Source organism: Pseudomonas sp. GW821-FHT03C07 (assembly GCF_059420925.1).
The window spans coordinates 320,404-378,074 of sequence record NZ_JBWKUQ010000006.1; the positions used below are offsets into that span (position 1 = coordinate 320,404).

At 61.6% G+C, this 57,671-nt stretch carries 49 protein-coding genes and 2 tRNA genes (2 of these 51 only partly in view); 29 read left to right on the forward strand and 22 right to left on the reverse strand.

Translation table 11 applies throughout. The annotated features are described in order from the left end of the window. The 8 genes from grpE to AC07VG_RS15040 all read left to right on the forward strand — a co-directional run. Nucleotides 1-472 carry the 3' portion of a nucleotide exchange factor GrpE gene (grpE, locus tag AC07VG_RS15005; protein ID WP_495001384.1) on the forward strand. Its footprint begins 95 nt before the window's first position, so 472 of the gene's 567 nt are visible here — the last part of the coding sequence; the start codon falls outside the window, past its left edge; it ends in the stop codon at nucleotides 470-472. A 100-nt stretch (nucleotides 473-572) separates the two neighbouring features. Continuing rightward, nucleotides 573-2,489, forward strand: a complete 1,917-nt coding sequence (gene dnaK / locus AC07VG_RS15010; RefSeq protein ID WP_495001385.1) for a molecular chaperone DnaK — start codon at nucleotides 573-575, stop codon at nucleotides 2,487-2,489. Between the two features lie 194 nt (nucleotides 2,490-2,683). Continuing rightward, the gene (dnaJ, locus tag AC07VG_RS15015; protein ID WP_495021426.1) at nucleotides 2,684-3,808 is read left to right on the forward strand and encodes a molecular chaperone DnaJ; all 1,125 of its coding nucleotides are present in this window, start codon (nucleotides 2,684-2,686) and stop codon (nucleotides 3,806-3,808) included. 10 nt (nucleotides 3,809-3,818) lie between these two features. Beyond that, nucleotides 3,819-4,625 (forward strand): 4-hydroxy-tetrahydrodipicolinate reductase, encoded by an 807-nt coding sequence (gene dapB, locus AC07VG_RS15020; protein WP_495021427.1) that lies wholly within the window; start codon nucleotides 3,819-3,821, stop codon nucleotides 4,623-4,625. 346 nt (nucleotides 4,626-4,971) lie between these two features. Beyond that, nucleotides 4,972-6,108, forward strand: a complete 1,137-nt coding sequence (carA, locus tag AC07VG_RS15025) for a glutamine-hydrolyzing carbamoyl-phosphate synthase small subunit (protein WP_495001388.1) — start codon at nucleotides 4,972-4,974, stop codon at nucleotides 6,106-6,108. Between the two features lie 105 nt (nucleotides 6,109-6,213). After that, nucleotides 6,214-9,435, forward strand: a complete 3,222-nt coding sequence (gene carB, locus AC07VG_RS15030; RefSeq protein WP_495001389.1) for a carbamoyl-phosphate synthase large subunit — start codon at nucleotides 6,214-6,216, stop codon at nucleotides 9,433-9,435. After that, nucleotides 9,432-9,908, forward strand: a complete 477-nt coding sequence (gene greA / locus AC07VG_RS15035) for a transcription elongation factor GreA (RefSeq protein WP_248796130.1) — start codon at nucleotides 9,432-9,434, stop codon at nucleotides 9,906-9,908. Before carB ends, greA begins: the two co-directional genes overlap by 4 nt. A 28-nt stretch (nucleotides 9,909-9,936) precedes the next feature. After that, nucleotides 9,937-10,341, forward strand: a complete 405-nt coding sequence (locus AC07VG_RS15040; protein ID WP_495001390.1) for an MFS transporter — start codon at nucleotides 9,937-9,939, stop codon at nucleotides 10,339-10,341. Between the two features lie 12 nt (nucleotides 10,342-10,353). Here the strand turns inward: AC07VG_RS15040 and yhbY are convergent, their stop codons facing one another. Beyond that, nucleotides 10,354-10,662, reverse strand: coding sequence for a ribosome assembly RNA-binding protein YhbY (yhbY, locus tag AC07VG_RS15045; protein ID WP_100939603.1), 309 nt, complete (start codon nucleotides 10,660-10,662; stop codon nucleotides 10,354-10,356). Between the two features lie 106 nt (nucleotides 10,663-10,768). Between yhbY and rlmE the strand changes: the two genes are divergently transcribed. The 16 genes from rlmE (at nucleotide 10,769) to AC07VG_RS15125 (ending at nucleotide 26,764) form a co-directional block, all read left to right on the forward strand. Continuing rightward, a complete protein-coding gene (gene rlmE / locus AC07VG_RS15050; protein WP_495001391.1) occupies nucleotides 10,769-11,398 on the forward strand; it encodes a 23S rRNA (uridine(2552)-2'-O)-methyltransferase RlmE in 630 nt (209 codons plus the stop codon). 203 nt (nucleotides 11,399-11,601) lie between these two features. Then, nucleotides 11,602-13,512: an ATP-dependent zinc metalloprotease FtsH gene (ftsH, locus tag AC07VG_RS15055; RefSeq protein WP_248796133.1), complete on the forward strand. Its 1,911-nt coding sequence runs from the start codon at nucleotides 11,602-11,604 to the stop codon at nucleotides 13,510-13,512. A gap of 8 nt (nucleotides 13,513-13,520) precedes the next feature. Then, nucleotides 13,521-14,372, forward strand: coding sequence for a dihydropteroate synthase (gene folP, locus AC07VG_RS15060; RefSeq protein WP_495001392.1), 852 nt, complete (start codon nucleotides 13,521-13,523; stop codon nucleotides 14,370-14,372). A gap of 16 nt (nucleotides 14,373-14,388) precedes the next feature. Further along, nucleotides 14,389-15,726, forward strand: coding sequence for a phosphoglucosamine mutase (gene glmM, locus AC07VG_RS15065; protein WP_495001393.1), 1,338 nt, complete (start codon nucleotides 14,389-14,391; stop codon nucleotides 15,724-15,726). Nucleotides 15,727-15,792: 66 nt separating this feature from the next. Next, complete coding sequence (gene tpiA, locus AC07VG_RS15070) at nucleotides 15,793-16,548, forward strand: triose-phosphate isomerase (RefSeq protein ID WP_495001394.1); 756 nt, start codon at nucleotides 15,793-15,795, stop codon at nucleotides 16,546-16,548. Between the two features lie 4 nt (nucleotides 16,549-16,552). Continuing rightward, nucleotides 16,553-16,933 carry a preprotein translocase subunit SecG gene (gene secG, locus AC07VG_RS15075; RefSeq protein ID WP_495001395.1) on the forward strand — a complete coding sequence of 127 codons (381 nt, stop codon included), beginning with the start codon at nucleotides 16,553-16,555 and terminating at the stop codon, nucleotides 16,931-16,933. 29 nt (nucleotides 16,934-16,962) lie between these two features. Then, nucleotides 16,963-17,048: transfer RNA gene (locus AC07VG_RS15080), tRNA-Leu, on the forward strand. Between the two features lie 96 nt (nucleotides 17,049-17,144). Beyond that, nucleotides 17,145-17,221: transfer RNA gene (locus AC07VG_RS15085), tRNA-Met, on the forward strand. A gap of 143 nt (nucleotides 17,222-17,364) precedes the next feature. Then, nucleotides 17,365-17,823 carry a ribosome maturation factor RimP gene (rimP, locus tag AC07VG_RS15090; RefSeq protein WP_495001441.1) on the forward strand — a complete coding sequence of 153 codons (459 nt, stop codon included), beginning with the start codon at nucleotides 17,365-17,367 and terminating at the stop codon, nucleotides 17,821-17,823. A gap of 47 nt (nucleotides 17,824-17,870) precedes the next feature. Continuing rightward, nucleotides 17,871-19,352 carry a transcription termination factor NusA gene (gene nusA / locus AC07VG_RS15095; RefSeq protein WP_100939596.1) on the forward strand — a complete coding sequence of 494 codons (1,482 nt, stop codon included), beginning with the start codon at nucleotides 17,871-17,873 and terminating at the stop codon, nucleotides 19,350-19,352. Nucleotides 19,353-19,379: 27 nt separating this feature from the next. Then, nucleotides 19,380-21,905 (forward strand): translation initiation factor IF-2, encoded by a 2,526-nt coding sequence (gene infB, locus AC07VG_RS15100; RefSeq protein WP_495001396.1) that lies wholly within the window; start codon nucleotides 19,380-19,382, stop codon nucleotides 21,903-21,905. A 159-nt stretch (nucleotides 21,906-22,064) separates the two neighbouring features. Further along, the gene (gene rbfA / locus AC07VG_RS15105; RefSeq protein WP_495001397.1) at nucleotides 22,065-22,481 is read left to right on the forward strand and encodes a 30S ribosome-binding factor RbfA; all 417 of its coding nucleotides are present in this window, start codon (nucleotides 22,065-22,067) and stop codon (nucleotides 22,479-22,481) included. Between the two features lie 3 nt (nucleotides 22,482-22,484). Beyond that, entirely contained in the window at nucleotides 22,485-23,402 is a 918-nt protein-coding gene (truB, locus tag AC07VG_RS15110; protein ID WP_495001398.1) for a tRNA pseudouridine(55) synthase TruB, read from the forward strand. Between the two features lie 143 nt (nucleotides 23,403-23,545). After that, nucleotides 23,546-23,815 carry a 30S ribosomal protein S15 gene (gene rpsO / locus AC07VG_RS15115; protein WP_002555121.1) on the forward strand — a complete coding sequence of 90 codons (270 nt, stop codon included), beginning with the start codon at nucleotides 23,546-23,548 and terminating at the stop codon, nucleotides 23,813-23,815. 198 nt (nucleotides 23,816-24,013) lie between these two features. Further along, entirely contained in the window at nucleotides 24,014-26,119 is a 2,106-nt protein-coding gene (gene pnp / locus AC07VG_RS15120) for a polyribonucleotide nucleotidyltransferase (protein ID WP_495001399.1), read from the forward strand. Nucleotides 26,120-26,410: 291 nt separating this feature from the next. Beyond that, the gene (locus AC07VG_RS15125) at nucleotides 26,411-26,764 is read left to right on the forward strand and encodes a BON domain-containing protein (protein WP_495001400.1); all 354 of its coding nucleotides are present in this window, start codon (nucleotides 26,411-26,413) and stop codon (nucleotides 26,762-26,764) included. 268 nt (nucleotides 26,765-27,032) lie between these two features. Here AC07VG_RS15125 and AC07VG_RS15130 read toward each other — a convergent pair whose 3' ends face one another. The 16 genes from AC07VG_RS15130 to dksA form a co-directional block, all read right to left on the reverse strand. Then, entirely contained in the window at nucleotides 27,033-27,326 is a 294-nt protein-coding gene (locus tag AC07VG_RS15130) for a DUF2845 domain-containing protein (RefSeq protein ID WP_495001401.1), read from the reverse strand. A gap of 2 nt (nucleotides 27,327-27,328) precedes the next feature. Further along, nucleotides 27,329-30,256, reverse strand: a complete 2,928-nt coding sequence (locus AC07VG_RS15135) for a DUF748 domain-containing protein (protein WP_495021428.1) — start codon at nucleotides 30,254-30,256, stop codon at nucleotides 27,329-27,331. Nucleotides 30,257-30,365: 109 nt separating this feature from the next. Continuing rightward, on the reverse strand, nucleotides 30,366-31,382 hold the full coding sequence (locus tag AC07VG_RS15140) for a class I SAM-dependent rRNA methyltransferase (protein WP_495021429.1): 1,017 nt from the start codon (nucleotides 31,380-31,382) through the stop codon (nucleotides 30,366-30,368). A gap of 44 nt (nucleotides 31,383-31,426) precedes the next feature. Then, on the reverse strand, nucleotides 31,427-32,299 hold the full coding sequence (locus AC07VG_RS15145) for an oxygenase MpaB family protein (RefSeq protein ID WP_495001404.1): 873 nt from the start codon (nucleotides 32,297-32,299) through the stop codon (nucleotides 31,427-31,429). Nucleotides 32,300-32,344: 45 nt separating this feature from the next. Next, nucleotides 32,345-34,282, reverse strand: coding sequence for an acetate--CoA ligase (acs, locus tag AC07VG_RS15150; protein ID WP_495021430.1), 1,938 nt, complete (start codon nucleotides 34,280-34,282; stop codon nucleotides 32,345-32,347). Nucleotides 34,283-34,523: 241 nt separating this feature from the next. Continuing rightward, nucleotides 34,524-36,188 (reverse strand): glucose-6-phosphate isomerase, encoded by a 1,665-nt coding sequence (gene pgi, locus AC07VG_RS15155; protein WP_495001406.1) that lies wholly within the window; start codon nucleotides 36,186-36,188, stop codon nucleotides 34,524-34,526. Nucleotides 36,189-36,436: 248 nt separating this feature from the next. Beyond that, nucleotides 36,437-36,817, reverse strand: coding sequence for an aspartate 1-decarboxylase (panD, locus tag AC07VG_RS15160; protein ID WP_495001407.1), 381 nt, complete (start codon nucleotides 36,815-36,817; stop codon nucleotides 36,437-36,439). A 105-nt stretch (nucleotides 36,818-36,922) separates the two neighbouring features. Beyond that, complete coding sequence (gene panC / locus AC07VG_RS15165) at nucleotides 36,923-37,783, reverse strand: pantoate--beta-alanine ligase (protein ID WP_495021431.1); 861 nt, start codon at nucleotides 37,781-37,783, stop codon at nucleotides 36,923-36,925. Beyond that, the gene (gene panB / locus AC07VG_RS15170) at nucleotides 37,780-38,580 is read right to left on the reverse strand and encodes a 3-methyl-2-oxobutanoate hydroxymethyltransferase (protein WP_495001409.1); all 801 of its coding nucleotides are present in this window, start codon (nucleotides 38,578-38,580) and stop codon (nucleotides 37,780-37,782) included. Before panB ends, panC begins: the two co-directional genes overlap by 4 nt. Nucleotides 38,581-39,053: 473 nt before the next feature. Then, complete coding sequence (gene folK / locus AC07VG_RS15175) at nucleotides 39,054-39,536, reverse strand: 2-amino-4-hydroxy-6-hydroxymethyldihydropteridine diphosphokinase (RefSeq protein ID WP_495001410.1); 483 nt, start codon at nucleotides 39,534-39,536, stop codon at nucleotides 39,054-39,056. Between the two features lie 4 nt (nucleotides 39,537-39,540). After that, nucleotides 39,541-40,929, reverse strand: a complete 1,389-nt coding sequence (locus AC07VG_RS15180; protein ID WP_495001411.1) for a polynucleotide adenylyltransferase PcnB — start codon at nucleotides 40,927-40,929, stop codon at nucleotides 39,541-39,543. A gap of 784 nt (nucleotides 40,930-41,713) precedes the next feature. Then, the gene (locus tag AC07VG_RS15185; protein WP_495001412.1) at nucleotides 41,714-43,147 is read right to left on the reverse strand and encodes a sigma-54-dependent transcriptional regulator; all 1,434 of its coding nucleotides are present in this window, start codon (nucleotides 43,145-43,147) and stop codon (nucleotides 41,714-41,716) included. Nucleotides 43,148-43,169: 22 nt separating this feature from the next. Beyond that, a complete protein-coding gene (locus AC07VG_RS15190) occupies nucleotides 43,170-46,124 on the reverse strand; it encodes a sensor histidine kinase (protein WP_495001413.1) in 2,955 nt (984 codons plus the stop codon). After that, the gene (locus AC07VG_RS15195) at nucleotides 46,108-46,284 is read right to left on the reverse strand and encodes a hypothetical protein (RefSeq protein ID WP_003176118.1); all 177 of its coding nucleotides are present in this window, start codon (nucleotides 46,282-46,284) and stop codon (nucleotides 46,108-46,110) included. Before AC07VG_RS15195 ends, AC07VG_RS15190 begins: the two co-directional genes overlap by 17 nt. A 77-nt stretch (nucleotides 46,285-46,361) precedes the next feature. Next, nucleotides 46,362-47,252 carry a tRNA glutamyl-Q(34) synthetase GluQRS gene (gene gluQRS / locus AC07VG_RS15200; RefSeq protein ID WP_495021432.1) on the reverse strand — a complete coding sequence of 297 codons (891 nt, stop codon included), beginning with the start codon at nucleotides 47,250-47,252 and terminating at the stop codon, nucleotides 46,362-46,364. 102 nt (nucleotides 47,253-47,354) lie between these two features. Continuing rightward, a complete protein-coding gene (gene dksA, locus AC07VG_RS15205; protein ID WP_100939578.1) occupies nucleotides 47,355-47,801 on the reverse strand; it encodes an RNA polymerase-binding protein DksA in 447 nt (148 codons plus the stop codon). Nucleotides 47,802-48,237: 436 nt separating this feature from the next. Here dksA and AC07VG_RS15210 point away from each other — a divergent pair, with 436 nt between their 5' ends. After that, nucleotides 48,238-49,410: a pyridoxal phosphate-dependent aminotransferase gene (locus AC07VG_RS15210; protein WP_495001415.1), complete on the forward strand. Its 1,173-nt coding sequence runs from the start codon at nucleotides 48,238-48,240 to the stop codon at nucleotides 49,408-49,410. Further along, complete coding sequence (gene sfsA / locus AC07VG_RS15215) at nucleotides 49,410-50,117, forward strand: DNA/RNA nuclease SfsA (RefSeq protein ID WP_495001416.1); 708 nt, start codon at nucleotides 49,410-49,412, stop codon at nucleotides 50,115-50,117. The genes AC07VG_RS15210 and sfsA overlap by 1 nt, the downstream gene beginning before the upstream one ends. Before the next feature lie 4 nt (nucleotides 50,118-50,121). On the opposite strand, the gene AC07VG_RS15220 is transcribed toward sfsA, so the two are convergent. After that, a complete protein-coding gene (locus AC07VG_RS15220; protein ID WP_495001417.1) occupies nucleotides 50,122-50,439 on the reverse strand; it encodes a Rieske (2Fe-2S) protein in 318 nt (105 codons plus the stop codon). A gap of 197 nt (nucleotides 50,440-50,636) precedes the next feature. Between AC07VG_RS15220 and deoC the strand changes: the two genes are divergently transcribed. Then, on the forward strand, nucleotides 50,637-51,419 hold the full coding sequence (gene deoC, locus AC07VG_RS15225; protein ID WP_495001418.1) for a deoxyribose-phosphate aldolase: 783 nt from the start codon (nucleotides 50,637-50,639) through the stop codon (nucleotides 51,417-51,419). Nucleotides 51,420-51,654: 235 nt separating this feature from the next. Here the strand turns inward: deoC and AC07VG_RS15230 are convergent, their stop codons facing one another. The 4 genes from AC07VG_RS15230 to AC07VG_RS15245 all read right to left on the reverse strand — a co-directional run bounded on the left by AC07VG_RS15230 (nucleotide 51,655) and on the right by AC07VG_RS15245 (nucleotide 54,987). Continuing rightward, nucleotides 51,655-52,455, reverse strand: coding sequence for a Crp/Fnr family transcriptional regulator (locus tag AC07VG_RS15230; protein ID WP_495021433.1), 801 nt, complete (start codon nucleotides 52,453-52,455; stop codon nucleotides 51,655-51,657). A gap of 15 nt (nucleotides 52,456-52,470) precedes the next feature. After that, a complete protein-coding gene (locus tag AC07VG_RS15235; protein ID WP_177090230.1) occupies nucleotides 52,471-52,743 on the reverse strand; it encodes a TfoX/Sxy family protein in 273 nt (90 codons plus the stop codon). Between the two features lie 259 nt (nucleotides 52,744-53,002). Continuing rightward, nucleotides 53,003-53,344, reverse strand: coding sequence for a pentapeptide repeat-containing protein (locus AC07VG_RS15240; protein ID WP_495001420.1), 342 nt, complete (start codon nucleotides 53,342-53,344; stop codon nucleotides 53,003-53,005). A gap of 89 nt (nucleotides 53,345-53,433) precedes the next feature. Further along, on the reverse strand, nucleotides 53,434-54,987 hold the full coding sequence (locus AC07VG_RS15245; protein ID WP_495021434.1) for a bifunctional aminoglycoside phosphotransferase/ATP-binding protein: 1,554 nt from the start codon (nucleotides 54,985-54,987) through the stop codon (nucleotides 53,434-53,436). Nucleotides 54,988-55,103: 116 nt separating this feature from the next. Between AC07VG_RS15245 and mrcB the strand changes: the two genes are divergently transcribed. Both mrcB and AC07VG_RS15255 read left to right on the forward strand, forming a co-directional pair. Further along, nucleotides 55,104-57,434: a penicillin-binding protein 1B gene (mrcB, locus tag AC07VG_RS15250; RefSeq protein ID WP_495001422.1), complete on the forward strand. Its 2,331-nt coding sequence runs from the start codon at nucleotides 55,104-55,106 to the stop codon at nucleotides 57,432-57,434. 16 nt (nucleotides 57,435-57,450) lie between these two features. Beyond that, nucleotides 57,451-57,671, forward strand: the start of a protein-coding gene (locus AC07VG_RS15255) for a tetratricopeptide repeat protein (RefSeq protein WP_495001423.1). The gene runs 562 nt beyond the window's last position; only the first 221 of its 783 coding nucleotides appear in the window; the start codon lies at nucleotides 57,451-57,453; its stop codon lies off the right edge, out of view.

The following is a 57,671-nucleotide window of genomic DNA, read 5'->3' on the forward strand; positions in this document are numbered from 1 at the left end:
CGAAGAGCAGTTGGCGACGGCACAGGATCAAGGGCTGCGTGTCGCGGCTGACCTGCAGAACATTCGCCGGCGTGCCGAGCAGGATGTTGAAAAAGCGCACAAGTTCGCCCTGGAGAAATTTGCCAGCGACCTGCTGCCGATCATCGACAGCCTGGAGCGTGGCCTGGACCTGTCCAATCCGGACGATGAGAACATCCGGCCGATGCGCGAAGGTATCGAGCTGACCCTGAAGATGTTCCAGGACACCCTCAAACGTTACCAGTTGGAAGCTATCGATCCGCATGGCGAGCCCTTCAATGCTTCCCTGCACCAGGCCATGGCCATGCAGGAAAGCGCCGATGTCGAGCCCAACAGTGTGCTGAAAGTATTCCAGAAGGGCTATCAGCTCCACGGTCGCCTGCTGCGCCCGGCGATGGTGGTGGTCAGCAAAGCGGTTGCTCCGGTTTCGCCGACGATCGACGAGCAGGCTTGAAATCGGCCGCAAGGCCCCCATCTACAAGTCAAGCGTTTAAATGCTACCGCAGTTGGCCATAACCGCTGCGGCAAAAAAATCAAAGTTTCGGGAGAGTGAAATGGGCAAAATTATCGGTATCGACCTGGGGACCACCAACTCCTGCGTCTCCATTCTTGAAAACGGCAAGGCCAAGGTCATCGAAAACGCCGAGGGTGCGCGCACCACGCCGTCGATTATTGCCTACGCCAATGATGGCGAAATCCTGGTTGGCCAGTCGGCCAAGCGCCAGGCCGTGACCAATCCGCATAACACCCTGTACGCGGTGAAGCGTCTGATCGGTCGCAAGTTCGACGAAGAAGTCGTGCAGAAAGACATCAAGATGGTCCCTTACAAAATCGCCAAGGCTGACAACGGCGACGCTTGGGTTGAAGTGAACGGCCAGAAAATGGCACCGCCACAGATCTCGGCTGAAATCCTCAAGAAAATGAAGAAAACCGCCGAAGACTACCTCGGCGAGGCAGTGACTGAAGCGGTCATCACCGTTCCGGCCTACTTCAACGACAGCCAGCGTCAGGCCACCAAGGACGCCGGCCGTATCGCCGGTCTGGACGTCAAGCGGATCATCAACGAACCGACCGCGGCCGCTCTGGCCTACGGTATGGACAAGGCCAAGGGCGACCACACCGTCATCGTTTATGACCTGGGTGGCGGTACCTTCGACGTGTCCGTGATCGAGATCGCCGAAGTCGATGGCGAGCACCAGTTCGAAGTGTTGGCCACCAACGGTGACACCTTCCTCGGCGGTGAAGACTTCGACATTCGTCTGATCGACTACCTCGTCGACGAATTCAAGAAAGAAAGCGGCATGAACCTCAAGGGTGACCCGCTGGCCATGCAGCGCCTGAAAGAAGCCGCTGAAAAAGCCAAGATCGAGCTGTCTTCGGCTCAGTCGACCGACGTCAACCTGCCGTACATCACTGCAGATGCCACTGGTCCGAAGCACCTGAACGTGAAAATTTCCCGCGCCAAGCTGGAAGCGCTGGTGGAAGACCTGGTTCAACGCACTATCGAACCTTGCCGCATTGCGCTGAAAGACGCCGGTATCGACGTCGGTTCGATCAACGACGTGATCCTGGTCGGCGGTCAGACCCGCATGCCGCTGGTGCAGAAGCTGGTGACCGACTTCTTCGGTAAAGAAGCGCGTAAAGACGTCAACCCGGACGAAGCCGTTGCCATGGGTGCTGCTATCCAGGGCGCCGTTCTGGCCGGTGACGTCAAGGACGTCCTGCTGCTCGACGTCAGCCCGCTGACCCTGGGTATCGAAACCATGGGTGGCGTGATGACCGCGCTGATCGAGAAAAACACCACGATTCCTACCAAGAAATCGCAAGTGTTCTCGACTGCCGATGACAACCAGGGTGCCGTGACTATTCACGTCCTGCAGGGTGAGCGCAAGCAAGCCGCACAGAACAAGTCCCTGGGCAAGTTCGACCTGGCCGAGATTCCACCCGCGCCACGTGGCGTGCCACAGATCGAAGTGACCTTCGACATCGACGCCAACGGCATCCTGCACGTCGGCGCGAAAGACAAGGCCACCGGCAAAGAGCAGAAGATCACCATCAAGGCCAACTCTGGTCTGTCGGATGAAGAAATCCAGCAGATGGTTCGCGATGCCGAACTCAATGCTGAAGAAGACCGCAAGTTCGAAGAGCTGGCCAGCGCCCGCAACCAGGGTGATGCCCTGGTGCACTCGACGCGCAAGATGATCGCTGACGCCGGTGACAAGGTCACCGCTGAAGAGAAAACCGCGATCGAAGCGGCCGTGGTTGCCCTGGAAGCCGCTGTCAAAGGCGACGACAAGGCCGCTATCGAAGCCAAGGTCGAGGAGCTGTCCAAGGTCTCCGCGCCTGTGGCCCAGAAGATGTACGCCGAGCAGGGCGCCAAGCCTGAAGCGGGTGCACAGCCGGCCAAGGAAGAAGCCCACAAGGATGACGTGGTCGACGCTGAGTTCGAAGAAGTCAAAGACCACAAGTAATCCACTTGTAGGTTGGCCGGTTGACTGCGCTTGAGCGGTGACTGGTAGGATGTCGCCGCGCGGGAGCTTGCTCCCGCGTTGGCGTGTCTGGAATAGACGAATTTTTACAGCATGCGACAGCGTTCGGGTGCTGGTGGTAGGGGCGGGATTGTTCCAGTCGGTTGTCCCGAACATCCTCAAGAGTGCAAAGAATCATGGCAAAGCGTGACTATTACGAGATATTGGGGGTCGAGCGCGGCTCCAGCGAGGCGGACCTGAAAAAGGCTTACCGTCGTCTCGCGATGAAACATCACCCGGACCGCAATCCGGATGACAAGGCGTCGGAAGAGTTGTTCAAGGAGGCCAACGAGGCCTACGAAGTGCTGTCCGATTCCGGCAAGCGTGCGGCCTACGACCAGTACGGCCATGCGGGCGTCGACCCGAGCATGGGGGGTGGCGGTGCGGGCTTCGGCGGGCAGAACTTCTCCGATATCTTCGGTGATGTGTTCAGCGATTTCTTCGGTGGCGGTCGCGGTGGTTCCCGTGGCGGCGCGCAGCGTGGCAGCGACCTGCGTTACACCCTGGAACTGAACCTGGAAGAGGCGGTGCGTGGCACGACCGTCAATATCCGCGTGCCGACGCTGGTCAATTGCAAGCCGTGCGACGGCTCGGGGGCCAAGAAAGGTTCTGCGCCGATCAACTGCCCGACCTGTGGTGGTATTGGTCAGGTGCGCATGCAGCAAGGCTTCTTCTCGGTGCAGCAGACCTGCCCGCGTTGCCATGGCCAGGGCAAGATCATTTCCGATCCGTGCGACGCCTGCCATGGTCAGGGCCGCGTGGAAGAGTACAAGACCCTGTCGGTGAAAGTGCCGTCGGGCGTCGATACCGGCGATCGTATTCGTCTGTCCGGCGAAGGCGAAGCGGGCACGCAGGGCGGTCCGACGGGCGACCTGTATGTGGTGATCAATGTCCGCGAGCACGATATTTTCCAGCGCGACGGCAAGCACCTGTTCTGCGAAGTGCCGATCAGCTTTGTCGACGCAGCCCTGGGCGGCGAGCTGGAAGTGCCGACTCTGGACGGTCGCGTCAAATTGAAGATTCCGGAAGGCACCCAGACCGGCAAGCAGTTCCGTCTGCGCGGCAAGGGCGTTGCGCCGGTGCGCGGTGGCGGTGCGGGTGACCTGATGTGTCGTGTGGCCGTCGAGACCCCAGTGAATCTGAGTCGTCGCCAGCGTGAGCTGCTGGAAGAGTTCCGCTCCTCTCTGGCTGGCGACAGCTCTCATTCGCCCAAGGCCAGCGGTTGGTTCGAGGGGATGAGGCGTTTCTTCGGCGACCTGTAAGGAGCGAGGTATGCGACGTATAGCTGTGATGGGCGCCGCCGGGCGCATGGGCAAGATCCTGATCGAGGCGGTGCAGCAGCGCGCGCCGCTCACCGGCCTGACGGCGGCGATCGTCCGCCCCGGCAGCTCGCTGGTTGGTGCGGATGCTGGCGAGCTGGCCTCGTTGGGGCGCATCGGCGTGCCGTTGTCCGAGGGGTTGGACGCGGTGGCGGATGAGTTCGACGTGCTGATCGACTTCACGCTGCCGGAGGTGATGCTGAAGAACCTGGCGTTCTGCCGTAAGACGGGTAAGGCCATGGTGATCGGCACCACCGGTTTGGACGTGGCGCAGAAGGCTTTGCTGGCTGAGGCGGGCAAGGATATTGCGATTGTCTTCGCGGCCAATTTCAGCGTTGGCGTCAACCTGTCGTTGAAGCTGCTGGATATGGCGGCGCGGGTGCTGGGCGAGGATGCGGATATCGAGATCATCGAAGCGCACCACCGGCACAAGATCGACGCACCTTCGGGTACCGCATTGCGTATGGGCGAGGTGATCGCCAAGGCGCTGGATCGCGATTTGCAGAAGGTCGCGGTGTACGGTCGTGAAGGGCATACCGGTGCGCGCGAGCGCGAAACCATTGGTTTTGCCACGGTGCGTGGCGGCGATGTGGTCGGTGATCACACCGTGCTGTTCGCCGCCGAAGGCGAGCGCCTGGAGATCACCCACAAGGCTTCGAGCCGCATGACCTTCGCCAAAGGTGCGGTGCGTGCGGCGTTGTGGCTGGATGGCAGGGCGCCAGGCCTGTACGATATGCAGGACGTGCTCGAACTGCACTGACCGGTACGACACGGTACTTAGCTGTGGGGCCGGCTTGCTGGCGATGGCGTCCATCAAGGCGCTGCAAGGCTCCAGGGCCTCATCGCCGGCAAGCCAGCTCCCACAGGGTTGTGGCTCCTTCAGTCTCTGTTTCACACCGTTTGGCGACGCCCTGTCGCATTCCCTGGCCTTTTCGGCTCATTAGCGGTGGATTAAAAAAGCCTTTTTCTGTAAGCTACAGCTTTAGTGTGTCCACTAAAAGCGCGCAGAATAATTCAGTGAACGAGCGGGGTGACGTGTCCATACGTCATTCCGCTTTTTTACAACCTGCGATCGCCCTTTCAGGCTTTATTTACGGGAGGTCTTCTTGACTAAGCCAGCCATACTCGCCCTTGCTGATGGCAGCATTTTTCGTGGCGAAGCCATTGGAGCCGACGGTCAGACCGTTGGTGAGGTGGTGTTTAACACTGCCATGACCGGCTATCAGGAAATCCTTACCGATCCTTCCTACGCCCAGCAAATCGTTACCCTGACCTACCCGCACATCGGCAACACCGGCACCACGCCGGAAGACGCCGAGTCCGATCGTGTCTGGTCCGCCGGCCTGGTCATTCGCGACCTGCCACTGGTAGCGAGCAACTGGCGCAACACGATGTCCCTGTCCGATTACCTGAAGGCCAACAACGTGGTGGCCATCGCCGGTATCGACACGCGGCGCCTGACCCGCATCCTGCGGGAAAAAGGTTCGCAGAACGGCTGCATCATGGCCGGCGACAACATTTCCGAAGCCGCGGCAATTGCCGCAGCACAGGGCTTCCCGGGCCTGAAGGGCATGGACCTGGCGAAAGTCGTCAGCACCACCAAGCAGTACGAGTGGCGCTCGACGGTCTGGGACTTGAAGACCGACAGTCACGCGACCATCGAAGCGTCCGAGCTGCCTTACCACGTCGTGGCCTACGACTACGGGATCAAGCACAACATCCTGCGCATGCTGGTCGAGCGCGGCTGCCGTGTGACGGTGGTGCCGGCGCAGACGCCAGCCAGCGACGTCCTGGCCCTGCAACCGGACGGCGTGTTCCTGTCCAACGGCCCGGGCGATCCTGAGCCATGCGACTACGCTATCCAGGCGATCAAGGACGTGCTGGAAACCGAGATCCCGGTCTTCGGTATCTGCCTGGGTCACCAACTGCTGGCCCTGGCCTCCGGCGCCAAGACCCTGAAAATGGGTCACGGCCATCACGGTGCCAACCACCCGGTCCAGGACCTGGACAGCGGCGTTGTCATGATCACCAGCCAGAACCACGGTTTTGCGGTGGATGAGGCGACCCTGCCGGGCAACGTCCGGGCGATCCACAAGTCGCTGTTCGACGGTTCTCTGCAAGGCATCGAGCGCACCGACAAGAGCGCGTTCAGCTTCCAGGGTCACCCTGAAGCCAGCCCTGGCCCGAACGACGTTGCGCCGCTGTTCGATCGCTTCATCAATGAGATGGCCAAGCGCCGTTGATCGCCTGAATGCCCAGGGCGGCCCCGCAGCGCGGCGGCCCCCTCGGTCTCTTCGAGGATTGTTCAACGGCTTGCCGACTGACCTGCGGATTTGAGTGACAAACCCATGCCAAAACGTACAGACATAAAAAGCATCCTGATTCTCGGTGCCGGCCCGATCGTGATCGGCCAGGCCTGCGAATTCGACTACTCCGGCGCTCAGGCCTGCAAGGCCCTGCGCGAAGAGGGTTACCGCGTCATCCTGGTGAACTCCAACCCGGCCACCATCATGACCGACCCGGCCATGGCCGACGCCACCTACATCGAACCGATCAAATGGCAGACCGTGGCCAAGATCATCGAGAAAGAGCGTCCGGACGCCCTGCTGCCGACCATGGGTGGCCAGACCGCCCTGAACTGCGCCCTGGACCTGGAGCGCGAAGGCATCCTCGAGAAGTTCGGCGTGGAAATGATCGGCGCCAACGCCGACACCATCGACAAGGCTGAAGACCGCTCGCGCTTTGACAAGGCGATGAAATCCATCGGCCTGGACTGCCCGCGTTCCGGTATCGCCCACAGCATGGACGAGGCCAACGCGGTCCTCGAGAAGCTTGGCTTCCCGTGCATCATCCGTCCGTCCTTCACCATGGGTGGCACCGGTGGCGGTATTGCCTACAACCGTGAAGAATTCGAAGAGATCTGCGCCCGTGGCCTGGACCTGTCGCCGACCAAGGAACTGCTGATCGACGAATCGCTGATCGGCTGGAAAGAATATGAAATGGAAGTTGTCCGCGACAAAAAGGACAACTGCATCATCGTCTGCTCCATCGAGAACTTCGACCCGATGGGCGTGCACACCGGTGACTCGATCACCGTGGCGCCAGCACAGACCCTGACCGACAAGGAATACCAGATCCTGCGTAACGCCTCCCTGGCGGTATTGCGCGAGATCGGCGTGGAAACCGGTGGTTCCAACGTTCAGTTCGGCATCTGCCCGAACACCGGCCGGATGGTCGTGATCGAGATGAACCCACGGGTATCGCGCTCCTCGGCCCTGGCCTCGAAAGCCACCGGCTTCCCGATCGCCAAGGTCGCCGCCAAGCTGGCTGTGGGTTACACCCTGGACGAGCTGTCGAACGACATCACCGGCGGCAAGACCCCGGCGTCCTTCGAACCGTCCATCGACTACGTCGTGACCAAGCTGCCGCGCTTCGCTTTCGAGAAATTCCCGAAAGCCGACGCCCGCCTGACCACCCAGATGAAGTCGGTCGGTGAAGTCATGGCCATCGGCCGGACCTTCCAGGAATCCCTGCAGAAAGCCCTGCGCGGCCTGGAAGTGGGCGTTTGCGGCCTGGACGAGAAGCTCGACCTGAGCAACCCGGAAAGCATGAACGTGCTCAAGCGCGAACTGACCGTGCCGGGCGCCGAGCGCATCTGGTACGTGGCGGACGCCTTCCGCGCCGGCATGACGGTCGAAGAAATCTTCGGCATGAACATGATCGATCCATGGTTCCTGGTGCAGATCGAAGATCTGATCAAGGAAGAAGAGAAGGTCAAGACCCTGGGTCTGTCGGCTATTGATCGCGACCTGATGTTCCGCCTCAAGCGCAAGGGCTTCTCCGACATGCGTCTGGCCAAGCTGCTGGGCGTGACCGAGAAAAACCTGCGGACTCACCGGCACAAGCTGGAAGTGTTCCCGGTCTACAAGCGCGTCGACACCTGCGCGGCCGAGTTCGCCACCGACACCGCCTACCTGTACTCGACGTATGAAGAAGAGTGCGAGGCCGCGCCATCGGGTCGCGACAAGATCATGATCCTCGGCGGCGGTCCGAACCGTATCGGCCAGGGCATCGAGTTCGACTACTGCTGTGTGCACGCGGCCCTGGCGCTGCGCGAAGACGGGTACGAGACCATCATGGTCAACTGCAACCCGGAAACCGTGTCCACCGACTACGACACCTCCGATCGCCTGTACTTCGAACCGGTGACCCTGGAAGACGTGCTGGAAATCGTCCGCGTCGAGAAGCCCAAGGGCGTGATCGTCCAGTACGGCGGCCAGACCCCGTTGAAACTCGCCCGTGCCCTGGAAGCGGCCGGTGTGCCGATCATCGGTACCAGCCCTGACGCCATCGACCGCGCCGAAGACCGTGAGCGCTTCCAGCAGATGGTCGAGCGCCTGAACCTGCGTCAGCCGCCAAACGCTACCGTGCGCAGCGAAGACGAAGCGATTCGTGCCGCCAGCAAGATCGGTTACCCGCTGGTGGTGCGTCCGTCCTACGTACTGGGCGGCCGGGCGATGGAAATCGTCTACGAAGAAGAAGAACTCAAGCGTTACCTGCGCGACGCGGTGAAAGTCTCCAACGACAGCCCGGTGCTGCTGGACCACTTCCTCAACTGCGCCATCGAAATGGACGTGGATGCGGTCTGCGACGGCACCGACGTGGTGATCGGCGCGATCATGCAGCACATCGAGCAGGCCGGCGTTCACTCCGGTGACTCCGCGTGCTCGCTGCCGCCATACTCGTTGCCGGCGCACATCCAGGACGAGATGCGCGAACAGGTCAAGAAAATGGCCCTGGAACTGGGCGTTGTCGGCCTGATGAACGTGCAGTTGGCCTTGCAGGGCGAAGATATCTACGTCATCGAAGTCAATCCGCGCGCTTCGCGTACCGTGCCGTTTGTCTCCAAGTGCATCGGTGTCTCCCTGGCGATGATCGCAGCCCGGGTGATGGCTGGTAAGACCCTGAAAGAGCTGAACTTCACCAAGGAAATCATTCCGAACTTCTACAGCGTGAAAGAGGCGGTGTTCCCCTTCGCCAAATTCCCTGGCGTGGACCCGATCCTGGGCCCGGAGATGAAGTCCACCGGTGAGGTGATGGGCGTCGGCGACACCTTCGGCGAAGCCTTCGCCAAGGCTCAGATGGGGGCCAGCGAAGTGCTGCCGACCGGCGGTACTGCCTTCATCAGCGTCCGTGATGATGACAAGCCACTGGTTGCGGGCGTGGCCCGTGATCTGATCAACTTGGGCTTCGAAGTGGTGGCAACTGCCGGCACGGCCAAGCTGATCGAAGCGGCCGGGCTGAAGGTGCGCCGGGTCAACAAAGTGACGGAGGGTCGTCCGCACGTCGTCGACATGATCAAGAATGACGAAGTCACCCTGATCATCAATACGACCGAAGGCCGCCAGTCGATCGCCGACTCGTACTCCATTCGTCGTAACGCGCTGCAGCACAAGATCTACTGCACGACTACCATTGCTGCTGGCGAAGCCATCTGCGAAGCGCTCAAGTTCGGTCCAGAGAAGACCGTGCGTCGCTTGCAGGATCTACACGCAGGATTGAAGGCATGATCAAATACCCCATGACCGTCCAGGGCGCCAAGGCCCTGGAAGAGGAGCACGCTCACCTGACCAAGGTCGTCCGTCCGAAGCTGAGCCAGGACATCGGTACGGCCCGTGAGTTGGGCGACTTGAAGGAAAACGCCGAATACCATGCTGCCCGCGAGCAGCAGGGTATGGTCGAGGCGCGGATCCGTGATATCGAAGGCCGTATGCAGAACGCGGTGATCATCGACGTCACGACCATCCCGCACACCGGCAAGGTGATTTTTGGCACCACCGTGGAAATCGCCAACGTCGAGACCGACGAAAGCGTGGTTTACCACATCGTGGGTGAGGACGAGGCCGACTTCAAACTCGGTAAGATCTCCGTCGGCTCGCCGCTGGCCCGCGCCTTGATCGCCAAGGAAGAGGGGGATGTGGTGGCAGTCAAAACGCCAGGTGGCGTTATCGAGTACGAGATTGTTGAAGTCCGTCACCTCTGAACGAAGGCGCCCGCTGCGTGCGGGCGCCATGCTCTGGCAGCTGACCCAGATGCTCTGGGTCGGTGGCCTGTGGCTGCTGCACATCGGCTTGTTGCCGGTGTTGACGCAAATAGGCCTGGCACCGCTGTTGGTCGACGAGATCGATAGCCTGCTGGGCTCTTTATTGATAGGGTTTGCAACGGTGTGTGTGATCGTGCAGACCCTGGTGTTGCTCCAGGCCGAAGGCCGGGCAAGCCTGTGGCGCGATACGCGGGGGCAATTGCTGCTGACGTCGCTGTATGCGTGCGGGATGTATTTCGCGGTGCGGACCTGGCTGCCGGATGCGTTGCGTTGGCAGTTGTTCAGTTACCTGGTGCTTGGCCTTTGCGGCCTGGTGCTGGTGCTGCAGCCGGTGCCCGGCGAGAGTGGCAGGGTACGCACCGCGTACCCTTGACCCGTTCCTACGTCACTTGAAGCGATGGACGTTGGACAACTGCTTGTTGACGCTGAAGTTCTTGCGATAAAGCAGCGCCATCTTGCCGATGACTTGCACCAGATCCGCCTTGCCGGCCTTGCACAGCTGCGCAATGGCCTCCAGGCGCGATTCGCGGTCGAGGATATTGAGCTTGATCTTGATCAGCTCATGATCGCCCAATGCGCGTTCAAGCTCGGCTAACACACCTTCGGTCAAACCGTTGTCAGCCACAGTCAATACTGGTTTCAGATGGTGGCCAATGGATTTGTACTGTTTCTTCTGCTCTTGAGTGAGCGGCATAATCTGACCCCTGCGTCTGATCTTGTAAAAAGCGGCGGCCAGTTTACCCGAGCGCGTCCGGGACCGCCCAGTTAATCGCGATTCGACTATTTTTTTGAGGTGGCCCGTGGCCCGTTCCAAGACTAGCCTTAACTGGCTGAAAGAACATTTCAACGATCCGTTCGTCAAAATGGCGCAAAAAGACGGATACCGCTCCCGGGCCAGCTACAAATTGCTGGAGATCCAGGAGAAGGACCGGATTATCCGTCCAGGCATGACCGTGATCGACCTCGGCGCGGCGCCGGGTGGCTGGTCCCAGGTGACCAGTCGTCTGATTGGTGGCAAGGGGCGCCTGATCGCTTCCGACATTCTGGACATGGACAGCATCCCCGATGTGACCTTCATCAAGGGCGACTTTACCGAGGACGCGGTCCTGGCTGAGATCCTCGCGGCGGTGGGAAATTCCGAGGTTGACCTTGTGATTTCCGATATGGCCCCCAATATGAGTGGTACACCCGAAGTGGATATGCCGCGTTCGATGTTCCTTTGTGAACTGGCACTCGATCTCGCCGGACGCGTCCTACGCCCCGGTGGTGATTTTTTGATCAAGGTTTTCCAGGGCGAAGGTTTCGACGAGTACCACAAGAACTTCCGCAAGCTGTTCGACAAGGTGCAGACGCGCAAGCCGACGTCTTCCCGTGATCGGTCCCGCGAGCAGTATCTGCTGGGTCGTGGCTTTCGTGGACGGACTGAGTAACTCGAGGTTCTTGGCCGGGGCGATAGGTTTTTCGTATTTCGCCCCGTGAGAATAAGCGCATATTGTGTAGTGATTGTTTCACAAAGGGTTACAGACGGCGCCTGCAGGATCTGTAGGTAATGTAGTAAGTTATGCCGGTGAATATCATGCGAAGCGCGCGCCAGTAGCGGATCCCGCTTCATGAGGGTAGTTAATTGAACGATATGGCAAAGAATCTGATCCTGTGGTTGATCATCGCGGCTGTCCTGGTGACGGTGATGAACAACTTCTCCAGCCCTAACGAGCCACAGACCCTCAACTATTCCGACTTCATCCAGCAGGTCAAGGATGGCAAGGTCGAGCGCGTGGCCGTGGACGGCTACGTGATTACCGGCAAGCGCAACGATGGTGACAGCTTCAAGACCATCCGTCCGGCGATCCAGGACAACGGCCTGATCGGCGACCTGGTGGACAACCACGTCGTGGTCGAAGGCAAACAGCCTGAGCAGCAGAGCATCTGGACCCAGTTGCTGGTGGCCAGCTTCCCGATCCTGGTGATCATCGCGGTGTTCATGTTCTTCATGCGCCAGATGCAGGGCGGCGCGGGCGGCAAGGGCGGACCGATGAGCTTCGGCAAGAGCAAGGCGCGCCTGCTTTCGGAAGACCAGGTGAAAACCACCCTGGCTGACGTGGCCGGTTGCGACGAGGCCAAGGAAGAAGTCGGCGAACTGGTCGAGTTCCTCCGCGATCCGGGCAAGTTCCAGCGCCTGGGCGGTCGGATTCCCCGTGGCGTGTTGATGGTCGGTCCTCCGGGTACCGGTAAGACCTTGCTGGCCAAGGCGATTGCCGGCGAAGCCAAGGTGCCGTTCTTCACTATTTCCGGTTCCGATTTCGTCGAAATGTTCGTCGGTGTCGGTGCCAGTCGTGTCCGTGACATGTTCGAGCAGGCGAAGAAACACGCGCCGTGCATCATCTTCATCGACGAAATCGATGCGGTCGGTCGGCATCGTGGTGCCGGCATGGGCGGTGGTCATGACGAGCGCGAACAGACTCTCAACCAGTTGCTGGTGGAGATGGACGGTTTCGAAATGAACGACGGCATCATCGTGATTGCCGCCACCAACCGTCCTGACGTGCTCGACCCGGCGCTGCTGCGTCCCGGTCGTTTCGACCGCCAGGTGGTGGTCGGCCTGCCGGACATCCGTGGTCGCGAACAGATCCTCAAGGTCCATATGCGCAAGGTGCCGATGGGCGACGACGTCGCGCCGGCGGTGATTGCGCGTGGTACGCCGGGCTTCTCCGGTGCCGACCTGGCCAACCTGGTGAACGAGGCGTCCTTGTTCGCCGCGCGCGCCGGCAAGCGCATCGTTGAGATGAAAGAGTTCGAGCTGGCGAAAGACAAGATCATGATGGGCGCCGAGCGCAAATCCATGGTCATGTCCGAGAAGGAAAAACAGAACACCGCGTATCACGAGGCCGGTCACGCCATTGTCGGTCGTGTGGTGCCCGAGCACGATCCGGTCTACAAGGTTTCGATCATCCCGCGCGGTCGTGCGCTGGGTGTGACCATGTTCCTGCCGGAAGAAGATCGCTACAGCCTGTCCAAGCGCGCGCTGATCAGTCAGATCTGCTCGCTGTACGGCGGCCGTATCGCCGAAGAGATGACCCTGGGCTTCGACGGTGTCACCACCGGCGCTTCCAACGACATCATGCGTGCCAGCCAGATTGCCCGGAATATGGTCACCAAGTGGGGCTTGTCCGAGAAATTGGGGCCGCTGATGTACGCCGAGGAAGACCAGGAAGTATTCCTGGGTCGTGGCGGTGGCGGGCAGAACGCCAGCTTCTCCGGCGAAACCGCCAAGCTGATCGACTCGGAAGTGCGCAGCATCATTGACCAGTGCTACGGCACGGCCAAGCAGATCCTGACGGAGAACCGCGACAAGCTCGACGCCATGGCGGACGCGCTGATGAAGTATGAAACCATCGATGCCGAGCAGATCGACGACATCATGGCCGGTCGCCCGCCGCGTGAGCCGCGCGATTGGGAAGGTGGTTCGGGAACCTCGGGCACTCCGCCGGTGATCCAGAACGAACGACCTGAAACGCCGATCGGCGGCCCCGCGGCTGATCATTAAGGTTTGAAATGACTTCTGTTCAGTCCTCGACCCGGTTGCCTTGCGGCAACCGGGTTCTTGATTTGGCCCAGACGCATGTCATGGGCATTCTCAACGTCACCCCCGACTCGTTTTCCGATGGCGGTCGCTTCAATCACCTGGAGGCGGCGCTGAGCCATGCCCGGGCCATGGTCGAAGCCGGCGCGACGCTGATCGATGTCGGCGGCGAATCTACCCGTCCTGGGGCTCCCGTGGTCTCTGCGCTTGAGGAGCTGGAGCGTGTCGCGCCGGTGGTCGAGCGTATTCATCGGGAATTGGATGTGATCATCTCGGTTGATACGTCCACGCCGGCGGTCATGCGCGAAACTGCGCGACTGGGCGCGGGCCTGATCAATGATGTGCGTTCGCTGCGGCGCGACGGCGCCCTCGAAGCCGCTGCGGCGACGGGGTTGCCGGTGTGCCTGATGCATATGCTCGGCGAGCCGGGGAATATGCAGGACAATCCGCACTACGATGACGTGACCGGCGAGGTGCTGGCTTTTCTCGTCGAGCGCATGGCGCTGTGTGCGGCGGCAGGCATTGCGCCCGAGCGCATCGTGCTCGATCCTGGGTTTGGCTTTGCCAAGACCCTGGCGCACAATCTGAGCCTGTTCAAACATATGGAAGCGTTGCACGCCCTGGGTCGACCGTTGTTGGTCGGCGTCTCGCGCAAGAGCATGATAGGGCAGGCCCTGGGTCGCCCGGTGGGTGAGCGCCTTTATGGTGGCCTCGCCCTGGCTGCGCTGGCGATGAGCAAAGGGGCGCGGATTCTGCGCGTGCATGATGTCGCCGAAACGGTCGACGTGGTACGCATGATTGCTGCTGTTGACGCTGCGCAATAAGAACGATGGAGCACTGATGAAGAAAAAATACTTCGGCACCGACGGTATTCGCGGGCGCGTAGGACAATTCCCGATCACCCCTGAGTTCATGCTCAAGCTCGGCTGGGCTGCCGGCATGGCGTTCCGCAAGCTCGGCGCGTGCCGGGTGCTGGTGGGCAAGGACACGCGGATCTCCGGCTACATGTTCGAATCCGCCCTGGAAGCCGGCCTTTCCGCGGCCGGCGCCGATGTGCTGCTGCTGGGGCCGATGCCGACGCCGGCTATCGCCTACCTGACCCGGACCTTCCATGCCGAGGCCGGGATCGTGATCAGTGCTTCGCACAATCCCCATGATGACAACGGCATCAAGTTTTTCTCCGGCGAAGGTACCAAGCTGCCGGATGAGGTCGAGCTGATGATCGAGGAGCTGCTCGATGCGCCGATGACGGTGGTCGAGTCGGAAAAGCTCGGCAAGGTCTCGCGTATCAATGACGCTGCCGGTCGCTACATCGAATTCTGCAAAAGCAGTGTGCCGACCGGGACCAGTCTGGCGGGCCTGAAGCTGGTGATTGACTGCGCCCATGGCGCCACCTACAAGGTCGCGCCGAGTGTGTTCCGCGAGCTGGGTGCGCAGGTGACGGCGCTGTCGGCGGCGCCCAACGGCCTGAACATCAACGACAACTGCGGTTCGACGCACATGAAGCCGCTGCAGGCGGCGGTGCTGGCTGAGCAGGCGGACCTGGGGATTGCGTTCGACGGCGACGGCGACCGGGTGCTGATGGTCGATCACACGGGCGCGGTGGTCGATGGCGACGAACTGGTGTTCATCATTGCCCGGGATATGGCCGAGCGCGGCAAGTTGAACGGTGGCGTGGTCGGTACCTTGATGAGTAACCTGGGCCTTGAGCTGGCCTTCAAGGAGCTGGACATTCCTTTCGTGCGTGCCAATGTCGGCGACCGTTATGTGATTGCCGAGCTGCTGGAGCGCAACTGGCTGGTGGGGGGGGAAAACTCCGGGCATATCCTTTGCCTGAATCACAACTCCACCGGCGATGCGATCATTGCGGCATTGCAGACCTTGATGGCACTGCGTCGCCGTGGCGAAAGCCTGGCGCAGGCGCGGCAGGCGTTGCGCAAGTGCCCGCAGGTATTGGTCAATGTGCGTTTCGCCGGTGGCGTCGATCCGGTCAAGCACCCGAAGGTGGTGCAGGCGTGCGAGCGTGTCACCGAGGCCATGAACGGTCGCGGCCGCGTGCTGTTGCGCAAGTCCGGCACCGAGCCACTGGTGCGGGTCATGGTTGAAGGCGAAGACGAAGTCACGGTTCGTGGCCATGCCGATGCGCTGGCAAAACTGGTGACTGAAGTTTGCGCCTGATTTCGGCTTGCCAGTGAGGATGTGGTTGGGTAACATCTGCGCCCACTTTGACCTGCGAGGTACAGCATGCGTCGCCCAATGGTAGCTGGTAACTGGAAGATGCACGGTACCCGCGCCAGCGTCGTCGAGCTGATCAAGGGTCTGCGTGGCCTGGCCTTGCCGAGCGGTGTGGACGTGGCGGTATTCCCGCCGTGCCTGCATATCAGCCAAGTGGTTGAGGGCTTGAAAGGCAAATCGATTTCGGTCGGTGCGCAGAACTCGGCCGTGGAATCCATGCAGGGTGCCCTGACCGGTGAAATTGCACCGAGCCAGCTGCTCGATGCAGGCTGTTCCCTGGTGTTGGTCGGGCATTCCGAGCGTCGCCTGATCATGGGCGAGACGGATCGCACCCTCAATCGCAAGTTTGCGGCAGCGCAAGCCTGTGGTTTGATTCCGGTGCTCTGCGTAGGGGAGACCCTGGAGCAGCGCGAAGCCGGCAAGACGCTGGAAGTGGTGTCGCGTCAGCTGGGCAGCATCATCGAGAAGCTGGGTGTCGGCGCTTTTGCCAAGGCTGTCATCGCTTACGAACCAGTCTGGGCCATTGGCACCGGGCTGACAGCTTCGCCGCAACAAGCGCAGGATGTGCACGCCGCCATCCGCGCGCAGTTGGCGGCAGAGAATTCTGAGGTCGCACAAGGTGTGCGGCTTCTATACGGCGGCAGCGTGAAGGCGGCCAATGCGGTCGAACTGTTCGGCATGCCGGATATCGATGGGGGGCTCATTGGTGGGGCTTCCCTGAATGCAGATGAGTTCGGTGCGATCTGTCGCGCCGCGGGAAACTGAAAAAATGCTGGAAACAGTCGTAGTCGTTCTTCATCTGTTGGGTGCGCTGGGCGTTGTCGCTCTGGTATTGCTGCAACAGGGTAAAGGTGCGGACGCTGGTGCGTCTTTCGGGGCAGGTGCTTCAAATACTGTGTTCGGAAGCCAAGGTTCCTCTACCTTTCTTAGTAAGTTTACTGCTATACTTGCCGCAGGTTTCTTCATAACCAGCTTGGGGTTAGGTTACTTTGCTAAAGAGAAAGCTCATGAGCTGACTCAAGTAGGTTTGCCAAACCCAGCGGTGTTGGAAGTGCCAAAGCAGAAACCGGCATCTGATGATGTACCGGTGCTCCAGGAACCTAAGTCGGCCTCACCGATTGATGTACCCAAGGCTCCAGAGCAGAAGTAAAATGGGTTTCACGCTGTAAACGTTGTATTGCCGAGGTGGTGGAATTGGTAGACACGCAACCTTGAGGTGGTTGTGCCCATAGGGTGTAGGGGTTCGAGTCCCCTTCTCGGTACCAATTATCAGGAGAGCCCGCTGTTGCGGGCTTTCTTGTAGGTGGAAGGTTACATTGACCCTGCAAGGGATCGGTCGTATACTTCCGCCCCAGCTTTGTCGCGGGGTGGAGCAGTCTGGTAGCTCGTCGGGCTCATAACCCGAAGGTCGTCGGTTCAAATCCGGCCCCCGCAACCAGTTTTAGCGGAGCCCCTTTTCAGGGGCTTTTTGTTGGCTGGGTACTTTATGACGCCGCTGTTCGACGGCGTTTCAGGGATGGGCGATTCGCCCATTTTTTGTTTATTTCTATTGCATGCACAGAGATGCACGAGGGGGTTCAGGTGTCGAGCAAGCTAGAACAGTTGCAGGCCTTGTTGGCCCCGGTGGTCGTGGCCCTTGGCTATGAATGCTGGGGTATTGAGTATTCGGCTCAAGGTCGCCATTCCGTGTTGCGCGTTTATATCGATAAAGAAGGCGGTGTGCTGGTGGACGACTGTGCCATCGTCAGCCGCCAGATCAGTGGTGTCCTGGACGTCGAAGACCCCATCACCAGTGAATACACCCTTGAGGTTTCCTCTCCTGGCATGGAACGCCCGCTGTTCACCCTTGAACAGTTTGCCTCGCATGCCGGCGAACAAGTGAAGATAAAGTTGCGCTCGCCTTTCGAAGGTCGACGTAATTTTCAGGGCCTTCTGCGCGGAGTGGAAGAACAGGATGTCGTGGTGCAGGTGGAAGACCATGAGTTCCTGTTGCCGATCGATTTGATCGACAAGGCCAACATTATTCCCAGTTTTGACTGAGACGCGGATCCCGCGGATCCAATGGCTTGCGAAAGGCGAGGCGTACGATGAGCAAAGAAGTATTGCTGGTTGTTGAGTCGGTATCCAACGAAAAGGGTGTACCGGCAAGCGTGATTTTTGAGGCGCTGGAGATTGCTCTGGCGACCGCTACCAAGAAGCGCTTTGAAGACGAAGTTGACCTGCGTGTGGAAATCAACCGCCACACCGGTGCCTATGAGACTTTCCGTCGCTGGACAGTCGTCGAGGAAGCCGATCTTGATGATCCGGCGATCGAGACCTGGCCGAGCAAGGTTGCGGAGACCCACCCAGGTGCCAAAGTCGGCGACGTCGTCGAAGACAAGATCGAGTCCATCGAATTCGGTCGCATCGCCGCTCAGACCGCCAAGCAAGTCATTGTGCAGAAGGTTCGCGAAGCCGAGCGTGCACAGGTCGTCGACGCCTATCGCGAGCGCCTGGGGGAAATCATCTCCGGCACCGTGAAGAAAGTCACCCGTGACAACGTCATCGTTGACCTGGGCAACAACGCCGAAGCCCTGCTGGCCCGCGAAGACATCATTTCCCGCGAGACTTTCCGCGTCGGCGTGCGCGTGCGCGCCCTGCTCAAGGAAATCCGCACCGAGAACCGCGGCCCGCAGTTGATCCTGTCGCGTACCGCGCCGGAAATGCTGATCGAGCTGTTCCGTATCGAAGTGCCGGAGATCGCCGAAGGCCTGATCGAAGTGATGGCCGCCTCCCGTGACCCGGGTTCGCGCGCCAAGATCGCGGTCCGCTCCAAGGACAAACGCATCGACCCGCAAGGCGCGTGCATTGGTATGCGCGGTTCGCGTGTCCAGGCCGTTTCCGGCGAGTTGGGTGGCGAGCGCGTGGACATCGTCCTGTGGGACGACAACCCGGCGCAGTTCGTGATCAACGCCATGTCGCCGGCGGAAGTCGCGGCAATTATCGTTGACGAGGATGCCCACGCGATGGACATCGCCGTCGGCGCAGACAATCTGGCTCAGGCCATTGGTCGCGGTGGTCAGAACGTGCGTCTGGCCAGCCAGTTGACCGGCTGGACCCTGAACGTGATGACCGAATCGGACATCCAGGCTAAGCAGCAAGCAGAGACCGGTGACATTCTGCGCAACTTCATCGACGAGCTGGAAGTCGACGAAGATCTGGCGCAGGTACTGGTTGATGAAGGCTTTACCAGCCTGGAAGAGATTGCCTACGTACCGTTGGAAGAAATGCTCAACATCGATGGCTTTGACGAAGACACCGTCAACGAGCTTCGCGCTCGGGCCAAGGATCGTTTGTTGACTAAAGCCATCGCTACTGAGGAAAAGCTGGCAGACGCCCATCCGGCCGAAGACCTGCTCTCGCTTGAGGGTATGGACAAGGATTTGGCGATGGAACTGGCGGTGCGCGGCGTAATTACCCGCGAAGACCTGGCCGAGCAGTCTATTGACGACCTGCTCGACATCGACGGCATTGACGATGATCGTGCCGGCAAGTTGATCATGGCCGCCCGAGCCCATTGGTTCGAGTAATTAGGCGCGGCCTGAGGAGAGAAGTGCATGACGCAAGTCACGGTGAAACAACTGGCCGATGAGGTCAAAACACCGGTAGAGCGCCTGTTGCAGCAGATGCGTGAGGCAGGTCTGCCGCACACCGCCGCCGAGGAACATGTGACCGACAGTGAGAAGCAATCGCTGCTGACTCACCTGAAAAGCAGCCACAAGGCGAAAGTGGAAGAGCCGCGCAAGATTACCTTGCAGCGCAAGACCACCAGCACCCTGCGTGTTGCCGGTAGCAAAAGCATCAGCGTTGAAGTGCGCAAGAAGAAAGTCTTCGTACAGCGCAGCCCGGAAGAAATCGAAGCCGAGCGCAAGCGTGAGCTGGAAGAACGTCGTGCCGTAGAGAATGCGGCCCGTCAAAAGGCTGAAGAAGAAGCCAAGCGTCGCGCCGAAGAAGAAGCGCGCCGCCAGCCTGCTGCTGCTCCGGGGAATGCTGCGGTGGTCGACGCTGTTGCCCAGGCACCTGTTGTCGCTGCCGAGCCTGTCCGCGAAGCTGCGGCGGCCGCTCCTGCACCGGCCGTCGAGCGCAAGCGCGAAGAGCCGCGTCGTCCAGACAAACCACGTGCCGACGATAACAATCGTCGTAGCGGCGGAGCTGATGGCGAGCGCAAAAACGCTCCGCATCGTGCTTCGGTCAAGGAAAAGGCGCCGGCGCCACGTGTGGCTCCGCGCACTACCGACGAAGAAAGCGACGGTTTCCGTCGTGGCGGTCGCGGCAAGGCCAAGCTGAAAAAGCGCAACGCCCACGGTTTCCAGAGCCCTACCGGCCCTATCGTGCGTGAAGTGAAGATCGGCGAGACCATCACTGTCGGCGATCTCGCCCAGCAGATGTCGGTCAAGGCTGCCGAAATCATCAAGTTCATGTTCAAGCTGGGTACGCCAGCCACCATCAACCAGGTACTGGACCAGGAAACTGCCCAGCTGGTTGCTGAAGAACTGGGCCACAAAGTGACCCTGGTCAGCGACACCGCCCTGGAAGATTCCCTGGCCGAGTCCCTGAAGTTCGAAGGTGAAGCGTTCTCCCGTGCACCGGTTGTGACCGTTATGGGCCACGTCGACCACGGTAAGACCTCGCTGCTCGACTACATCCGTCGTGCCAAGGTGGCGGCTGGCGAAGCCGGTGGTATCACCCAGCACATCGGTGCGTACCACGTTGAAACCGATCGCGGCATGGTCACGTTCCTCGACACCCCGGGTCACGCCGCGTTTACCGCGATGCGTGCCCGTGGTGCCAAGGCCACTGACATCGTGATCCTGGTGGTTGCAGCGGACGACGGCGTGATGCCGCAGACCATTGAAGCTGTCCAGCACGCCAAGGCGGCCGGTGTTCCACTGGTGGTTGCGGTGAACAAGATCGACAAGCCGGGCGCCGATCTCGATCGCATCCGTAGCGAACTGTCGGTTCACGGCGTGACCTCGGAAGAGTGGGGCGGCGACACCCCGTTCGTCTCGGTTTCGGCGAAAGTCGGTACTGGTGTCGACGAGTTGCTCGAAGCCGTCCTGCTGCAAGCCGAAGTCCTGGAACTGAAAGCAACGCCTTCGGCTCCTGGTCGTGGTGTCGTGGTTGAATCGCGTCTGGACAAAGGTCGTGGCCCGGTGGCTACCGTTCTGGTCCAAGACGGTACCCTGCGCCAAGGCGACATGGTCCTGGTCGGTTCGAACTATGGCCGTGTACGGGCCATGCTCGACGAGAACGGCAAGTCGATCAAGGAAGCCGGTCCTTCCATTCCGGTCGAGATCCTCGGCCTGGACGGTACCCCGGACGCTGGCGACGAGATGAGCGTTGTTGCCGACGAGAAGAAAGCCCGTGAAGTGGCTCTGTTCCGTCAAGGCAAGTTCCGCGAAGTCAAACTGGCCCGCGCCCACGCTGGCAAGCTGGAAAACATCTTCGAGAACATGGGTCAGGAAGAGAAGAAGACGCTTAACATCGTCCTCAAATCCGACGTCCGTGGTTCGCTGGAAGCGTTGAACGGCGCCTTGAACGGCCTGGGTAACGACGAAGTGCAAGTGCGTGTTGTCGGTGGCGGTGTCGGTGGTATCACCGAGTCCGACGCCAACCTGGCACTGGCCTCCAGCGCTGTACTGTTCGGCTTCAACGTGCGTGCCGATGCTGGCGCACGGAAGATCGTCGAGCAGGAAGGCTTGGATATGCGTTACTACAACGTGATCTACGACATCATCGAAGACGTCAAGAAAGCGTTGACCGGTATGCTGGGCAGCGATGTCCGGGAGAACATCCTGGGTACCGCCGAAGTTCGCGACGTGTTCCGCTCGCCGAAATTTGGCGCGATCGCCGGTTGCATGGTGATCGAAGGTGTTGTTCACCGTAACCGTCCGATCCGCGTACTGCGTGAGGACATCGTGATCTTCGAAGGCGAGCTGGAATCCCTGCGCCGCTTCAAGGATGACGCTTCCGAAGTCCGTGCCGGCATGGAATGCGGTATCGGCGTGAAGAGCTACAACGACGTCAAAGTCGGTGACAAGATCGAAGTCTACGAGAAGGTTCAGGTTGCTCGCAGCCTCTGACTCGCGCACTTCAAGGGCCACGCTGAGCCGCCGCATGCAAATGCGCGGCACAGTGTCAGGACTCTAAACGCAACGCCCGGTCCGGCTTCTGCCAGGCCGGGCGTTTGCCGCTTTCAGACCTTGCGGGTTTCACCGCAGGGCAGCTACAGGTAACAAGACATGGCAAAAGAATACAGCCGTACCCAACGCATCGGCGACCAGATGCAGCGTGAGCTCGCGCAGCTGATCCGTCGTGAAGTCAAAGACCCGCGCGTCGGCCTGGTGACCATTACCGCCGTCGACGTCAGCCGTGACGTCGGTCACGCGAAGATCTTCATCACCGTGATGGGCCAGGACAGTGCCGAGGACATCGCGCAGAGCATCAAGGTGCTCAATGCCGCCGCTGGCTTCCTGCGCATGCAGTTGGCCCGTGAAATGAAGTTGCGCAGCGTGCCGCAGTTGCACTTCCACTACGATGAGAGTGTCGTGCGTGGTGCTCACTTGTCCGCGTTGATCGAGCGCGCCGTGGCTGAAGACAATCAGCACCTTGGCGAAGCTGCTCCAGAAGACAACCTTCCAGAAGACGGTCGGGAGTAACCGGTGGCTCAGGTCAAGCGTATCCGTCGTAATGTCAGCGGCATCATTCTGCTGGACAAGCCGTTGGGGTTCACCTCCAACGCCGCCTTGCAGAAGGTCCGCTGGTTGCTCAACGCCGAGAAGGCCGGTCACACCGGCAGCCTCGATCCGTTGGCTACCGGCGTGCTGCCACTGTGCTTCGGCGAGGCCACCAAGTTCTCGCAATACCTGCTTGATTCCGACAAGGGTTATGAAACCCTGGCGCAATTGGGCAAGACCACCACCACCGCAGACGCCGAAGGCGAGGTTTTGCAGACGCGCCCGGTGACCGTTGGTCGTGCCGATATCGAGGCGGTGTTGCCGGAATTTCGCGGTCAAATCAGTCAGATACCGCCGATGTACTCGGCGCTCAAGCGTGACGGACAGCCGTTGTACAAGCTGGCCCGTGCCGGGGAAGTAGTGGAGCGCGAACCGCGTTCTGTTACTATTGCGCGCTTGGAATTGCTCGCCTGCGAGGGTGATACTGCCCGACTGGTGGTGGACTGCAGCAAGGGCACCTATATTCGCACCCTGGTGGAGGATATCGGTGAGAAGCTCGGTTGTGGTGCGTACGTGGCTGAATTGCGACGGACCCAGGCCGGCCCCTTCACTCTGGCCCAGACCGTCACGCTCGAAGAGCTCGAGGCGGTGCATGCCGAAGGCGGCAACGAGGCGGTCGACCGCTTCCTCATGCCCTCGGACAGCGGTCTGCTAGACTGGCCGCTGCTGCACTTTTCCGAGCACAGTGCGTTTTATTGGCTTAACGGCCAACCGGTACGTGCCCCGGACGCGCCGAAGTTCGGCATGGTGCGGGTACAAGATCATAACGGTCGCTTTATCGGTATCGGTGAAGTGAGCGAAGACGGGCGCATCGCGCCGCGTCGACTGATTCGGTCAGAATGACCGGAAACCAGCCTGTGTCACCGCAGGCTGGAGAGGGTGGCTGTCAACAGGCACGGTCACTGCTCATTTATAGATACAGGGATCTGTCCCTGGCCTGTTGAAACTGTTTTTCTGAAACAGTTTCTTGATAAAAGGATTGCCTCATGGCTCTCAGCGTTGAAGAAAAAGCTCAAATCGTTACCGACTACCAGCAAGCCGTTGGTGATACTGGTTCGCCAGAAGTGCAAGTTGCACTGCTGACCGCCAACATCAACAAACTGCAAGGTCACTTCAAGGCCAACGGTAAAGACCACCACTCCCGTCGTGGTCTGATCCGCATGGTTAACCAGCGTCGTAAGCTGCTGGACTACCTGAAAGGCAAAGACGTGAGCCGTTACAGCGCTCTGATCGGTCGCCTGGGTCTGCGTCGCTAATCAGCGATTGCGCTATGAGGTTGGTTGTTTGCTGTGCGTCAGCGGGTTTCCCGCTGGCGCATGGCAAGCTCCCAGCCTCTAGTTTTATCTGAGTACCCGCTTTATCTGGACAATGACCGTCGGGCCGATTCCCGGTGTTGCCCAAGAATTTCGCAAGAAGACAAGTTCCCCAAGAGCCACAAAAGAAGGTAGGACACCGTGAACCCGGTCATCAAAAAATTCCAGTTCGGTCAGTCGACCGTTACCCTCGAGACAGGCCGTATCGCCCGTCAGGCCTCCGGCGCAGTATTGGTCACCGTTGACGACGACGTCAGCGTATTGGTGACCGTTGTCGGTGCCAAGCAAGCGGATCCAAGCAAAGGCTTCTTCCCGCTGTCCGTGCACTACCAGGAAAAAACCTACGCTGCCGGCAAGATTCCTGGCGGCTTCTTCAAGCGTGAAGGCCGTCCTTCCGAAAAAGAAACCCTGACTTCGCGCCTGATCGACCGTCCGATCCGCCCGCTGTTCCCTGAAGGTTTCATGAACGAAGTGCAGGTTGTCTGCACCGTCGTCTCCACCAGCAAGAAGACCGATCCGGACATCGCCGCGATGATCGGTACCTCGGCGGCCCTGGCCATCTCCGGTATTCCGTTCGACGGCCCGATCGGCGCCGCGCGCGTGGCTTTCCACGAAAGCACCGGCTACCTGCTGAACCCGACTTACGAGCAGCAGAAAGCCTCGAGCCTGGACATGGTCGTTGCCGGTACCTCGGAAGCGGTACTGATGGTTGAATCGGAAGCCAAAGAGCTGACCGAAGACCAGATGCTGGGCGCGGTACTGTTCGCCCACGACGAATTCCAGGTGGTTATCCAGGCCGTCAAAGAACTGGCCGCCGAAGCTGCCAAGCCAACCTGGTCCTGGACCGCCGCTCCTGAAGCCACCGCCCTGCTGGGCGCGATCCGTGCCGAGTTCGGCGACGCGATCTCCCAGGCTTACACCATCACCGTCAAGGCCGACCGTTACGCGCGTCTGGGCGAGCTGAAAGACCAAGTGGTCGCCAAGCTGTCCGGTGAAGAAGGCCAGCCTTCTTCCAGCGAAGTGAAAGCTGCTTTCGGCGAAATCGAATACCGCACCGTTCGCGAAAACATCGTCAACGGCAAGCCACGTATCGACGGCCGCGACACCAAGACCGTACGTCCGCTGAACATCGAAGTCGGTGTCTTGCCGAAGACCCACGGTTCGGCCCTGTTCACCCGTGGCGAAACCCAGGCCCTGGTTGTGGCCACTCTGGGTACCGCGCGTGACGCCCAGCTGCTGGACACCCTGGAAGGCGAGAAAAAAGACCCCTTCATGCTGCACTACAACTTCCCACCGTTCTCGGTCGGCGAGTGTGGTCGCATGGGCGGTGCTGGTCGTCGTGAAATCGGTCACGGTCGTCTGGCCCGTCGTTCGGTCCAGGCCATGCTGCCGGATGCCGCGACATTCCCGTACACCATCCGTGTGGTCTCGGAAATCACCGAATCCAACGGTTCGAGCTCCATGGCTTCGGTCTGTGGCGCTTCCCTGGCCCTGATGGATGCTGGTGTGCCGATGAAGGCACCGGTTGCCGGTATCGCCATGGGTCTGGTGAAAGAAGGCGAGAAATTCGCCATCCTGACCGACATCCTGGGTGACGAAGACCACCTTGGCGACATGGACTTCAAAGTAGCCGGTACCGCCAAAGGCGTTACTGCGCTGCAGATGGACATCAAGATCAAGGGCATCACCGAAGAGATCATGGAAATCGCCCTGGGCCAAGCCCTGGAAGCGCGCCTGAACATCCTCGGCCAGATGAACCAGATCATTGGTCAGTCGCGTACTGAACTGTCGGAAAACGCTCCGACCATGATCGCGATGAAAATCGACACCGACAAAATCCGTGATGTCATCGGTAAAGGCGGTGCGACCATTCGTGCGATCTGTGAAGAGACCAAGGCTTCGATCGACATCGAAGACGACGGCTCGATCAAGATCTTCGGCGAAACCAAGGAAGCGGCTGAAGCAGCACGTCAGCGCGTCCTGGGCATCACCGCGGAAGCTGAAATCGGCAAGATCTACGTCGGTAAGGTTGAGCGCATCGTCGACTTCGGCGCATTCGTCAACATCCTGCCGGGCAAGGACGGTCTGGTGCACATCTCGATGCTGAGCGACGCTCGCGTAGAGAAAGTCACCGACATCCTGAAAGAAGGCCAGGAAGTGGAAGTGCTGGTACTGGACGTGGACAACCGCGGCCGTATCAAGCTGTCCATCAAGGACGTTGCCGCAGCCAAGGCGTCGGGCGTTTAATCGCGCTTCGACTTTACGCTGAGAAAAAGCACCCTTCGGGGTGCTTTTTTATGGGCGCTGGAAAAGCCCGATATTGCAGAAGGTGCTCGTCGCGCAAAACCGCAACTTGCATGCAGTTTGGCGGCCGGTCATGCATTCTGCACGATTCAGATGTTCGGGTATTATTTTAACTCATTGATTTATATGTATTTATTTCGCTTTAAAAGGTTGGCACAGCGCCTGCAACCTTACAGATAACCCTGCCGCCAGGACCAAGGCGCAGACTTTTCCAGAAGAACAGGAGTTATTTGTATGAAGAAGTTCGCTATTGCTGCCGCCACTGCCACCGCTCTGACCCTGACCTTGGCCAATGCTGCATTCGCTGCCCAATCGACTTCTCAAGCTCCGATGGTTGTCGCGGCCGGTGAAGTCACCAAGGTCAAGGAAGAGACTTCCGACACCTGGATCACCACCAAGGTCAAAGCTGATCTGGTCACCGAAAAAGGTATCCCGGGTACTGACATCAAGGTTGAAACCAACAAAGGTGTGGTTTCCCTGTCGTCCATGACCCCCGTGACTCCCCAACAGAAGGACTTGGCAGTCCAGATCACCAAGAACATCAAAGGTGTCAAAGACGTTTCGGCCGCTGGCCTGAAAACCGAGTAACGCTCATGGATCTCGCTTGAAGCCGCTTTAGGGTGAAGCAAGTGCTGTTGCAGTACGCTTGTTGAGTCTTGAGGTCCAGGTGATGGGTCACAGGAAGTGACCCACCACAGGCCCCGACGTAGTGCGTCGGGGCCTGTTTTATTATGGGCGGACGAAATTGATGTCTTGCACGGCCCCCTGTAGGAGCTGGCTTGCCAGCGATGGCGTCCGTGAAGGCGGTACAAGGCTCCAGGGCCTCATCGTCGGTAAGCCGGCTCCCACAGGTGGGTCAGTTACCGCGCTTGCTGTCGATGCGCTCCAGGCGCCCGCCAACAAAACGCAGGTACTGGACCATGCCACCACTCTGGGGATAGACCCACTCTTCGATCTGCACCTCGGTGCGTCGGTCGAAGCTGCGCTGATAGCCCACCAGGTCCCGGGAGCGCGGCTCGCCGCATTTGTCGAGCACCTCCGACTTGCGGTCGCCGACGCTGATCAACTGGCTGCCACAACGCAAGGTGTCGGCCTGGGCCTGGCCGGCGAGCAACGCCAGCGCCAGGCCGAACATCAGCGGCTTGAACATGCTTACTCGCTATCCAGGTGCAACGGGGTGACGACCCGGCCATCGCTCTGCGCGTCGCCGAGATTGGCATCGATAAAGTACACGCGATCATCGGCCAACTGGCCCTTGTCCACGAGGAAGTCCTTGATACTGCTGGCGCGGTCCTGGCCAAGCTTGCGCAGCAGCGGTTCATTGCCGCTCCAGGCGCTGATCACCCCGGCCTTCAGCTTGGCGGTACGTTCGTCGCTACCCAGCTTGGCCCACTCGGCGGGCGGTTGCTGTTTGAGCAGGGTGCGATAGATACCTTCGAGCATCGGCGCTTTTTCACCGTCCGGTACCTGGATCATCGATTCCTGGGCCGGCACCTTGTCGCCGCGGCGCTGGAGCATCTTGTAGTAGGTGGCCTGGTATTCGCGATCCAGGCGTTGCTGGGCGATCAACGCGCCATCGCTGCTCTGGGCCGCAGTGCCTTCGATCTCCAGGCGCAGGTTGGGACGTTCCTTCAGCGCGGCCGCGAGCTTGGTCAGGGACGACTGGGCGTCATTGCTCAGCTCGCTGGAGCCGGGAGCAAAGGACACGTTACTCAGGTCCTGGGCGTCGCCGCCGGAGATCAGCCCGCCAATGAACTTGAAGGGCGCGGTGGCGGCCCGCACGATCAGGTTGCGCAGGCTCTGCCAGATGATCGGCATCACGCTGAACTGCGGGTTGTTGAGATCGCCGCTGACCGGCAGTTCGATGGAGATCTTGCCGTCGGAGTCCTTGAGCAGGGCAATCGCCAGCTTGATCGGCAGGTCCACGGCATCCGGGCTGTCGACCTTCTCACCCAGTTGCAGTTGTTCGACCACCAGCTTGTTTTCGGCTTTCAGCTGGCCCTTGGTGATCAGGTAGTGCACGTCGAGATTGAGCCGGCCCTTGCGGATGCGGTAGCCGGCGAACTTGCCGGAGTAGGGGGTCAGCGTGGTCAGCTCGACGCGCTTGAAGCTGGTGGCGATATCGAGGCTGGCCATCGGGTCGAACGGGTTCAGCGCACCCTTGATGGTCACGGGCGCGTAGCGGTCGACCTTGCCCTGGATATCGACGCCCGCCGGCTTCGGCTGGCGGCTGTCGATGGTGCCGATCTGGCCGTTGAGCTGTTGGACCGCCGTGGCGAAGTGCGGGGTCAGGCTGAAGTCGGCAAAGTTGGCCGAGCCGTCATTGATGGCAATACCGCCAACGTGGATGCCCAGCGGCTTGCTGCTCGATGCGGTGGAGGGCGCCTTGGGTTTTTCCGTCGACTTGCTCGCCGGCGGTTGCGGGATCAGCAGGTCATCGATGTTGGTGGTACGGTCATCGTTGATCATGAAGCGTGCATAGGGTTGCAGCAGGTTGACCTTGTCGATCGAGAGGCTGTCGCCGTGCTGATAGCTCAGGCCATCGATCGTCAGTTTCTGCCACTTCACGAAGTCGCGGCTCTTGAGGGTGTCGAGGGTGTGCAATTGGTCGACCTGGGCCTTGCCGATCACGCTGAAGGCCAGCGGGTCGACGCTTTTCAGATTGACCGCGAGGTCGCTGCCGAGCATGCCGCTGCGCACTTCCAGGCGAATGAACGGCTCGACATAGGCCTGGGCCACCCGCAGGTCGATGTCCTGGGTATTGACCTTGAGCTTGGCGCTGACCGGGCTCAGGTTGACTTCGCCGCTGGCGAGGATCTTGCCCTGCTTGCCCAGCCCGGTATCGAGCTTGAGGGTGAAGGGCGACTGGTTGAGGCTGTCGAAGTTCTCCAGGTCCAGGTTCAGTGGACCGAGCTCCAGGGCTACCTGGGTTTTCGGCGCGCGGTCGGCCAGGTGCACGCGGTAGTCGCGCAGTTGCACATCCTTGAGCAGGACCTGCCAGGGTTTGCTCGGGGCCGGCGGTTCGGTCTTGGCGCTGTCGGAGGCGGCTGGGGCTGCCTTGGGCGCCGGTTTGGTCGGTTGCTCGGCAAAGAGTTTCTGCCAGTCAAGTTGCCCGTCCTTCTCGCGGGCGGCCCAGGTTTCAAGTTTGTTGCTGCGGATCTTACCGACAACCACTTGCTGTTTGCCCAGGTCGACGCTGGTTTCGCTGACGTCGAGGCGCTCCAGGCGTACCAGTGGGCGTCCGTCCGGGGCCTTCATGGCAAAGGGCGCGACACTGACGGCGGTGTTGCTCAGCAGCAACTCGGTGTCTTTGGCGAGGCTGAACTTGTAGTCGGTGCTGAGGTTGATCACACCGTCTTCCAACACCAGCGGCAGGGCATCGCGGACATAGGGCCACCAGGCTTTCATCTGGCTGTCGCTGACCTTGAGCGAGCCCTCGGAGGTGACGGGTACCAGGCTGAGGTTACCTTTCCAGTCGATCCGTCCGCCTTCGCCGCCGATGGCCACCAGGGTCATGTCGGCGTTGTCTTCAGGCAGGGTGCTGAGGTTCTTCAGCGCCAGGTCCATCGGGGTATAAGTGAACTCGATCGGTTCGCTGGGGCGCAGGTCCTGGAAATGCAGGCGCCCGCCGGCCAGTCCGATCTGGTCGATGCGCACCGGGAACGGCTTGCTGTTGGGCGCGGCCGGGGTCGGTTGGCTGGGCGGCAGCTTGAACAGCTGGGTGAGGTTCAGGGTGCCGTCCTTGTTGAATGTCACCTCGGTGTTGGGCTTGTCCAGCTGGATATCGGCCAGGTGCAGGGCGTGGGTCCAGAGACTGTCGATCTGCAGGTTGACGTAGAGACGCTCGAAGGCGACCTGCTCCTTGCCCGGCTCACCGATATTCAGGCCCCACAGGGTCAGTTCCAGACTGAAGGGATTGAACTCCAGGCGTTGCAGGCTGGCGTGCACCGTGGCGTAGTTCGCCAGTTGCTGGTTGGCGATGCGCAGGCCAACCCCGGGGATGATCAGGAATCCCAGTACGCTGTACAGCGCGAGGACGGTCAGCAAGGCGCCGAGGGCGCGTTTCAATCCTTTGGGCATGTGAGTCGTCGTCTCTCTCAGTCGGAGGTGCCTTGGAGTATGGCATGCGTTTGCGGTTCCGAAGCAAGCCCCTTGTTGCGCCGGAATAATGGGTGTTTGCGAGTCATTCCTACAGCTGCAGTACCAGGGTCTTCAGCGGCGGTTGTCGGTCGCGGGAAGGGAAGTCGGCGGCGGGGGCCAGCACCTGCCATTCGCGGACCGGACGCCCGGCTTTTTCCGCGCAGCGCAGGACCTGTTCGCGCCAGTCTTCCAGGCTGACTTTCGCCAGGTTGTTGCAGCAGATCAGCACGCCATTGTCGGCGGTCGTCAGCAGGGCCGGCTTGAGCAGGCTCTGGTAGTCGCGCAGCAGGTCGACGGTGCCGAAGGCGCTCTTGGCCCAGGCCGGCGGGTCGAGCAGCACCAGGTCATACTGGCGCTGTTCCAGGCGCTGGTAGCTGGGCAGCTTCTGCCCGCGGCGCTGGCTGATGGGCAGGCCGGCGAGCTGGCGGATGGCGGGGAAGTAGTCGGACTGGATAAAGTCCATCTCCGGCAACTGCGGGTTGAGCTGGCCGTTCTCCCGGCCGACCGCGAGGTTGCCTTCGGCGAAGTCCAGGTTACAGACCTCCCGGGCCCCGCCGGCCGCGGCGCTGAGACCGACGCCGCAGGTGTAGGCGAAGAGGTTCAGTACGCGCTTGTCGGCACTGTGTTGCCGAACCCAGCCGCGAGCGTTGCGCAGGTCGAGGAACAGCAACGGGTCCTGGCCGGCGTGGCGGCCGCGGACGCGATAGTTCAGGCCGCCTTCATGACCGACCAGGTCGGCGAGGGCCGCCTCGTCGGCGCGATAGACCGGGTCTTCACGATCGATGCGCGAGTTGCCCCGGGAGCGGTCGTTGTAGACCAGCAGGGTGTCCAGCGCCAGGTGCTGGTTGATCGTCGCGTGCAGGGCGAGCAGGTCTTCGCGTTCCAGGGTCTGATGGAAGGTCTGCACCATCAACTGTGGACCGTAGCGGTCGATGGTCAGGCCACCGGCGCCTTCCTGGCTGCCATGGAACAGGCGATAACAATCGGTGCCCTGGCTGTGCAGCTCGGCCAGCAGGTCCTGGCGATGATCGAGGGCGGCGCGCAGCGCCTGGTTCAAGGAAGACATGCACGGCGCCTTGGGTCGGATTTGGCGCGGGAGTTTACCAGTCTTCAGGGGATCAGGCCCATGCGGCGTTTGGCGCGCTGGGCGGAGCCGTTGCGCATGGCCCAACGCAACAACGGTGCGCTGCGCTTGACGCCGGCGCGGATGACCTGGCGTTGCAGCGGGTTTTGCGACTGGCCGAGCATCTCGCCGGCCCAGTCCGGCAGCAGGTCGATGCCGGCCTGCATCATCAGGTTGCCGAACGGCTGGGCCAGGCGGCTCGGCGCCGGGGTGGCCAGCAGCAGGCGCAACACCTCGCGGCTGCGGGCATCGCAGAGCAGTTGCGGGCGCATGCGTTGCAGGTACTCGGCGATGGCCTGGCGCGAGCGCGGCACGTCCCGCGCGCCCAGGCGTTCGGCGATCAGGGCGACCTCCGCGTAATAACGATCCTGGTCCGCCGCTGACAGCTGTGGATTGCGGTAACGCAGATGGGCCTTGAGAAAGCTGCTGACCTCGGCCACATGCACCCAGGTCAACAGCTCCGGATCGCTGGCGGCGTAGGGCCGACCATCCGGCGCGGTGCCGACCACCTGCAAGTGAATGGTGCGCACCTTGTCGATCAGCCATTCGGCGTCCTTGCGCGAGCCGAAGGTGGTCCCGGCAATGAACTGGCTGGTGCGGCGCAAGCGCCCGAGCATGTCCTGGCGAAAGTTCGAATGGTCCCAGACCCCGGCCAGCGCCAGCGGGTGCAAGGCTTGCAGCATCAGTGCGCTGATACCTCCGATCAGCATGCTGCTGAAGTCGCCATGCACCTGCCAGCACACCGAGTCCGGGCCGAAAAGGCCGGGATCGCCCTTGGGGTTTTCCAGATCGAGCATGCCCAGGGACAGGCCGGTCAGGCTCATGATCTGGGTTTCGATGCGACTACGAAGGAATTCCATGTGGGCTCGGTCAATAGGGCGGTGAACAGTGTTCACCGCTCGGGTTCAGGGATTCAGGCGCTGCTCGATCAGGCCGTCGACCACGCTGGGGTCGGCCAGGGTCGAGGTATCGCCCAGGCTGTCCAGTTCGTTGCTGGCAATCTTGCGCAGGATACGCCGCATGATCTTGCCCGAACGGGTTTTCGGCAAGGCCGGCGCCCACTGGATCAGGTCCGGCTTGGCAAAGCTGCCGATCTCCTTGCCGACCAGGGCCAGCAACGCCTTTTTCAGTGCATCATCGGCGTCTATGCCTTTCATGGGCGTGACGAAGGCATACAGGCCCTGGCCCTTGAGATCATGGGGATAACCGACCACGGCGGCTTCGGCGACGCTGTCATGCAGCACCAGGGCGCTTTCCACTTCGGCGGTGCCAATGCGGTGGCCGGAGACGTTGATCACGTCGTCGATGCGGCCGGTGATCCAGTAGTCGCCATCCTCGTCGCGGCGGGCACCGTCACCCGTGAAATAGTAACCGGGGTAGGCTTTGAAATAGGTCTCGAGCATGCGCTGTGGGTCGCCGTAGACACTGCGGATCTGCGCCGGCCAACTGCTTTTCAGGGCCAGCACGCCGCTGCCGGCACCGCTGATTTCCTGGCCGTGCTCATCCAGCAGGACCGGTAGCACGCCGAACATCGGCTGGGTCGCGCAGCCGGGCTTGATCCGGCTGTTGGCGATCAGCGGGGTGAGCATGATGCCGCCGGTCTCGGTCTGCCACCAGGTGTCGACGATGGGGCAGCGCTGCTCGCCGACGGCATTGAAATACCATTCCCAGGCTTCCGGGTTGATCGGTTCGCCGACACTGCCGAGCAGGCGCAGGCTGTTCCGCGAGGTGTTTTCCAGCGCAGCCGGGCCTTCGCGCATCAAGGCGCGCAGGGCGGTGGGCGCGGTGTAGAAGATATTCACCTGGTGCTTGTCGATGACCTGCCAGAAGCGCGAGGCGTCCGGATAGTTCGGCACGCCTTCGTAGATCAGGCTGGTCGCGCCGTTGGCCAGCGGGCCGTAGACGATATAGCTGTGGCCGGTGACCCAGCCGACATCGGCGGTGCACCAGAAGACTTCGCCGGGGCGATAGTCGAACACGTACTGGAAGGTCATGGCGACCTGCAACAGATAGCCGCCGGTGCTGTGTAGCACGCCCTTGGGTTTGCCGGTACTGCCGGAGGTGTAGAGGATGAACAACGGGTCTTCGGCATCCATTGGTTCGCAGGGGCAGTCGCTGCTCATGCCATGCAGGGCTTCGTGGTACCAGAAGTCGCGGTCCGCGACCCAGTTCACTTCGGCCTGGGTGCGTTGCACCACCAAGACGGTGCTGACATTCGGGCAACTGAGCAGCGCCTGGTCGACATTCTGCTTGAGGGGCACATATTTGCCGCCGCGCACGCCCTCATCGGCGGTGATCAGCGTGCGGCAGTCGGCATCGAGGATGCGGTCGCGCAGGGCGTCAGGGGAGAAACCGCCGAAGACCACCGAGTGAATGGCGCCGAGGCGGGCGCAGGCGAGCATGGCGTAGGTGGCTTCGGGAATCATCGGCATGTAGATGCACACCCGGTCGCCTTTCTTCACGCCGCGGGCCTTGAGCACATTGGCCAGCCGGCAGACGTTATGGTGCAGTTTGCGGTAGGTGATCTGCGCCGATTCGAGAGGATTGTCGCCTTCCCAGATCAGGGCGATCTGCTCGCCACGGGTATCGAGATGGCGGTCGATGCAGTTGTGGCTGACATTCAGTTGCCCGCCGGCGAACCAGCTGGCCTGGCCGGTATGCAGGTCGCAGTGCTGGACGCTGTCCCAGGGCGTGGACCAGTCGAGAAAACGTTTGGCCTGTTCGGCCCAGAAGGTGTCGGGTTGGTCGATGGACTGGCGGTAGAGACGCCGGTAGTCGTCCTGGCTCAACTGCGCGGCTTGGCGCACGGCGTCGGCCTGGGGATAGGTACGAAGATCGAACATGGCGATTCCTTGTTCTTGTCTACGACAAGTCTCAAGGGTGCACCCTGTTGCGTTGGGGTTCAAGCGGATAAAAGGTCGACGCAGATCCTTGTGGGAGCGGAGCTTGTCGGATCGCCGCACCGCCGCGAAGGCGCCCTCAAGGACGCTAAAAGCTTCGCGGGCAAGCTCCGCTCCCACAGGTCTGTGTCACAGGTTTCTTCAGTGGTGTCCCGGGCAGATGGGCCTGCCCGGGACGCCGCTATCAACCGCGATGACGGCCGCGGAAGTAGTTGATCAACCCTTGGGTCGAGGCATCTTCGGCCGAAGACTCTTCGTTACCGGTCAGGCGGTTGTAGACGCCCTTGCCCAGTTCCTTGCCCAACTCCACGCCCCATTGGTCGAAGGCGTTGATGCCCCAGATCACGCTCTGCACGAAGACCTTGTGTTCGTACATCGCCACCAGGGCGCCGAGACGCCGCGGGCTGATGCGCTCGACCACCAGGGTGTTGCTCGGACGGTTGCCCGGGATCACCTTGTGCGGGGCCAGTTTCTGCACTTCGGCTTCGCTCAGGCCCTTGTCACGCAGCTCGCTTTCCGCTTCGCCACGGGTCTTGCCGAGCATCAGCGCCTGGCTTTGCGACAGGCAGTTGGCGTACAGCCATTGATGGTGGTCGGCGACCGGGTTGAAGCTGACGATCGGTACGATAAAGTCGGCCGGGATCAACTGGGTGCCCTGGTGCAGCAATTGGTGGTACGCATGCTGGCCGTTGCAGCCGACGCCGCCCCAGATCACCGGACCGGTATCGGTGGACACCGGCGTGCCGTCCTGGCGCACGCTCTTGCCGTTGGATTCCATGTCCAATTGCTGCAGGTGCTTGGTGATGTTGCGCAGGTAGTGGTCGTACGGCAGGATCGCGTGGCTTTGCGCGCCCCAGAAGTTGCCGTACCAGACACCCAGCAGGGCCAGCAGCACCGGCATGTTCTGTTCGAACGGCGCGGTCTGGAAATGCTGGTCCATGGTGTAGGCACCGGACAGCAGTTCCTTGAAGTTCGACATGCCGATGGCCAGGGCGATCGGCAAGCCGATGGCCGACCACAGCGAATAACGCCCGCCGACCCAGTCCCACATCGGGAAGATGTTCTCTTCACGGATGCCGAAGGCCACGGCGGCGGCGTTGTTGCTCGAAACCGCGATGAAGTGCTTGTACAGCTCCGCTTCGGAGCCGCCCTGGGCCAGATACCAGTCACGTGCGGCACGGGCGTTCTTCAGGGTTTCAAGGGTGGTGAAGGTTTTCGACGAGACAATGAACAGGGTGGTCTCGGCGCGGATCTTGGCGGACAGCTCGTGAAACTCACTGCCATCGATATTCGCCAGGTAATGGCAGCGTACGCCTTTATGGGCGTAGGACAGCAACGCCTCGGAAACCAGTTCCGGACCCAGGAACGAACCACCGATACCGATATTCACCACGTCGGTGATCGGCTTCTCGGAGTAGCCGCGCCACAGGCCGTCGTGGATTTTCCCGACCAGCTCGGTCATCTGGTTCAGCACTTTGTGCACGTCGGGCATCACGTTGACGCCGTTGACCGAGAGCTTGTCGCCAACCGGACGGCGCAGGGCGGTGTGCAGGGCCGGACGACCTTCGGAGGCGTTGACCAGTTCACCGGCAAACAGCGACTTGATCGCGCCTTGCAGGTCGACTTCATTGGCCAGGCCCACCAGCAGGTTGCGGGTTTCCTGGGTGATCAGGTTCTTCGAATAGTCGAGAAACAACCCGCAGCTGCTGAGGGTGAACTGATTGAAGCGCTGCGGATCGGCATTGAAAGCTTCGCGCATGCTGAAATCGTGCATGTTGTCGCGGTGTTGGTTCAACGCCTGCCAAGCGGGCAGGGCGGTCACGTCGTGAGGAGTGCGGTAGTACGCCATCGCTGCGGGTTTCCTTTTACGAGAGCTGCCTTTTGGACATTTGGCTTTTTGGACACCAGAAACGCCGGAACGTCCTGCTTTTGTCGGTGGCAGTGTCCGGCAACCTGCGTCAGCACGGTTGAATGATGCAGGGGCGATTACAGTACCGCTCGCGCCTGCATCTGTCTTGGCTTTGTCTGACCTTTACTCGGTACTTTTTCGCACTCTCGGGGCCGAAAGGCGTTTTCGCACAGGCGGTCGGACGGCGATCAGGCGAGCTGCACCGGAATCGACTGGCTGGTGTGGCTCAGCTCGTTGCCCGGGGCCATGTACAGCATGCGTGGCTTGAAGTTGACCAGCTCGGCCTCGCTGTAGTGGGCGTAGGCGCAGATGATCACTCGGTCGCCGACAGCGGCCTTGTGGGCGGCGGCGCCGTTCACCGAGATGATCCGCGAACCTTCCTCGCCGCGAATGGCGTAGGTGGTGAAGCGCTCACCGTTGTCGACGTTGTAGATCTGGATCTGTTCGTATTCACGGATCCCGGCCAGGTCCAGCCACTCGCCGTCGATGGCGCAGGAACCTTCGTAATCGAGTACCGCGTGGGTGACTTCGGCGCGATGCAGTTTGGCTTTGAGCATGATGGCGTGCATGGGATGTTTCCTTGGTCGGATCCTCGTGCGGCGCCACGCATTTGTGCTGCGTGGCGCCGGGCCGCGGCAGTTTGCCCGAAGCCGTGGGGCCGGGCAATCGGGCTGTCAGGCCGGACTGTCGAGGTTCAGGTGCAGGTTGTCGATCAGGCGGGTGGTGCCGAGGAAGGCGGCGACCAGGATCACCAGGTCACGGTCCTCGGCTGTCGCCGGGCGCAGGTTCAGGGCGTGGCGGATTTCCAGGTAGTCGGGCCGGAAACCGGCGCTTTCGATCTGGCGGCTCTGCTCGGCCAGCAACTTGGGGTAGTCGCGTTCGCCTTGTTCGATGGCCGTGGCGATCTGCTTCAGGCTGCGATACAGCGCCGGCGCCTTGGCCCGTTGTTCTTCGCTGAGGAAACCGTTACGCGAGGACAGCGCCAGGCCGTCGATGGCGCGCACGGTCGGTTCGCCGATGATCTGGATCGGCATGTTCAGGTCATGCACCAACTGGCGGATCACCGCCAGTTGCTGGAAGTCCTTCTGACCAAACACCGCCAGGTCCGGCTGGACCATGTTGAACAGCTTGCTGACCACCGTCGCCACGCCTTCGAAATGCCCGGGACGGCTGGCGCCGCACAGGCCTTCGGAAAGCTGCGGGACGCTGACACGGGTCTGGCCGCCCATGCCGCCGGGGTACATTTCCTCGACGCTGGGGGCGAACAGCAGATGGCAACCGGCCTGGAGCAGTTTTTCCTGATCGGCGGCGAGGGTCCGCGGGTACTTGTCGAGGTCCTCGTTGGCGCCGAATTGCAGCGGGTTGACGAAAATGCTCGCAACCACAAAGTCGGCACGCTGGGCGGCCTTGGTCACCAGGGCCGCGTGGCCGCTGTGCAGGTTGCCCATGGTCGGCACGAAACCGATGCGTTTGCCCTCGCTGCGGGCGCGAGCCACGGCGGCGCGCAGTTCGCGAACGGTCTTGACTGTATTCATGCGCTGAATCCGTGTTCGATCCCAGGGAAAGTGACGGCCTTGACTTCGCTGACATAGGCGCTGAGGGCGCCATGCAGGCTGTCCTGGCCGGCCATGAAGTTCTTCACGAACTTGGGCACGCGACCGCTGATGGACAGGCCGAGCATGTCGTGCAGGACCAGGACCTGACCGTCGGTGGCGCTGCCGGCACCGATGCCGATCACCGGGACTTTCACCGCCTGGGTGATTTCCGCGGCCAGCTCGCTCGGCACGCATTCGAGCAGGATCATCGCCGCGCCGGCCTGTTCCAGGGCGATGGCGTCGGCGCGCATCTGCCGCGCCTGGGCTTCGCCGCGGCCCTGGACCTTGTAGCCGCCGAAGAGATTCACCGACTGTGGGGTCAGGCCCATGTGCACGCACACCGGGACGCCGCGTTCGGCCAACTGGCGGATGGATTCGGCGAGCCAGGCGGCGCCTTCGACCTTGACCATATGCGCACCGGCCTGCATCAGCAGGCCGCTGTTGTGAAAGGTCTGCTCGAGGGTGGCGTAGGCCATGAACGGCAGGTCGGCAATGATGAAGGCGCCCTGGTTGCCGCGTTTGACGCTGGCGGTGTGATAGCAGATGTCGGCGACGGTGACTGGCAACGTGCTGTCATGCCCTTGGGTAACCATGCCCAGCGAATCGCCGATCAGTAACACCTCGACACCGGCTGCGCAGCTGGCGTGGGCGAAGGTCGCGTCGTAGCAGGTCAGCATGGTGATTTTTTCACCCTTTTGCTTGAGGCCTTGCAGGGTGGTCAGGGTAATGTCTGGCATGAAAAAGTCCTCATTCAGGCGCCGTGCAAATGACTGCGAGTAACGCGCGTGATTCGTCGTGTATACAGGCGCACGTTCTGGGGTCGTGCTTGCAAAGCCTGGATTGCGCCCTTCAAACGCCGCAGGGGCGGCGACGGGACGCCTATAGTCGTGAGGAGAACTGGGGAAGTCAATCGTGTGTGTTACCGCAATGTTACGCCGTGAGTGTTACCGGCATCACTGATGCGATTCAGCAGGGGGGCAGGAGGCAACCTTGCTGGCGACACCGGCTTCTTGTGGAAGCGCAGCTTTGTGGGAGCGGAGCTTGCCCGCGAAGCTTTTGGCGTCCTTGAGGGCCCTTTCGCGGGCAAGCTCCGCTCCCACAGGTTTTGTGTCTCTCCCACAGGTTTTGTGTCTCTCCCACAGGTTTTGTGTCTCTCCCATAGGTCTTGTGTTTCGCCCGTGGGGCGGTGTGTCTCCCACAGGGTTTGTGCTTACTGGGGAAGGCGCTCCAGGCCGACGAACGGGCAATCCGCCAGTAGCGCCCTCAGGCTGCGGCCATCGGCCAGCTGCAAATCGGCCGGTACCAGTTCCGCCAGCGGATAGAGCACGAACGCCCGGGCCTGCATATGGTAATGCGGGACTTTCAGGCGCGGCTCGTCGATCAGGCGCTCACCGAACAACAGGATATCCAGGTCGAGGGTGCGTGGCCCCCAACGCTCATGCCGTTCACGGCCCTGGTCGATTTCGATGGCTTGCAGCGCATCCAGCAGCGCCAGGGGCGCGAGGTCGCTGTCGAGGGCGGCAACGGCATTGGTATAGCGCGGCTGGCCGGGCAGCAACGAATCGCTCTGGTAGAACGCGGAAACGCCTACCAGCACCGTGTCGGGCAGTTGCCCCAGGGCCTGGACGGCGTTGCGCAATTGCTCCGCCGGGTCCGCCAGATTACTGCCCAGCCCGATATACACGTGTTCCATCGACTTACTCGTCCGTACCCGCGGCGCGCTTGCGCTTGCCGGCCGTGCTGCGCCGGCGTTTACGCGGACCGCTGCCGGTGGCGTCGTCCTTGCTGCCCAGGTCGCGGATCATGTCACGCCGCCCGGCATCATTGGCATCCTGGTAATCGGTCCACCATTCACCCAGGCCATCGGTCTGCTCGCCAGCGGTTTCGCGTAGCAGCAGGAAGTCGTAGCCGGCGCGGAAACGCGGGTTGTCCAGCAGCAGGTCGGCACGCTTGCCGCTGCGCCGTGGCAGGCGTTCCTGCATGTCCCAGATCTCGCGGATCGGCAGGGTGAAGCGCTTCGGAATCGCAATCCGCTGGCATTGTTCGCTGATCAACTCGTGGGCGGCTTCCTGCATCGCCGGAATCGGCGGCATGCCCTTCGCCTGCAAACGCAATACGCGGCCCGGCAAGGCCGGCCAGAGCAATGCGGCAAACAGGAACGCCGGGGTCACCGGCTTGTTCTGCTGGATGCGCAGGTCGGTGTTGATCAAGGCTTCGCTGATCAGCGTATGGGTGTAGGTCGGGTTGTGTTCGAGGGCCTCGAAGCTGGCCGGGAACAGCGGTTCGAACAGCTTGAGGTCGACCAGCATTTCGAAGGTGTCGGCGGCATAACCCGAGAGGAACAGCTTGAGCACTTCTTCGAACAGGCGCGCCGAGGGGATCTCGCGCAGCATCGGCGCCAGTTTGCGAATCGGCGCGACGGTGTGCTTCTCGATGCCGAAGTCCAGCTTGGCGGCGAAACGCACGGCCCGCAGCATCCGTACCGGGTCTTCCTGGTAACGCTGGGTCGGATCGCCGATCAGGCGGATCAGGCGGTTGCGGATATCGTGCACGCCATTGGCGTAATCGAGGATGCGCTCGCTGACCGGATCGTAATACAGCGCGTTGATGGTGAAATCGCGGCGCTGGGCGTCGTCTTCGAGGGTGCCGTAGACGTTGTCGCGCAGGATCCGCCCGCTTTCGTTGCGCGAGGACTGGTTGCTGTCCTCGTCTTCGTCCTGCGGGTGGTTGGCGCGAAAGGTCGCGACCTCGATGATTTCCCGGCCGAAGTGGATATGTACCAGCTTGAAGCGACGACCGATGATCCGCGCGTTGCGGAATTCGGCACGGATCTGCTCCGGTGTGGCGCTGGTGGCGACGTCGAAATCCTTGGGGGTGATATTGAGCAGCATGTCGCGCACGCAACCGCCGACCAGGTAGGCCTGGTAGCCGGCGTTCTGCAGGCGTTCGACGATGTTGACCGCATACCGGCTGAACTGGGCTTTTTGCAGCGAATGTTGGCTGCTGTTGAGCACTTCAGGGGTGCTGCGTTTATGTTGCGTTCGACGCGAGGGAGAACGTAATGACTGGAACAGCTTCTTCAGCATGGGAGGCACTGTTTGAAGGAATATTCGGCCACCTCAAAGAATGACCGCACGATGGGCGAGGATTCTAGCATTTAGTCGAGGGATGGTGTAGGAAGCCGCCGCAGTATCGGCCAGGGACCGTGGTAGAAGGCCAGCCGCAGGCATTGCGAGGCTGCAAATCCATCAGTCGAGGGCGGTGGGTCGGGGGGAGCAGGGTGGGCTGGTCGGTATCGCGGAAACTACAAGGGGAGCCGAAGCTCCCCCAGAAGTAGTTGCGTGCTCTATTTTTATTATGGTTGCGGGCTTCTTGTTTTTGTTGATCGCCCTGTGCCACTAGGCTTTACGCCTGTGGGCTCTCCCAATCGGGAGCCAAGAGCAAACGGATTGCTTTGATCGCTGTAGTGTCATGATCCAGAGGATCCAACCAGTTCAGGCGCTGCTTTGAGGGCAGTTTTTGTTGTTCTCAGCCTGGTCGTGGGGCAAGCCCCAATTACAGTACTTCTCCAAAAGAATCAGTTAGCTACGCCTCTCGCCGTGTTGTTTTTATTTTGCGTGAGTCGATACGTCTTGTTTTTATTGTCTGGTGCATTGCTTGTTATTGTTCTTGTACCAAAGCTATAGCAGGTGCCGTGCCAACTTTTACGAAGCCCCGTAAACATTGGGTTTCGTTGGGAAAATGCTTTTCCAAAGGCGAAAAAAAACCGGATCTTCGTTACCGATAGACCCGGCTTTTGTTACGTGAAAATCCTCAGGTAACAGTTTTTTTACCAAGTGCTGTGTTACCCATGGGCGGCGCGCGCCCGGTTCAGCTCTCGCTGGCCACCCCGGTCTTGCGCCGTGGAATGCCCAGGCGCTGGCGCCGTTCCCACAGGCACTTGCGGCTGACACCGAGTTTGCGTGCCAGCTCGGTCTCGGTCATGTGGTCCTGGTGCTCGAGGACGAAGTGCTGGAAGTAGTCTTCCAGCGACAGGTCTTCGGTCGGCTCGTGGCTGGCGTTGCTGGCGCTGGCCTGTTGCGGCGCCAGGCCGATGAATTCTTCTTCTTCCAGGTCGCCGAGCTCGATGTCGATGCCCAGCAGGTCGGCGGAAATTTCCGGGCTTTCGCACAGGATCACCGCACGCTCGACCGCATTCTCCAGTTCGCGGACGTTACCTGGCCAGGCGTAATGGCGGATGGCTTGCTCGGCGTCGGGGGCGAAGCGCAGGTCGGTACGACCCACCCGTGCACTCTGGCGCGCGAGGAAAGCACTGGCGATCTCGTTGACGTCGGCGCCGCGCTCGCGCAGGGCCGGCAGTTTCAGCGCGATGACGTGCAGGCGGTAGTAAAGGTCTTCGCGGAACTGGCCGATCTTGGCCAGGCTCTTGAGGTCGCGGTGGGTCGCGGCGATCAGGCGCACATCGACCTTCTGCGACTGTACCGAGCCGACGCGACGGATCTCGCCTTCCTGCAATACCCGCAGCAAACGCGCCTGGGCTTCGAGCGGCAGTTCGCCGATTTCGTCGAGGAACAGCGTGCCGCCATCCGCCGCTTCGACCAGGCCGGCGCGACCGGCGCTGGCCCCGGTGAAGGCGCCCTTTTCGTGGCCGAACAATTCGGATTCGATCAGGCTTTCCGGGATCGCCGCGCAGTTGACCGAGATCATCGGCGCCTTGGCGCGCTTGGACAGGTTGTGCAGGGCACGGGCCACCAGTTCCTTGCCGGTGCCCGACTCGCCCTGGACCAGGACGTTGGAGTCGGTGGGCGCGACTTTGCGGATCTTGCTGTAAAGGTCCTGCATCGGCGGACAGGAGCCGATGATGCCGATTTCGCCATTGGTGTTATTGGCGCCGGCTTTTTCCGCCGCGCCATTCTTGCCGGTAACTTTCTCCGCCGGCGCACCTTGGCTGCCCTGGCGATCACGGAGGATGCGGGCCACGGCCTGGAGCATTTCGTCGTGGTCGAAAGGCTTGGCGATGTAGTCCACCGCGCCCATTTTCATCGAGTCCACGGCCGAGCGCAGGCTGGCATAGCTGGTCATGATCAGCACGGGGGTACCCTGGCCGAGCTTGATCAATTCGGTGCCGGGGGCGCCGGGTAGACGCAGGTCGCTGACGATCAGGTCGAACGAGGGGATACTGAAACGTTCCTGGGCTTCCTGCACCGAACCGGCTTCGCTGACCTGGTACTGATTACGTTCCAGCAGGCGACGCAGGGCGGAGCGGATAATGGTTTCGTCTTCGACGATCAGAATGTGCGGCATTGATTCGGTTCTCTCGACGGTCTCAGTTCACAGCGGACGTCGCTTCGACATGACGCGGCAGGGTGACCCGGATACGGGTGCCACGTTGGCTTTGGATGTCAGCCGGGCTGTCGATGGTGATTTGTCCATAATGCTCTTCAACGATGGAATAGACCAGAGCGAGGCCCAGTCCGGTGCCCTCGCCAGGATCCTTGGTGGTGAAGAAAGGTTCGAACAATCGATCCATGATGTTCTTCGGGATACCGGTGCCTTCGTCCTCGACGATCAGGTCGACGGTGTGTTCGAAGGCTTCGCTCTTGACCCGCACCGCGCCGCCGGCAGGCGAGGCGTCACGGGCGTTGGAGAGCAGGTTGATGAGCACCTGGGCGAGGCGTTGGGAATCGCCGTCGACCCAGTGCTCGGGATCGCACAGGTTGAAGAACTGTACTTCGAAGTTGCGCCGGTTCAAGGCCAGCAGACCAATGGCATCCTGGGCGACTTCGGCCAGACAGACGGCTTCGTCGTTATGCTGGTGACTGCCGGCGTGGGCGAAGCTCATCAGCGACTGGACGATGCGCGAGACACGCTTGGTCTGCTCGAGGATCTGCCCGCTGATTTCGGTCAGTTCGCTGTCGTCCTCGCGCTCTTCGCGCAGGTTCTGCGCCAGGCAGGCGATACCGGTGATCGGGTTGCCGATCTCGTGGGCCACGCCGGCCGCCAGCCGGCCGATGCTCGCCAGCCGCTCGGAGTGCACCAGCTTGTCTTCGAGCATCTGCGTTTCGGTGAGGTCTTCGACCAGCAGCACCAGGCCGCTGTTGCCCGGCGCCAGTGGCTCGTCGATCGCCGCCTTGTGCAGGTTCAGCCAGCGGGTCTGGCCGTCGAGGGCCAGGTGTTGTTTGTGCAGGTGTTCGTCGGGCAGGTTGATAAAGCCTTGCAGCAAGTCCTTCCACGGCTCGCCGAGGGTGCTCAGACGTGAGCCGACCACGCGTTGCGCGGCGACGCCGGTGAGCTCTTCCATGGCCTTGTTCCACATCAGGATCTCCTGGTCCTTGGCCAGCGAGCAGACGCCCATCGGCAATTCCTGCAAGGTTTGGCGATGGTAGCGGCGCAGGGCGTCGAGTTCGGCGGCGAGGCCGGTGAGACGCGAGTGGTAGTCTTCCAGGCGGCTTTCGATGAAGTGGATGTCTTCGGTGACATAGCTTTCGCCGCCGGCCTTGTAGGGCAGGAAGGTCTCCACCATGTCCTGGGCCACGCTCGGGCCCATCAGCCCGGACAGGTTGGCCTCGATACGGTCGCGCAGGCGGCGCAGGGCATAGGGGCGGCGTTCGTCGAAGGGCAGGTAGAGATCGCGCAGGGCCTGCTCGACCTCTTTCTGCGCGGCCTTGGCCCCCAGCGGCTTGGCCAGTTGGGTGGCGAATTCCTGTGGCGAGGCGGCGTGCAGCTCACGGCGTTGCGGGCGACGCACATTGTCCACCGCGCAGGCTTCGGCGGCGCTGGCCTCTTCGGGGCTGGCGCTGGTGAACAGCGAGATCAGGGTGAACATCAGCACGTTGGCCGCCAGGGAGGCGATGGCCGCCATGTGCCAGCTGGTGTCGTCGAGCACATAGATCATGTTCAACAACGGTACATAGAACCCCTGCAGGTTACCGATCAACGGCAGCAGCATGGTCACCAGCCAGACCAGGATCCCCGCCAGCAGGCCGGCGATGAAGCCGCGCCGGTTGGCGGTCGGCCAGTACAGCACCGAGAGCACCCCGGGGAGGAATTGCAGGGTCGCGACAAAGGCGACGATGCCGAGGTTGGCGAGGTCCTGCTCGGCGCCCAGCAGCAGGTAGAAACCATAGCCGGCCATGATGATGGCGACGATCAGGGCGCGGCGTGTCCACTTCAGCCAGCGATAGATATTGCCTTCGGCCGGCGGCTGGTAAAGCGGCAGTACCAGGTGGTTCAAGGCCATGCCCGACAGCGCCAGGGTGGTGACGATGATCAACCCGCTGGCGGCCGAGAGTCCGCCGACATAGGCCAGCAGGGCCAGGGCCTGGTTGTTGGCGGCAATGCCGATGCCGAGGGTGAAGTATTCCGGGTTGGTGGTGGCGCCGAGCTTGAGCCCGGCCCAGAGAATCAGCGGCACCGCCAGGCTCATCAGCAGCAGGAACAGCGGCAGGCCCCAGCTGGCGCTGACCAGGGAGCGCGGGTTGAGGTTCTCGGTGAAGGTCATGTGATACATGTGCGGCATCACAATGGCCGAGGCGAAGAACACCAGCAGCAGGGTGCGCCACGGACCTTCCTGCAACGGCGTGTGCAACGCGGCCAGGGCGGTCTGGTTCTGCAGCAGCCAAAGCTCAAGCTGCTGCGGACCGTCGAACACCCCGTACAAGGCGTACAGGCCGACTCCGCCGATGGCGATCAGTTTGATCACCGATTCGAAGGCGATGGCGAACACCAGGCCCTCGTGCTTTTCCCGGGTGGCGATATGCCGCGAGCCGAAGAAGATGGTGAACAGGCTGATCAACGCGCAGAAGCTCAGGGCCACCCGATGCTGCACCGGTTCGCGGGTGAGGATGCCGATGGAGTCGGCCACCGCTTGGATCTGCAGGGCCAGCAGTGGCAGCACGCCGATCAGCATGAACACCGTGGTCAGGGCGCCGGCCCAGGTGCTGCGAAAGCGGAAGGCGAACAGGTCGGCCAGGGACGAGAGCTGGTAGGTGCGGGTGATCTTCAGGATCGGGTAGAGCAGCACCGGCGCCAGCAGGAAGGCGCCGGAAACCCCCAGGTAGCTGGAGAGAAAACCGTAGCCGTACTGGTAGGCCAGGCCCACCGTGCCATAAAACGCCCAGGCACTGGCGTACACGCCCAGGGACAGGGTGTAGGTCAGTGGGTGGCGAATGATCGAGCGCGGGATCACCCCGCGTTCACTGATCCAGGCCACGCCGAACAGTGCCAGCAGGTATGCGGCGCTGATCAGCAGCATCTGGGTCAGGCTAAAGCTCATCGGCATCTTTTTGGCTCTGCAGGATGAAGGTCACGACGATCAGGATCAGCCAGAGCAGATAAGGGCGATACCAGGCGCCGGTGGCGTCGATCCACCAATCCATGATGGCCGGCGAGAACAGGTAGATCCCGACCACCAACAGCAGGACCAAGCGATAGATGTACATCCCGGCCTCTCTTTATTGGGTGCGTGCCCGAAAACGTGCGGCGATGGTAACGGATGGGCGCCAACCTGCAAGGGGCGTCAGTGCAATTGCGCTTCGGCCAGGGTGGCTGTCCTCGGAATCAGTGTGGCATCCCAATGGCCAATCCCCCAGTCGAGCACCTCGCGCGGCGTGCCCTGTTCCAGTGCGACGGGCGGGCGTTGCCCCAGTGTACGCAAGGCGCGCATCAGCAAGGGCGTTGCCTGGTCGGCCGCCAGCGGTGGCGAGCGGTAGGACTTGCCGAGCTTGTGGCCGTCCGGCTGGATGATCAGCGGTACGTGCAGGTAACGTGGTTGTGGCAGCCCGAGCAGCTCCTGCAGGTAGAGCTGGCGTGGCGTGGAGTCCAGCAGGTCGGCGCCGCGGACGATATCGGTCACCCCTTGCCAGGCATCGTCCAGCACCACCGCCAGTTGGTAGGCGTAGAGTCCGTCGCGGCGGCGGATCACAAAGTCGCCGGCTTCACGGCCCAGGTGCTGCTGGAACGGGCCTTGTACCCGGTCCTCGAAGCGGTAGCTCAGTTCCGGCACACGCAGACGGATGGCGGCATTCTCGATGCCGTGGCCGAGGTTGCGGCACAACCCAGGATAGATCCCCTGATAGGGCTCAAGCTCTTTGCGCGAGCAGGTGCAGGCGTAGGCCAAGCCTTGGCTGAATAAGCGCTCGAGCACTTGGGCATAGGCGTCGTGGCGTTCGCTCTGGCGGACCAGTTCGCCGTCCCATTCGAAGCCGTAGCGCTGCAAGGTATCGAGGATCGAGGTCTGGGCGCCGGGTTCTTCGCGCGGCGGATCGAGGTCTTCCATGCGCAGCAGCCAGCGCCCGCCAACCGAGCGGGCGTCGAGGTAGGAGGCCAGGGCCGCAACCAGTGAACCGAAATGCAGGTGGCCGCTGGGCGTGGGGGCGAAGCGTCCGATATAGGCGGGAGTGGCGGTCATGGTTCGGATATTACTGGAAAACCCGTAGGCAAGAGACGGCGTCGGCGGCACAAACGAAAACGGAGCGTTTGCACGCTCCGTTTGCTCAGGTATCGGCGGGGATTACTTGCCGACCTGTTTTTCCTTGATTTCCGCGAGGGTCTTGCAGTCGACGCACATGTCGGCGGTCGGTCGGGCTTCCAGCCGACGGATGCCGATCTCGACGCCACAGGACTCGCACCAGCCATACTCTTCGTCTTCGATGAGCTGCAGGGTCTTGTCGATTTTCTTGATCAGTTTGCGCTCGCGGTCGCGGGCGCGCAGTTCGAGGCTGAATTCTTCTTCCTGGCTGGCACGGTCAGCTGGGTCAGGGAAATTCGCCGCTTCGTCCTTCATATGATCAACGGTGCGGTCGACTTCATGCATCAATTCCTGCTTCCATTTCTGCAGGATCTTGGTGAAGTGTTTGCGCATGGGCTCGCCCATGTACTCCTCGCCCTTGCTTTCAACATAGGGTTCGAAGCCGCCGATCTTTGGCTCAGTGCTTTGCTGCTTTGCTTGGGTGGGCATGAATGGACCGCCTCTACTCTTCTAATCCATTGCGCAGGATTTCAACATCACCGACACCTGCCGGCCCTGCGGCTGCAAGCGGGCGAACTTACCAGATCGAATCGGGGTGCGCTACTCCCGGTTGTCGAGGCTGGACTTGTCGAGCCGAACGTCACGGCTTGACGCCCCTCTTGTAGGAGCGAGCTTGCTCGCGATGGTCGTCAATGATAACGCGGGGGGCCTGATACCCCGCGGTGCCTGGGCCACCATCGCGAGCAAGCTTGCTCCTACAGGGGCTTATATGCCGGATGGAAGGCGTCAGCTTCGTGAAGCAATGGTTAATTGTTCATTTTAGCCAATCTTGCGCGGAACGCAGGATGCTTTAAACACTCCAGGGTGCCCGAGGTTGGGTAGAATCGATCTATCGCCCATTCCCCTGTCCAATCAAGGAAGGCTAATGTCTCAGCACTACAGCGCGCGCAGCCGCGCAATCGAACCCTTTCATGTGATGGCTCTGCTGGCGCGCGCCAACGAGTTGCAGGCGGCCGGGCATGATGTGATCCACCTCGAGATCGGTGAGCCGGACTTCACCACGGCCGCGCCGATCATCCGCGCCGGTCAGGCCGCGCTGGAGTCGGGTAAGACCCGTTACACGGCGGCGCGCGGGCTGCCGCAATTGCGCGAGGCGATCGCGGGTTTCTATCGGCAGCGCTATGGGCTGGATATCGATCCGCAGCGCATCCTTATCACCCCGGGCGGCTCCGGGGCGTTGCTGTTGGCCACCAGCCTGCTGGTGGACCCTGGCAAGCACTGGCTGCTGGCCGACCCGGGCTATCCGTGCAATCGGCACTTCCTGCGCCTGGTCGAGGGCGCGGCGCAACTGGTGCCGGTCGGGCCGGAGGTGCGTTATCAGCTCACCGCCGACCTGGTGGCGCGGCACTGGGACCAGGACAGTGTCGGGGCCCTGGTGGCATCGCCGGCCAACCCCACCGGGACCCTGCTGACTCGCGACGAACTGGGGGCGCTGTCGACGGCGGTCAAGGAGCGCCATGGCCATCTGGTGGTGGACGAGATCTACCACGGCCTGACCTACGGTTGCGATGCGGCCAGCGTGCTGGAAGTCGATGACAGCGCCTTTGTGCTCAACAGCTTCTCCAAGTACTTCGGCATGACCGGCTGGCGACTGGGCTGGCTGGTGGCGCCACCGGAGGCCGTGGCGGACCTGGAAAAGCTCGCGCAGAACCTCTACATCAGTGCACCGAGCATGGCCCAGCATGCGGCGCTGGCCTGTTTCGAGCCGGCGACCCTGAGCATTCTCGAAGAGCGCCGGGCCGAGTTCGGACGTCGTCGCGACTTCCTCCTGCCGGCATTGCGCGAGTTGGGTTTCGGCATTGCCGTGGAGCCCCAGGGCGCTTTCTACTTGTACGCTGATATCAGCGCGTTCGGCGGCGATGCCTTCGCGTTCTGCCGTCATTTCCTTGAGACCGAACACGTGGCCTTTACCCCGGGACTGGACTTCGGTCGTCACCTGGCCAGCCATCATGTGCGGTTTGCCTACACCCAGAGCCTGCCGCGACTGGAACAGGCGGTGGAACGGATTGCCCGTGGTCTGCGGAGTTGGCAAGGCTGATGGATTTTTCTCCCGCCCTCGAAGAAGGTCGTCTGATCCAGCGCTACAAGCGGTTCCTGGCGGACATCGAAACCGCCTCCGGCGAGTTGCTGACCATCCACTGCCCCAATACCGGTTCGATGCTCAACTGCATGGTGCCGGGCGGGCAGGTCTGGTTCAGCCGCTCCAACGACCCCAAGCGCAAGCTGCCCGGTACCTGGGAAATCGGTGAAACCCCGCAGGGCCGGTTGGCTTGCGTGAATACCGCGCGGGCCAACCCCTTGGTCGAAGAGGCGTTGCGCGCCGGGGTCATCAGTGAACTGAACGGTTTTACCGGCCTGAAGCGCGAGGTGGCCTATGGTCAGGAGAACAGCCGGATCGATTTTCGCCTCGACTATCCCCGCGGGCCGGCATTTGTCGAAGTCAAAAGCGTCACCCTCGGTTTCGATGGCACGGCGGTGGCGGCGTTTCCGGATGCGGTGACCCAGCGTGGCGCCAAGCATCTGCGCGAATTGGCGACCCTGGCGCGTGAGGGGGTGCGGGCGGTGCAGCTGTATTGCGTGAACCTGACCGGTATCGAGGCGGTACGGCCGGCCGAGGAAATTGATCCGGGTTATGCCGCGGCGCTGCGCGAGGCGCTGGCGGCCGGGGTCGAGGTGCTGGCCTACGGGGTGAGCCTGACGCCGGAAGCGATCCGCGTCGAGCGTCGTTTGCCGGTGTTGCTCTAGCGGTTCACGGCACCAGCCAGATGCCTTGCGCGTCTTCCGTGCAGGGGATTGCCAGCAGCGCCTGCCCGGCGCAAGGCCCGGCCACGCACTCACCGCTCTCAATCAGGAACAGTGCGCCATGGGTCGCGCACTGGATCAGGCTGGCGCTGGGGTCGAGAAACTGGTCGGGTCGCCACTCCAGGGCGATGCCGCGGTGCGGGCAGCGATTCTGGTAGACGTAGACCTGGCCCTCACGGCGTACGGCCAACAGTGGCTGGCCGTCCATCTCAAAACCACGACTGCTGTTGTCGGCCAGGGTGTTCGAGTCGCAGAGAAATTTCATGCTGATCCTTGGGGGTGTGGGATGTTTCTTGTTCTGGTGTGGGCCGAGTCTTTGTCTTTGGCTGGCGCATGCGCCGGCGAAGGCGAGTCCTTTATTGTGACTCCCATAGCGTATTTCGCGCCATCCGGCTGCTCAGGACTGCCGAGGAGGCGCCTTGGACGCTCGTCACGTTTATGCAACGACCCGGGGGAGTGAAGATGAAGCAGATGAATGAAGCCGATCAACAGCTGGCACGTCAAGCCATTGGCCTGCTCGACTTGACCTCGCTGAGCGGCGACGACGATGCCGAGCGCATCATTTCGCTGTGCCAGCGGGCGCAGACAGCGTTCGGTCCGGTGGCGGCGGTGTGCGTGTTTCCGCGTTTCGTCGGCCTGGCGCGACGGGCCCTCGATATCCTTGGCGGGCAGGTGATCCGGGTCGCCACGGTGGTCAACTTCCCCCACGGCGGCCCCAATGTCGCCGTGGCGGTTGCCGAAACCCTGGAGGCGATCGCCGCCGGCGCCAATGAAGTCGATCTGGTCTATCCCTACCGCTCACTGTTGATGGGCGATGCGCAGACCGGCATGAGCATGGTTGCGGCCTGTCGTGACGCTTGCGCGGGCCGGGCCAAACTCAAGGTGATCCTGGAAACCGGCGAGCTACGCGACCCGCAGATGATCCGCCAGGCCAGCCAGGACGCGATTGCCGCCGGGGCCGATTTTCTCAAGACCAGTACCGGCAAAGTCCTGGTCAACGCCACCGAGCAGGCGGTGCGCATCATGCTCGAGGCCATTGCCGAGCGGGGCGGGCTGGTGGGGTTGAAGGCGGCTGGCGGGATACGCACGTTCGACGACGCACGTACCTATATCGAACTGGCGCGCGCGCGGTTCGGGTCGGCCTGGATCAATGCCGATCACGTCCGGCTCGGGGCTTCGGGCTTGTTGGATGAGTTGCTGGCACGACTGGAGAGCCCGGTAGCACCACTGGTCGGGGAGACGTGACGGGGCGTTGGCTTTTCGGACGGGCAAAAAAAACCCGGCAAAAAGCCGGGTCAATAACCGTGATTAGCCTGATGAGGAGATAATCTGAGAGTCCGAACCAGGGCCTTCCAGAAAATCCGACCGATCTCGCGATCAGTTGTGATAATCATAACGATTCTCATTTCTAAGTCAATGTCTTTTTACCGACCGCTTGTCCGGGGTGTTGCCGTGGACCAACGGTCGAGGCGGCTGCGGTTCAGCGTGCCGTGCCGACGGCGCTCAGGCGCGTGACTTCCTTGTTCAGCAGGTCGATGCGCCGCGCCATGCTTTCGATCAGGCTGTGGGCGATGCGCGGGTTGCTCTGGGTCAGGCTGAGGAACTGCTCCTTGGGGATCAGCATGACCGTGCAGGGCTGGCTGGCGATCACGCTGGCGCTGCGTTTTTCGCCGGTGAACACCGCCATGGCGCCGAAAATCTCGTCCTTGGGCACATCGCCGACCTTGTGTCCGTCGACAAAGGCCTCGGCGTGTCCTTCGGTAATGATGAAGACATGGTCGGCATCGTCGCCCTGGCGGATCATCACTTCGCCGCTGGCCACCTGCTGGAAGCCGTTGCTGCTGCGAAATTCCGGTTGTTTCAGGCGGGTGACGGCATCGGAGAGCAGGGCGGTCTGGCCGATCAGGTAGCGTAACAGCGCTTCGGCGCGGCTGTTGTCGGCGTAGATATGGGCAAAGAGATCGGCGCGCTGGTAGGGGATCAGGCGCAGTGGGTTGTCACTGCTCAACACGCAGCGCGGCCAGTCGATGCCCTGGCGCAATCCGACCAGGTCGCCTTCGTGCAGATAGAACAGCGCACGCTCGTCGACCCGCGCATGCAGCAGGCCACTGTCGATCAGGAACACTTGATCGGCCGGCAGCAAGGCACCGAGATCAGCGATTTGCTCAAGCTCAAGGGGGGCCGCGCAGGGGGGTAAGCCTTTGAGCAGCTGTGCCGGGATCGCCTGCAGGCGATTGATCAGTTCTTCGGCGTAGGCCGGTTGCTCCCCGAGTAAATACATGCCAAACCTGCGAAATCAGTTTTTGTGACGCGACGATATCGCTTCCAACTGTTTATTCAAGGCTTCTTTGCGTTCTTGAGGGATATCGTTCCAGTGAATGTCCATCAAGGCACCTTCGATCGCATACAACAGCACTTTTGACGCCCGGAATCCGCGGGTCCTGACTGCGCGGTAGGCATCCACCGCGCCCAATCGACGCAAATCCGATGCGCTGTGGATACCCACCGCATGGAGCCATTGCGCCGAGGTCTTGCCAAGGTTTTTCAGGTGTTGCAGTTCATCGTTCATCAAGCCTCCTTGCGACGGCCGAACGCTGCGTGGACGAGAATAGGCAAGCCTGAAAGGAGTGTAGCGGTCAGTAGGAAAAGCGTGGTTCTTTGCTCGGCGCTGGTGCAAACGCTTCTAAGCCGCAGCCTTCGCCCACAGGGTTACGTGGAGCAGGGAAGGGGCGAGTAGGGAAAAATCGTGCAGCACCAGCATTATCCCGGTCGTGAGCAGGCCCCAGGCGGCAAGCGCTGCTGCCATCCTCGTGCCCGCGCCACGAGGGCTAGGCGTTGTAGCGCAGGCGCGTACCGAACTGCATCGACATGAGAATCTCGGCCGGGCTCAGTTCCACGGGAAAGTAAGCGCCGGAAATCTGCGCATGGGCGACGCTGGCACCGATCAGGATGGATTTCTGCAAGTCCAGGCCACGCAGGTCGGCGGAGCGGAAATAGGCGTCGGTGAAGTCGATCCCATCGGCATTCAGCTCGCGCAGGTCGAGGCCGCGAAAGTCACCGCCGCGCATATCGATCGGACCGTCCTTGGGCCGGGCCTTGTTGAAGCCGGCGATGTCATCCTTGTGCAGCAAGGCAAACAAGGGTGAGTCGAGCAGCTTGGGATGGCTCATGAGACGTCTCCTGTTGGATTTATGACGCCAGTATAATGCCACTATGTTTCAGCCGTGAAGCACTTGCGGCGTCACGGCTGAAATAGTTTTTACAGACCTGGCAGGCGCTGGCGAATCTGCTCGACCAGGGCGTCGAGGCTCCCGCTTTCATGGGTTTCGACGCGCTTGGTGCGCAGCACTTCATCGGCGCCCAGGGCTTCGCGGCTGGCTTGCTGGGCGGCGATCACTTGCAGTGTAGCGTCGGACGGATCGACGTCATCGGCCTGACGCTGTGCCAGCCAGCTTTCGATCACGGCTTGCGGGGCGTTGCAGTCGAGGATCAGGCAGGGTACGCCTGTGGCTTCGGCGACCAGGGCGGCGGCGTCGCGTTGTTCGCGCTTGAGGTAGGTGGCGTCGATCACCACCGGGAATCCGGCGCGCAGAACGCTGTCGGCGATCTCATGCAGGCGCTGGTAGGTGCTCACGCTGGCGTCGCGGCTATAGATGCCGTCGCCGACGCGGTTCTCCTGCGACTGTTCGCCGAACAGGCGTTTGCGCTCGACATCCGAGCGCAGCCGCACGGCACCCAGCGCTTCCACCAGGCGCAGGGCGACGTGGCTCTTGCCGACGGCGGAGACGCCGCTGGTGATCGCCAGGAAGCGCGAAGGAATGGTGCTGTAGCTTTCCGCCAGGTTGGCGTAGTTGCGGTACTGGCGCATGCTGCTGGCGCGTTGCACCGGATCTTCGGGCGGCATGCTGAACAGCGCGACCTTGGCACGCACCAGGGCGCGGTAGGCTTTGTAGAAGTTCAGCAGGGCCAGGCCCTGGTAGTCGCCGGTCAGTTCCAGGTACTGGCTGATGAAACGCCGGGCCAGGCTCTTGAGGCCACGGTCCTCGAGGTCCATTGCGAGGAAGCCGGTGTCGGCGTAGACGTCGGTGAAGCGGAAGGGTTCGTTGAACTCGATACAGTCGAAGATCACCACCTTGCCGTCGATGACGGTGGCGTTGCCCAGGTGGATGTCACCATGGCATTCGCGGATGAAACCCTCGGCCTTGCGCTGGGCCAGCAGCGGCTTGAGGCGTTCGAAGCTGGTTTCGGCCCAGGCTTGCAGGGCGTCGAGTTGCAGCAGATCGGCTTTTTCGCTGAGGAACGGGCGAATCTGTTCGAAATTCTGCCGGACCGGGTCCATGACCGCTTCCGGGGTGCCCTGGTAGTGGTCTTTCGGCACTTCGGGGGCGCTCTGGTGGAACGCGGCGATCTGTTGGGCCATTGCATCGATGTGTGCGGTGGTCAGTTCGCCGTTGGCCTGCAGGGTGCTCAGCAACTGGCTCTGCGGGAACTGGCGCATTTTCAGCGCGTATTCGATGGCTGGGCCGTCGCCGCCGAGGATCGGAGCCTCGACGCTGCCGCTAATCGGCAGGACTTCCAGGTACAGGTCGTGGGTCAGGCGCTGGTTCAGGCGCAACTCTTCCGCGCAAAAATGCGCGCGCCCGCTCAGTTCGGTGAAGTCGAGGAAGCCGAAGTTGACCGGCTTCTTGATCTTGTAAGCATAGGGCCCGGTGAGCAGGACCCAGGAGATATGGGTTTCGATAACCTGGAAACCTTCCACCGGATGGGGGTAGAGGGCCGGGTTCTGCAGGGCGTTAATCAGGGACTGGCTCACTGGCGATCCTTCAGAGGGCGGTAAATTCAAGGCGCTCATTATGGCCGCTGGCGGCTCAGGTGCAAACCGCCGGACGTACATGTTGATCATCAATAAAGTGCGTATAATCCGCCGCCATGACTCGTACCCGATCCCCCCGTTCCCGTGCTAAATCCAAACCTCCCGCTGGCCGCCTGCGTCCCTGGCTTGGCTGGGCGATCAAGCTCAGCCTGGTCGGCCTCGTCGTGCTGGCCGGTTTTGCCGTCTACCTCGATGCCATCGTGCAGGAAAAGTTCTCCGGCAAGCGCTGGACCATTCCGGCCAAGGTCTATGCCCGGCCGCTGGAGCTGTTCGTCGGCCAGAAGCTGAGCAAGGACGACTTCCTCACCGAACTCGATGCCCTCGGCTATCGTCGCGAAGCCGTGGCCAATGGCCCGGGGGCGGCGGCGGTCAGCGGCAACAGCGTGGACTTGAACACCCGTGGCTTCCAGTTCTATGAGGGCATGGAAACGGCCCAGCCGGTGCGGGTGCGCTTCTCTGGCGATTATGTGACCGAGCTGTCCTCGCTCAACGGCTCGAAGCTCTCGGTGGTGCGCCTTGAGCCGCTGCTGATCGGCGGGCTGTACCCGAAGAACCTCGAAGACCGCATCCTGATCAAGATCGACCAGGTACCGCCGTACCTGCTCGACACCCTGGTGACGGTCGAGGATCGGGATTTCTATCATCACTTCGGCGTCTCGCCCAAGTCGATTGCCCGGGCCATCTGGGTCAATACCTCGGCCGGGCAGATGCGCCAGGGCGGCAGTACCCTGACCCAGCAGTTGGTCAAGAACTTCTTCCTGACCAACGAACGCAGCCTGAGCCGCAAGCTCACCGAGGCCATGATGGCCTTGTTGCTGGAGTTGCATTACGACAAGAAAGAGATTCTCGAGGCCTACCTCAACGAGGTCTTTATCGGCCAGGACGGCCAGCGCGCGGTGCACGGCTTCGGCCTGGCCAGCCAGTTCTTCTTCAGCCAGCCACTGGCGGAGCTGAAATTGCATCAGGTGGCCTTACTGGTGGGCATGGTCAAGGGCCCGTCCTACTACAACCCGCGACGTTACCCGGATCGGGCGCTCGAGCGGCGTAACCTGGTGCTCGACCTGTTGGAGCAGCAGGGCGTGGCGACTGCCGAGCAAGTGGCGGCGGCGAAGAAAATGCCACTGGGGGTGACCGCCCGCGGCAGCCTGGCGGATAGCTCGTTCCCCGGCTTCCTCGACCTGGTCAAGCGGCAACTGCGTGAAGACTACCGCGACGAAGACTTGACCGAGGAAGGCTTGCGCATCTTCACCAGCTTCGACCCGATCCTGCAAATGAAGGCCGAGGCCTCGGTCAACGACACCTTCAAGCGCCTGGCCGGGCGCAAGGGCAGTGACGATATCGAGGCGGCCATGGTGGTGACCAACCCGGAAACCGGTGAGATCCAGGCGATGATCGGCAGTCGCCAGTCCAGCTTTGCCGGGTTCAACCGCGCGCTGGATGCGGTGCGTCCGGTGGGCTCGCTGATCAAGCCGGCGGTGTATCTGACCGCGCTGGAGAAACCCAGCCAGTACACGCTGACCAGTTGGCTTTCGGACGAAGCCTTCTCGGTGAAAGGCGCTGACGGACAGATCTGGAAACCGCAGAACTTTGACCGTCGTTCCCACGGTACGGTTTTCCTTTATCAGGGCCTGGCGCACTCCTATAACCTGTCGACCGCTCGACTGGGCCTGGAAGTCGGCGTGCCGAATGTCCTCAAGACCCTCGGACGCCTTGGCGTTACCCGTGAGTTCCCGGCCTTTCCTTCGATGTTGCTGGGGGCCGCGAGCATGACGCCGATGGATATCGCGACCATGTACCAGACCCTGGCCAACGGTGGCTTCAATACGCCGATGCGTGGTATTCGCAGTGTCCTGACGGCCGAGGGCCAGCCGCTCAAGCGTTATCCGTTCCAGATCCAGCAGCGCTTCGACGCGGGCTCGATCTACCTGATCCAGGCGGCCATGCAGCGGGTGATGCGCGAGGGGACCGGGAGCGGGGTCTACAACGTCCTGCCCAAGACCCTGACCCTGGCCGGCAAGACCGGTACCAGCAACGATTCGCGTGACAGTTGGTTCGCCGGTTTCGGCCAGGATCTGCTGGCGGTGGTCTGGCTCGGTCGTGATGACAACGGCAAGACGCCGTTCACCGGTGCCAGCGGTGCCTTGCAGGTCTGGACCAGTTTCATGCGCAAGGCCGACCCGCTGCCACTGGATATGCCGCAACCGGATAACGTGGTCCAGGCCTGGGTCGATCCGCACAGCGGGCAAGGCTCCGATGCCAATTGCCCGGGCGCGGTGCAGATGCCGTATATTCGCGGCAGTGAACCGGTGCCGGGCGCTTCGTGCGGTGGCGCGGCGCCTGCGCCGGCCACTGAAGTGATGGATTGGGTCAAGGGCTGGTTGAATTGAGCGAAGAGGGTTTGACGTGAACAAGTGGTGGATTCCAGCTTTTGCAGCGCTGACCGTGTTGGGTGGTTGTTCCAGCGTGCCACGGGGTTCGATCCCGGTGGTTGATTCGGGGACCGCGGTCTCCAATAACGAGCGGATCTCGTCCACAGGCGGTTTCCGCAAGTCCGTGGTCAAGGGGCCGGTGCCGAGCCAGACCCAGGCGGTGCCGCAGGATTCCGGCGTGGTGGTGATGATTCC

Bases quoted from the DNA above. Each gene is read 5' to 3' on its own strand.
- dnaK (WP_495001385.1), top strand. From the start codon at position 573: ATGGGCAAAATTATCGGTATCGACCTGGGGACCACCAACTCCTGCGTC.
- dnaJ (WP_495021426.1), top strand. From the start codon at position 2,684: ATGGCAAAGCGTGACTATTACGAGATATTGGGGGTCGAGCGCGGCTCC.
- dapB (WP_495021427.1), top strand. From the start codon at position 3,819: ATGCGACGTATAGCTGTGATGGGCGCCGCCGGGCGCATGGGCAAGATC.
- carB (WP_495001389.1), top strand. From the start codon at position 6,214: ATGCCAAAACGTACAGACATAAAAAGCATCCTGATTCTCGGTGCCGGC.
- greA (WP_248796130.1), top strand. From the start codon at position 9,432: ATGATCAAATACCCCATGACCGTCCAGGGCGCCAAGGCCCTGGAAGAG.
- AC07VG_RS15040 (WP_495001390.1), top strand. From the start codon at position 9,937: ATGCTCTGGCAGCTGACCCAGATGCTCTGGGTCGGTGGCCTGTGGCTG.
- yhbY (WP_100939603.1), bottom strand. From the start codon at position 10,662: ATGCCGCTCACTCAAGAGCAGAAGAAACAGTACAAATCCATTGGCCAC.
- ftsH (WP_248796133.1), top strand. From the start codon at position 11,602: ATGGCAAAGAATCTGATCCTGTGGTTGATCATCGCGGCTGTCCTGGTG.
- folP (WP_495001392.1), top strand. From the start codon at position 13,521: ATGACTTCTGTTCAGTCCTCGACCCGGTTGCCTTGCGGCAACCGGGTT.
- glmM (WP_495001393.1), top strand. From the start codon at position 14,389: ATGAAGAAAAAATACTTCGGCACCGACGGTATTCGCGGGCGCGTAGGA.
- tpiA (WP_495001394.1), top strand. From the start codon at position 15,793: ATGCGTCGCCCAATGGTAGCTGGTAACTGGAAGATGCACGGTACCCGC.
- secG (WP_495001395.1), top strand. From the start codon at position 16,553: ATGCTGGAAACAGTCGTAGTCGTTCTTCATCTGTTGGGTGCGCTGGGC.
- nusA (WP_100939596.1), top strand. From the start codon at position 17,871: ATGAGCAAAGAAGTATTGCTGGTTGTTGAGTCGGTATCCAACGAAAAG.
- infB (WP_495001396.1), top strand. From the start codon at position 19,380: ATGACGCAAGTCACGGTGAAACAACTGGCCGATGAGGTCAAAACACCG.
- rbfA (WP_495001397.1), top strand. From the start codon at position 22,065: ATGGCAAAAGAATACAGCCGTACCCAACGCATCGGCGACCAGATGCAG.
- rpsO (WP_002555121.1), top strand. From the start codon at position 23,546: ATGGCTCTCAGCGTTGAAGAAAAAGCTCAAATCGTTACCGACTACCAG.
- AC07VG_RS15125 (WP_495001400.1), top strand. From the start codon at position 26,411: ATGAAGAAGTTCGCTATTGCTGCCGCCACTGCCACCGCTCTGACCCTG.
- AC07VG_RS15130 (WP_495001401.1), bottom strand. From the start codon at position 27,326: ATGTTCAAGCCGCTGATGTTCGGCCTGGCGCTGGCGTTGCTCGCCGGC.
- AC07VG_RS15135 (WP_495021428.1), bottom strand. From the start codon at position 30,256: ATGCCCAAAGGATTGAAACGCGCCCTCGGCGCCTTGCTGACCGTCCTC.
- AC07VG_RS15140 (WP_495021429.1), bottom strand. From the start codon at position 31,382: ATGTCTTCCTTGAACCAGGCGCTGCGCGCCGCCCTCGATCATCGCCAG.
- AC07VG_RS15145 (WP_495001404.1), bottom strand. From the start codon at position 32,299: ATGGAATTCCTTCGTAGTCGCATCGAAACCCAGATCATGAGCCTGACC.
- acs (WP_495021430.1), bottom strand. From the start codon at position 34,282: ATGTTCGATCTTCGTACCTATCCCCAGGCCGACGCCGTGCGCCAAGCC.
- pgi (WP_495001406.1), bottom strand. From the start codon at position 36,188: ATGGCGTACTACCGCACTCCTCACGACGTGACCGCCCTGCCCGCTTGG.
- panD (WP_495001407.1), bottom strand. From the start codon at position 36,817: ATGCACGCCATCATGCTCAAAGCCAAACTGCATCGCGCCGAAGTCACC.
- panC (WP_495021431.1), bottom strand. From the start codon at position 37,783: ATGAATACAGTCAAGACCGTTCGCGAACTGCGCGCCGCCGTGGCTCGC.
- panB (WP_495001409.1), bottom strand. From the start codon at position 38,580: ATGCCAGACATTACCCTGACCACCCTGCAAGGCCTCAAGCAAAAGGGT.
- folK (WP_495001410.1), bottom strand. From the start codon at position 39,536: ATGGAACACGTGTATATCGGGCTGGGCAGTAATCTGGCGGACCCGGCG.
- AC07VG_RS15180 (WP_495001411.1), bottom strand. From the start codon at position 40,929: ATGCTGAAGAAGCTGTTCCAGTCATTACGTTCTCCCTCGCGTCGAACG.
- AC07VG_RS15185 (WP_495001412.1), bottom strand. From the start codon at position 43,147: ATGCCGCACATTCTGATCGTCGAAGACGAAACCATTATCCGCTCCGCC.
- AC07VG_RS15190 (WP_495001413.1), bottom strand. From the start codon at position 46,124: ATGCCGATGAGCTTTAGCCTGACCCAGATGCTGCTGATCAGCGCCGCA.
- AC07VG_RS15195 (WP_003176118.1), bottom strand. From the start codon at position 46,284: ATGTACATCTATCGCTTGGTCCTGCTGTTGGTGGTCGGGATCTACCTG.
- gluQRS (WP_495021432.1), bottom strand. From the start codon at position 47,252: ATGACCGCCACTCCCGCCTATATCGGACGCTTCGCCCCCACGCCCAGC.
- dksA (WP_100939578.1), bottom strand. From the start codon at position 47,801: ATGCCCACCCAAGCAAAGCAGCAAAGCACTGAGCCAAAGATCGGCGGC.
- AC07VG_RS15210 (WP_495001415.1), top strand. From the start codon at position 48,238: ATGTCTCAGCACTACAGCGCGCGCAGCCGCGCAATCGAACCCTTTCAT.
- sfsA (WP_495001416.1), top strand. From the start codon at position 49,410: ATGGATTTTTCTCCCGCCCTCGAAGAAGGTCGTCTGATCCAGCGCTAC.
- AC07VG_RS15220 (WP_495001417.1), bottom strand. From the start codon at position 50,439: ATGAAATTTCTCTGCGACTCGAACACCCTGGCCGACAACAGCAGTCGT.
- deoC (WP_495001418.1), top strand. From the start codon at position 50,637: ATGAAGCAGATGAATGAAGCCGATCAACAGCTGGCACGTCAAGCCATT.
- AC07VG_RS15230 (WP_495021433.1), bottom strand. From the start codon at position 52,455: ATGTATTTACTCGGGGAGCAACCGGCCTACGCCGAAGAACTGATCAAT.
- AC07VG_RS15235 (WP_177090230.1), bottom strand. From the start codon at position 52,743: ATGAACGATGAACTGCAACACCTGAAAAACCTTGGCAAGACCTCGGCG.
- AC07VG_RS15240 (WP_495001420.1), bottom strand. From the start codon at position 53,344: ATGAGCCATCCCAAGCTGCTCGACTCACCCTTGTTTGCCTTGCTGCAC.
- mrcB (WP_495001422.1), top strand. From the start codon at position 55,104: ATGACTCGTACCCGATCCCCCCGTTCCCGTGCTAAATCCAAACCTCCC.